This is a genomic window from Bradyrhizobium sp. WBOS07 (genome assembly GCF_024585165.1).
Lineage (GTDB): Bacteria > Pseudomonadota > Alphaproteobacteria > Rhizobiales > Xanthobacteraceae > Bradyrhizobium > Bradyrhizobium japonicum_B.
In genome coordinates this window covers 4,720,043-4,777,382 of the sequence record NZ_CP029008.1, presented here as the reverse complement: position 1 = coordinate 4,777,382, position 57,340 = coordinate 4,720,043, and the positions used below count along the sequence as shown (strand labels likewise).

Here is a 57,340-nt window from a genome sequence, read left to right as displayed (position 1 = left end):
GAATTTCGGTAAAGTGGAATATTTTTGACGAGCGGGATTGACAGAGGGCGACACAGGCACGGTGCCGTAGCCCGGATGGAGCGCAAGCGTAATCCGGGACGATGCGAGATGCCGGGCGAGCGGCCCCGGATTACGCTGACGCTCCATCCGGGCTACGGGAGCGTGCCCACGTCTTTCGCCGTCGTCGGGAACTCGTGGGCACGGCGCAAGTGCGCCTTTGCCCACCCTACCGAGAGCGCGAAAACTTCTAATCGGCGGCCGCTTGTGCCGGGACGATCCTCCCGAGCATTGCCTCGATCTCCGCCTTCACGCGGTCGGGCACGGCATTCTGCACCATGTGGCCGAGATCGGGCAGCACGATCAGCTTCGCATTCGGCACCGTGGCCGCGAACGGGCGGGCGTGGATGTTGGTTTTCACCGTCTTGTCGGGCTCGCCGGCGATGACCGTCACCGGCGCCTGGATCTCGCCATAGCGTGCCACTTGCGCCGCAACCGCCTGCTTCAGCGTCACCAGATCATAGGCGTTGGCGATGAATTCGCGCGGGCGCAGCAAGAGCGGCGTCGCGGAATCCCGCACGAATCCATCGGGCATCATTTGCGGCAGGAATACGCTGCGCGCGCCGGGTTCGGCGAGAAAGTAACCGAGCGGCAGGGTGATGGTGTAGGCGAGCAGCGGACCGATCACCGGCGTCGCGATGATCTCGTTGTAACGGCCGACGCCGCCGCGCCAGGGATGGGTGACGGGCGCGAGCATGACGAGGCCCGCAACGCGGCCGGGATGATCGAGCGCAAGCCGCGCGCCGAGCGCGCCGCTCCAGGAATGCACCACGAAGACCGCACGCTCGATCCCTAGCTTTGCAAGCGCCTCGTCGATCATCCGCGCCTGGATCTGCGGCGTGGAATCCTGCCGCCGCGCACGCGTGCTCCAGCCATGGCCGGGGCGATCGACCAGGATGACGCGATGGTCCCTGGCAACGATGTCGCCGAGCGGGCGCCGCATCGCTTCGAGATTGGAGCTCGCGCCGTGCAGCATCACGATCGGCAAGCCGGCATCGCGCGGGCCGATATCGACGACGTGAAGCGTCGCGCCGTCGACGTCCACCATCTCGCCCTGCGGCGGAAAGGCGCGCTGCACGGCGACGATCCCGGCCTGCGTGACCAGCGCCAGCACAACCAGCGCCGTCACGACTGACATCACGATCATGGGGAGAATCCGGGTGATCCTGGGCACAGGGCAGTTACGGGTCTGGAGGGCGGCAGTTTCGCTGCCTTCGGCTTTTCGTGGTCCACCGAAATGCCGGGGCTGTGGATATGTGCACAATTGCAGAACGTAAAAACTCAATGGAATCAACATTATTCCACAGGCATACGCAAGCCCGGAACGGCTTCATGCCGCCGTCATCGCGGCGTCCATATAATCGCCATGGTCGGTTCCGCCATCTAGGCGCGGGTGGGCGCCGATCCTCCTCGCATGCCTCAGGGGATGTGGGAAAGACCGGCAGAAATTGTCCTGGTTCGAACCGGAGGATTTTCGATGAGCTTCAGATCAAACGACACTGCGATCGACGAAATCGTCGCGAGCTGCAACGGCGACCTGCGCGGCGCCGTACGGGCGCTGCTGCTGATCAACGAGCATCTCGAAACGGAGCTGGCAAGGGCCTACGCGGCAGCGGCCGATCGCGGCCTGGTCGAGCGCGGCGGCAGCGTCCTGCATTAAGGCAGGCTAGTTCGTGCCGTCCTCGTCCTTTTCCTCGTCCGGCGTGAGCGCGGGACAGACGCGGATCGTCGAACGGGCAAGCTTGGCATCGGCCCTGGACTTGTAGGGACCATCGCCAAACCAGATATCGCCGATGATGACCGGATTGCTGGTCACGATATTGCATTTTCCGGTGGCGCGGTTGCCGACCACCCAGAACAATCCGTCGGCGAGACTCGCCGTCCCCGACGCGAGCAGCAAGCACCCTGCAAAAATCAAACGCTTCATGGCTTTCGCTCCTGCCATGCAGGTAGGCTCGCGGCGGCCCGGGCAATAGTGCTCACGATGCCGCGCCTGCGATCGTGGTTAATCCGAAGACGCCACGTTCTCTCAAGAAATGGTCGAGTTGTCGGCTAAAGCATGATGGAGTGAGGCTCGATCGGCACGGGCGATTACCTCTCCCTGCAGGAGAGGTGATCCGAGTTCTCCGCACGCATCGATTCGACCAAAGCCCATTCCGCTTCAGATATCGCGTCCCTCGACCTTCTCGGTCAGCGACTTGACCTGGTCGGGAATCTTCTCGAGGTGCGGATTGACGGCGAGCGCCTTGCGGTAGGCGTCGAGCGCGCGCTTCTCGTCGCCGACCTCCTGCATGATCATGCCGAGGCCTGCGAGCGCGCCGAAATGGCGCGGCTCCCGGATCAGCACCTGCTGGATGTCCGCAAGCGAGCGACCATAATCGTTCTGCATGTAATAGAGCGTGGCGCGTCGGTTCCAGGCCTCGATGTAGTCGGGCCTGAGCTTGATGACCGAGTCCAGCAGCTTGATCGCGACCTCGATCTTCTTGGCGTCGACCGCGGTCTTGGCGCGCGCCATCAACAGCGCCGCGGTGTCGCTGGGGGTCTGGAGCCAGATCGCCCAGATCCGCGCTTCGACATGCTTGGCGCTGACCTCGTCGGGCGCCGCCTTCAGCGCGCCGAACAGGAAATCAAGATTCTTGGTGCGATCGACCTTGGGCAGCTTGGCCGGTGCCTCCGGCAGCTTCTTCTGCTTGCCGGGCGGGCTCGGCGGCTCAATCTGCTGCGCCAGCGCCGGAGCCAGCCCGAGGCTTGCCAGCACAAGGGCCAGACACAAAGTGCGCGGATGCGGGAATCTCACTGCCATGGTGAAAGTCTAAACGCGCAAAGCCGCCCTTGCAAAGCAAAGGCGGCGTCAAACTCGTGTGAGCAGTGGTCTTGCGGGAACGCGAAGGCGTCCGGCCGGGCTGAGATCAGCCTTGAGATCAGCCCTGGCGCGCCTTGAAGCGGCGCTGCACCTTGTTGATCACATAGACCCGGCCCTTGCGGCGGACCAGGCGGTTGGCGCGATGGCGACCGCGCAGCGATTTCAGCGAGTTACGGACCTTCATGGCGGAATCCTGAACGTTCGAAAGGCCGTGTTCGGCACTACCGTTGCGGCACGCGCGAATGTGGCAAAATGAGATTTTTCCCGCTGGCGGACGACCGCCCGGGACGGGGCGGTTCTTAAGGCATGGCGGCAGGTGATGTCAATGTTCACTGCCGCCTTCCGAACCGGCAAATTCTCGAAAACAACCTCATGCACGGTCAAAGCGGCCGGATCGGCCCGATCTGCCCTCCCGACCAACCGAGGGAGTGAAGACCGCTTGCCGACAACAATGTCGCCTCCCGCGCGCCTTGCCAAATTCGTTATATACTATAATCAATTCGGCAACCGGTCGGGAGGACACCAATGCCGAAGCTGAAGCTGCCTGATATCGAGAAGGTCGTCGCCATCGACATCCACACCCATGCCGAGGAGCCCTGCGGCTGCCATCCCGACGACGGCTATGACGACTTCCAGGCGCAGATGGCGGAGTATTTCAAGTCGCCGAACAAGCATCCGCCGACGGTGCCGGAGACCGCGGCCTATTACCGCTCCAAGAACATCGCCGCGGTGATCTTCCCGGTCGATGCCGAGCGCGAGACCGGCTTCCGCCGCTACAACAATTACGAGATGCTGGAGGTCGCCTCCGATCATCTCGACGTCCTGATCCCGTTCGTCTCGATCGACCCGCACAAGGGCAAGCTCGGGGCGCGCGAGGCGCGCAAGCTGATCGAGGAATACGGCGTGCGCGGCTTCAAATTCCACCCGACCATGCAGGGCTTCTACGCCAACGACCGCATGGCCTATCCGCTCTACGAAGAGATCAACAATGGCGGCGCCATCGCGCTGTTCCACACCGGCCAGACCGGCGTCGGCTCGGGCATGCCCGGCGGCATGGGCATGCGGCTGAAATATTCCAACCCGATGTACATGGACGACGTCGCGGCGGATTTCCCCGACCTCAAGATCATCCTCGCCCACCCCTCCTTCCCATGGCAGGAAGAGGCGCTGTCGGTCGCGACCCACAAGCCGAACGTCTATATCGACCTCTCCGGCTGGTCGCCGAAATACTTCCCGCCGATCCTGGTGCGCTACATCAACTCGATCCTGCAGGACAAGATGCTGTTCGGCTCGGACTGGCCGGTGATCACGCCGGACCGCTGGCTGTCGGACTTCGCCAAGATCGACATCCGCGACGAGGTCCGGCCGAAGGTGCTGAAGGCCAACGCAAGGAAGCTGCTGGGGATCTGAAGCGCATCGAGGGCTTCGGTCAACCGAAGCCCTCATGCTCAAGACCTCACACCTGCGCCAGGCCTCCATCCACGAAGACCTCGCCGCCGGTCATGTAGCTGCTGTCCGACGACGCCAGGAACGCGGCCACCGCGCCCGTCTCGGAGGGGTCGCCGACACGCCCGATGGGCGTGCTGCTGCCGAGCGAATCGAACGCTTCCTCGCCAACGATCTCCAGCGCCAGCTCGGTCTTGGTCGGCCCCGGCGACAGCACGTTGACGCGGATGCCGGTGCCGCGCAGATCCTGCGCCCAGCTGCGCGCGAGATTGCGGATCGCGGCCTTGGTCGCGCTGTAGATGCTGAATTGCGGCGTCCCCATCACGCCCGTGCTCGAGCCGGTCAGGATGATCGAGGCGCCCTGCTTCATCAGCGGCAGCGCCTTCTGCACGGTGAACACCAGCCCTTTCACGTTGACGTCGAAGATGTGATCGTAATGCTCGACCGTGATCTCTCCGAGCGGCGCGAATAGCCCGGTCCCCGCATTGGCGACGAGAACGTCGAGCGTGCCTCGTTCCTTCCTGACCGTCTCGTAAAGCCGGTCCAGATCGGACAGATCGGTCACCGAGCCCCTGACCGCGCGCGCCTGGGATCCGAGCTTCGCAACGGCGGCGTCGAGCTGCTCCTGCCGCCGCCCGAAAATGTAGACGAAGGCGCCTTCGTCGACGAACCGCTTCGCCGCTCCAAATCCGATGCCGGTGCCACCGCCGGTCACCACTGCCGTCTTGCCTTGTAGTCTGCTCATGATGTGCTCATTCACTAAGGTTGCACTGAGCTGGCGGCGTACCCACCTATCGACAAGTATGCACCTTTTGGTAAGTACCCAAAAATGTCAGACCCGACCTTTCCGCCGACCCAGACGCCTTCAACCGTTCAACGTTGCACGCCGAATCTGCCCGGATTCACCTGCGGGCTGGATGCCACCCTACGGGTCATCGCGGGCAAGTGGAAGCCGCTGATCCTTTACTTCGTCGCCCAGGATGGCCCGACCCGCTATGGCGAGCTCCGCCGCGCCATACGCGACGTCAGCGACAAGGTGCTGATCCAGCAATTGAAGGAGCTGGAGGCCGATGGGCTCGTGAAGCGCACCGACTACAAGGAGGTGCCGCCGCGGGTGGACTACAGCCTCACTCCGTTAGGTCACAGCCTCGCCCAGGCCCTCGTGCCGCTCTGCTCATGGGGCACGGAGCACATGGCGGAAGTCAGCCGGGTGTTCGCCGAGCGGGCGACCTGGACGCGGCGAGAACGTTCGCCGAGTGCCTAGTTACGCTGCTCTTCGTCCGAGGTCTGCTCCGCCCCTGATTGCAGCGAAGTGGCGGGACTGGCCGTGAGTCCGGCTTGGGCCACAAGCAGAAATTCGATGGCCTCGTTGGGGCGGCTAACTCAATGTTGGTCGGACTCCATGCTAATTGCTTTCACAGAACCCGATATGGGCTAGGCGCTCCACAGATGTTGTTGGCACCCCATTCGCGAATCGAGCGGCAAGAACGGAGCTGTGCTGCTCGCCTCGCCTTATCGAACCGTCACCGGCAGACTCGTGAACCCCCGCAGCACGTTGTTGACAGCCCTGGTTGGCATCCCCAGTTCAAAGCGGGATACGCGGCGTGCGAAAGCCGTCATCAACGCAGTAATCTCCAGGCGCGCTAGATGCATGCCGGCGCAAACATGCGCTCCAATCCCGAAACCGAGATGATCACGGACATCCCGTCTCACGTTAAATTTCTCTGGTTCTTCCCACTTACGCTCGTCGCGATTTGCTGACGCGTAAAGCACCAGGACTCGCGATCCGGCGGAGAGTTTCACTCCGTCCAAAACCGTATCTTCCGCCACGACCCGAGTGAAGCCCCGAATCGGAGACTCCAGCCTTACGGCTTCATTGATGGCTGCGGAGATCAGCGACGGATCCTGTCGCACCAAGTCCCACTGGTCGGGATTCTCGCCGAAGAACCAGATCAGGCTGCCCGTGGCGAAGATCGTAGTGTCCAGGCTCGGGCTGATATAATCCCGCATCATCGCCGGGCATTTCTCCATCGAAATTTCTCCGCCTTTTGCAGCCTTCCAGATCGCGGCCGCCCAGCCGTCGGGTTTAAGACGGGCGATGGTGGAAGGATCGCGACAATAAGCGTGAAGCTCCTGTATCTGCGGCAAGGCCGCCGTGCCGCGCGAATTCATGGCACCCAGCGCATCGAACGTCGCAGCCGCCCAGCGCAGCATGTTCGCACGTCCATCCTCGGGCAGCCCCACCAGATCGGACACGATCGATACCGGTAAGTGGCGAGCACAATCCTCTATCGCATCGAAGCTTTCCCGCTTCACCAGACGCGCGACCAGCGCATCGGCTTCGGCCTCGATCCGCGGGGCAACATCCTTTAGCGCTGGCGCCGTCAACGGCGCGCGTATGATTCGTCGCATTTTGGTGTGTTCGGGTGGATCACTGGTGATCGTGTTGCCGATCGAAGAGGAATTGATCAATTCATTGGCGGCGACCCCGCGGGCTGAGGAGAACTTCGTGTGATTCATCAACACCGAGCGTACATCGGCAAAGCGGCCGACCGCCCACAGTCCATTCCTGGGCAGCCATACCGCCGGGCCTGCATCGCGAATGGCCTGATAATGGCCGTAGGGCTCGGCGATTACCTCATCGCTGTAGATGTCGACGTCGTATGACGCAGCATCAACAAGGGTATGTTTCGTAACTCCCGCGGGTGGGGCGAAGCGCATGCCAGGGTCAGACACCATTGCACCACCGATCGATCTTCGCACCGTCGAGATTGTCGCGCAGGCGATTTGCGAGCCGGCTCGAATCGACGTCGTGTAGGGACTTGCCGCCGGAAATATCCAGAGCGTGGGCAGCTGCCTGCCCCATCGCAAAGCAGGGTCCCATGACACGGACCGAGGCCAGAGCTGCGACGTCGCCATCTATACATCGGCCTGCAGCGATCAAGTTGTCGCTATCCCGATGCACGAGGCTACGCAATGGTACATAGTGCATGTGGTTGCGATCCTCGAAAGTTTCCCAATGCACTGTCTCGGCGCTGTCATGCGCCTCGACCGGCCATGAGCAGCGCGCGACGGCATCGGCGGGGCGATGGCCGGCCCGGACTTCATCGATGGTGAGTTGGTGCGCGCCGACGAACCAGCGGGTTTGCCTGATTCCAGGCAAACCGTAGGCCCGGATACGGGCCTGGCCCATCGACCTCGGAAACTCCCGCCGCAAGAATTCCAGCACCTTGTCGGCTTGGTCCCTGCCTTCCAGCGTAGCGCGCGTGGCCGCGATTGGCTCTGTCGGATTGGGCATGTGCGTCATGTTGACGGTCGCCACGCCGCGGCCGGGAAATGCGAAGATGAATCCATCCTCGCGGCTCAGACCGTATTCGCGCTTCTTGTGCTTCAGAACCTCTGCGACATGGAATCCGTCGAAATCGGCGATCGCATCTTCCGCGAAGCCCTCCAGCAAGATCATCTGCGTGCCCCATTGGGGTTCATGGGGTTCGCGCACAGGTAACCCGGCATGCCATGCAATGGCCGCATCGCCCGAGGCGTCGATAAATCCATCCGCGCGGACGGCCAAGTCGCCCCATCGCGTCGACACATCAAGCTCGACAATGCGACGACCTTCAACACGGGCCGAGCGCAGGACGGCACCCAGCACCAGGTCCACATTTGCACGCGAGAGTGCCCGTTCGCTCCAGCGACCGCAAAGCATCTCGTCGTACTGTAGAACGATCGTGTCCAGCGCACGGCGGGCGTGGATTGCACCGGCGCCATGCAGTTCGTTCAGCATATCGTCGACCGCGCCGAACGTAACGCGATATGGCCGCGGGCCGTTGGAATAGAGGCCGCATATCGTGCCGAGCAACGTCCCGACAAGCTGGCCGCCGATCGTCGGCATAGCGTCGAGCAGGACGGTCTTGCGGCCTAGGCTGGCTGCCGTCAGTGCCGCCATGATTCCTGCGGCACCGCCTCCGACGACGCAGACTTCCGCGTCCAGGGTCATTCGTTCCCGCGCCCTGGTGACAGTGCGGGTGGCAAGGTTAAGGGTCATGGACTTACTCGGCGGCGATGCCGCGGGCCTTCACCAACGCGGTTGACTTCCCGGCTTCGTTCTTGATGAAATGCCGGAATTCCGCCCGCGTCATGTTGAGGATCTGAAAGCCGAGATCGAGAAATCGCTTGGTGACCTGCGGCTGGCGCATCGCATAGCGGACCTCTTCACTGAGCCGCTGGACAACTGGCTCGGGTGTACCCGCCCGTACCACAACCCCGAGCCACAAAGACATCACGACATTGGGCAACCTGACCTCGTCGGCAGTGGGTACGTTCGGTAATTGCGGCAAGCGCTGAGGCCCCGCAACGAAGAGCGCCTTGATACTGTCCGCACTGACGTTAGGCAGCCCGGGTCCCAAACCGTCGAACAGCAGGTCCACCTGCGACCCGATCAGGTCTTGCATCGCCGGCGCTGAACCTCTGTAGGGGACATGAACCAGCTGGATGCCCGCGTCCGCCTTGAGCATTTCTCCGAGCAGGTGGCCTAGGCTGCCGTTGCCTTGCGAAGCATAATTCAGCGCCTTGGATTTTGCTGCGGCAACCAGATCGGCGGTTGAATTGAACGGGCTGGATTTTGGCACATAGAGCAGCATCGGCATCAACATCAGTGGAGCAACCGGCTCCAGATCCGTCAGCGGGTCGTAGCTGAAATTCGCGTAGACGGCCTTGTTGATTCCGAGCGAAGCGGTGTCACCGATGAGAAGCGTGTGTCCGTCCGCCGGCGCGCGGACCAGGGCCGTACCCGCGATCTGACCGCCTGCACCCGGCTTGTTTTCGACGATCACTGGCTGGCCGAGGCGCTCTCGCAATACTTCCGCCAGCGCACGAGCCATCAGATCGGCGGGGCCACCGGCAGGATAAATCACCAGGATGGATAGCGGTCGAGACGGAAATTCCTGCGCCTTCGCCTTGCCCGGTACCGACATGGCAATTGCGAACATCAGTGCCGTTGAAATCGCTCCTGCGCGCGTAAGCATTATGCGCCTCCCCTTGCTGAAGTTCGGCTCGAACGGCCGATTTTCATTTCCTCAAATGCCGCCCTTCGTTGGCACATGACGTCAGGACTTTAGGAGCAATATGTGTTATCCTAATAATGCCAATTGACTATGATTGTTATTCACTGGCTGTATAACCACCGAGGTCGTGATGACCGTTGAAGTACGCCTATTGGAATTCTTCCTGCGCGTGGCTGAACTCGGCAGCATCAACAAGGCAGCTGCGAGTGTGCATCTGTCGCAGCCGGCGCTGTCGCGGCACATTGCGCTCCTCGAACACCAGATGGGCAACAAGCTGTTCATCCGCACTCCCGGCGGCGTCGACCTCACGGAGGCTGGCAAGATGCTCTCTGATCGCGCCCGCCCTCTGTTGCGCCAGCTTACTCTCCTTAAAGAGCAGGTCGGCGAAAAAGCCTCGGGCCAACTTGCCATCGGCACGCCGCCCGCATGGCAACAGGTGGTGACGTCCCCCTTCGTGGAGAAGCTTGCGGAGCGGCACCCCGGTATCACGCTCCGTGTCTACGAGGGTGTCAGCAATATCTTGCGCGAGTACATGTCCGCGCACCTGCTCGACATTGCCATTGTGCCGTACGACTCCTCGCCTACCGCCAGCTACCGCAAGACGCCGCTGGTGCGCGAACCGATGGTGCTGGTCGGTCGAAGAGAGGATGCGCTACACCCCGAAAAACCGGTCGCACTATCTAAGCTTGACGGCTTGCGGCTAGTGCTTCCGGGACGTCCGAATGTGGCGCGGATCCAGGTCGAGCACGCCCTGGAACGCAAAGGTATGCAGTTTCGATTGGCCGTCGAGACCGACACGCTGAGCCTTTGCCTCGACCTTGCACGCCGCGGAGTCGGATATTCCGTCGTGCCAGCCTCTTCGGTCTTCGAGCATGGCTTGGGGCATGCGATCAGTTGGGGACCGATCAAGGGGCAATTCGTAACCTGGGCACTCTGCGAGAATTTGGACCGAACTCACTCGCAAGCGGTGCGCGAGGGCCGCGCGCTCCTGATCAAGGCAGTGTCCGACGCGCTAGAGCTCAAGGTCTGGGCGCGCGCCGAACCAAAAGCTAAAGCCTAGCGAAGCGTACGCGCCGATCCATGGGAATGTCCGTTTTGGGGTCACAAGCCGCCGTTCGCACTTGCAGTGGCAGACTTCCGCTTTGCTCTGGTAAGCTGACGATACTCCACGCTCCCCCGAGCCGAGTTCTTGGGACCACACCTGCCTGGAAGGACAGTCCATGAGCATCAAAGCCGTCGTGTTCGACGCCTACGGGACGCTGTACGACATCCAGTCGGTCGCTGAGATCACCGAGGATGCGTTTCCGGGCTATGGCGGGATCATCACGCAGGTCTGGCGCATCAAGCAGCTCGAATACACCTGGCTGCGATCGCTGATGGGACGCTACCAGGATTTTGCCGCGGTCACCCGCGACTCCCTCGCCTATACGCTGCGGGTGCTGGGACTGGCCTATGAGAGCGAAGCGTTCGAGCGGGTGATCGAGAGATATCTGCATCTCGATCTCTATCCGGATGCAGCCGCCGCGCTCACGGCCTTGAAGCCGCGACGACTGGCCATCCTCTCCAACGGCAGCCCGGACATGCTGAATGCGCTGGTGCGCAATTCCGGGCTCGACCGCCTGCTCGATGCCACCATCAGCGTCGACGCCAAGAAGATCTTCAAGCCGAGCCCGGCGGCCTACGAGCTGATCGGGGAAGTGCTCGGGACCGCGCCGAACGAGGTTCTGTTCGTGTCGTCCAATCCATGGGACGCGGCGGGGGCAAAGTCGTTCGGGCTCAACGTCGCCTGCATCGAGCGGGTGACGCCGGAAGCCGTGGCGCTGGCTTGCGTCGAGACCGAACTCGTGGCACCGCTGACGATGTTCAAGGCGATCCGCACCCAGATGGACGAGCTTGGCTTTGCACCGGACCACCGCGTCCGTTCGCTCTCTGAGTTGCCGGGAATCGCTTAGCATCGCCGCCCGCCCGCAAGCCTGGAATGAGCTGACTGGAATGAGCCTGGAATCCGTTCGCGCCTTCTTCGCCGAGAAAGCCCCCGACATCACCGTGATGGAATCGCCGATCAGCTCAGCCACGGTGCCGCTGGCCGCCGAGGCCTATGGCGTCGAGCCCGGCATGATCGCCAAGACCCTGAGCTTGCGCGTCGGCGACCGCGTGATCCTGATCGTGGCCGCCGGCACCTCGCGGATGGACAACAAGAAGGTCAAGGCGCAGTTCGGCGGCAAGCCGAAGATGCTGGGGCTGGAGGAAGTCGCCGCCATCACCGGCCACGAGGTCGGCGGCGTCTGTCCGTTCGGGCTGAAGTCGCCGCTGCCGGTCTATTGCGATGTGTCGCTGAAAGCATTCGACGTCGTGGTGCCGGCCGCCGGCTCCACCCATAGCGCGGTGCGCATCACGCCGGAGCGGATGGCCGAGCTGACCGCGGCCGAATGGGTCGATGTCTGCGAGGTCAGGGCGAACGGCGGCACCGGACAGGATGCCTGATGCATTTGCCGGCCAGGGAGGCTAGCATGGCGACCATGGCCGACGACAAGGTGAAACGACGACTGACCACGGTGCTGTGCGCTGACGTGTACGGCTATTCCCGTCTCATGGAAGCGGACGAGACCGGAACGTTGGAGACGCTGCGCCGCTACCGCGCGGCGATTGCGCGATTGGTCGAACGCCATGACGGCCGCATCGTGAATACCTGGGGCGATGCGGTGATCGCCGAGTTCGCCAGCGTCGTCGAGGCCGTGCAATGCGCGGTCGAGATTCAGCAGGAAATCTCCAGCCAGGCTTCGGACGCGCCGCAGGCGAGCCCGATGCAGTTTCGCATCGGCATCAACCTCGGCGACGTGATGGTGGACGGCTCCGACATCTATGGCGACGGGGTCAATATCGCGGCCCGGCTGCAGGAGCTCGCCGAGCCCGGCGGCGTCGTGATCTCGAGCTCCGTCTACGATCAGGTCCACAACAAATTGTCGGTCGGCTTCGACTGTCTCGGCCAGCGCCCGCTGAAGAACATCGCTCCCCTGACCAGCTACCGGCTGACCCTCGGCGGCCGAGCCGCACAACAGAGCTTCCCGACCGAGGCGAGCGCGGCTCCCACAGAGCGTGCGCGCGCTGCGCAGATGGAAAACAGGGGCATGCCATCTTCGGCGACGACTATCGTCTCGGCCTGGCTGGCAAGGCTACCCCGCCCGGTTGCAGCGGCCCTCACGGTGTCGGCCTTGCTGATTGCGATCAATTTGCTCACCAGCCGCACGATCTGGTTCCATTGGCCCGTGGCAGCCATTCTCTTCGGAGCGGTCATCCGGATGGTGCTCGGAAACCGACCGGAATCGGACAGCAGGACAGAGCGCTGAACGAGGCGGCGCGGCCGGATCTGGGGCCGTGCCGCGCTCGGTTTCCCGATCAAGCTTCCACGCGTCTATTCGTCATCATAGGGACGATCATAGGGACCCGGCTGCGCCGGCGGAGCCGGCGGCGGCGCAGCATTGTAGCGCGGCGGCGGCGCGGCGCGGCCCCGCGGAACCTGCTGCTGCGGCGGCATCTGGTTGTTGGCCTGGAATACTGCACGGCAGCCGCTCGAGAGCTGCGGTGTGTTCTGCTGCAGGCACGCCGTGATGCGGCCCACGTCCGGAATCTGGTCACTGCACAGACGCCACACATCCGGCGTGCAGGCCATCTGCTGCTCCATCGTGCCGCGGTATTCTTGCGCGGAAGCCGCGCTCTGCGCGAGGATGCCGCCGATCGCGAGCACCATACCCAGCGCAATCCGCTCTGTTCGCATGTCCCGATCCTTCTCGATTCCCATCGACCTTCATCAATCAATGAGGCGAGAGCCGGTTCTGGACCAACAACAAAATGTGAAATCGAATTCGGAACTATTCCACCTTGCCGATCTTCTTCACCGCCGCGATCAGCCGCGCGCTGTCCGCGGCGACGAACTGCGCGAAGGCAGGCGCGTCCTGATAGGCGACGAGGCTGCCCGAGGTTTCGAACACCTTGAGCACGTCGGGACTTGCCATCACCTGCGCCATCGCATCGCGCAGGCGGGTCGCGATCGGCGCGGGAAGCGCGCTCTGCGCGAACAGCCCGGCCCAGATGTAAAACTCGACATCCTTGTAGCCGAGCTCCTGGAAGGTCGGCAGGTCGGGAAAGCTCGCGATGCGCTGCGCGCCGCAATTGCCGAACACGCGCAGCTTGCCGTCGTCCACCTGCGGCTTCAACGTCCCCGGCGCTGCGGCGATCGCCTGCACGGTGCCACCGAGGATCGCGGTGAGCGCAGGACCTGCGCCGCGGAACGGCACGTGCAGCAGCTTGATGCCGGCGCTGCTTGCGAACATCTCCATCGCCACATGCAGCGTGCCGTACGGCCCTGACGAGCCGTAAGTGATCTGGCCGGGGCGCCTCTTCGCATCCTCGACGAAATCCTGCGCCGTCTTCCACGGGGCCGACGCCGGCACCGCCAGCAGCGTGGGATCTGCGAGCACCCGCGCGATCGGCATGAACTGCGAGACCTCGTAGGCGGCGGGACGGTCGAACAGCCGGTCGGCCTCGGGCAGCACCGCGAGCGAGGACAGCGTCATCAGCAGCGTGTAGCCATCGGGCTCCGCGCGCGCCGCCGCGGCATTGCCGACCGATCCGCCGCCGCCGCCGGCCCGGTTGTCGACGATCACGGGCTTGCCCAGGATCCGCTCCAGCGCCATCGCCACCGGGCGCGCCGCGAGATCGGCCTGACCTCCGGCCGGAAACGGCACGATCATCGTGATGTTGCGCGCCGGATAGGCTTGCGCGAAGGCCGGAGCAGGCCAGGCCATGCGCAACAACGGCAATGCCGCGGCGGCGCGCAGGAGATCGCGTCGATCCATGATGGTACCTCCCCTGATCTTGTTTGGCTGCCAGCCTAACGCGCCAGGCGGCGAGAACAAGGCGTTTACGAAGCGTTAGCCATCTCGGGCTTCGCCTGGAACGCATGTCTGGACCCGCCGTTGCCCGATCGAGGAGAGTGAGCGATGCGGAATCCGGCGGCCATCGACGTCGCGCTCGACGAGATGCTGGTGAATCTCGCCGCGATCGTTTTGCGGCTTGCACAGCCCGAATTGACGCGGACGCCGGAGGCGCGGCGCGCCCTGACACAATCGGTCCGTCAGTACGGTGTGTGCGCCGCACGATCGCGCGACCCGCGCGTTCACGAATTGAAGGCGCAGCTCGACGAGACGCTGAAGCCGAGCTTGCGCGTCGTCGCGATCGACGGCGTGAAGGTGTCGTAGTCGAGGACGGTGGGCACGTTCGTCATTGCGAGGAGCTCTTGCGACGAAGCAACCAATCTCTCCGCGGAGACACTCTGGATTGCTTCGCTCCGCTCGCAATGACGGACGTCGAAGCTGCTCGCTCTCTTACGACGCCTTGACCTTCCCGCGCGGCCGCCGCTTGCATGTGCCCGGCAGCTTGGCCGCGAGGAAGTCGCCGAGCGCCTCGACGCGCGCCGGCCGGGGGCCGCCGGGCGGGGTCACCAGATGCACCGCGCCTTCGGCCTGCTTCCAGTCCTTCAGGATCACTTCGACGGCGCCGGAGGAGATCGCCTCGCCGACGATGAACTCGGGCAGCTCGGCGATGCCGAGGCCGGCGACCAGCGCCGGCATCACGGCTTCGCCATTGTTGACGCGGAGCTGTCCACCCGGCCGCACGCTGGCCTGCTCGCCGGCTGAATTGGTGTAGTGCCAGACGTTCGGCGTCGACATGTAGGCGTAGCTGAAGCATTTGTGCGCGGCCAGATGCATCGGGTGCGTCGGCCGGCCATGGCGCTTGAGATAGGACGGCGCGGCCACGGTGAAGCGCGGCATGGTGAACAGCCGCCGTGCGATCAGTGAGGAGTCCGGCAGCCGCGCGATCCGCACCGCCATGTCGAAGCCTTCGCCGATCAGGTCGATGGTCGCATCGCTCAAGTGCAGGTCGACCGAAACTTCGGGATAGGCCGCGAAGAATTCCGGCAGCAGCGGCGCCACCGCCTTGATGCCGAACGTCATGGGCACGGCGAGCCGCACCAGGCCGCGCGGCGCCACCGATTGCGCCAAGGCCTCGTTCTCCGCCGCCTCGCCGTCGGCCAGAAGGCGCGTCGCGCGCTCGGCGAGCTTGTGGCCGGCATCGGTCAGCGCGAGCCGGCGCGAGGTGCGGTTGAACAGCCGCGCGCCGAGCCGCTCCTCCAGCCGCGTGACCGCCTTGGACACCGTCGCCTTGGACGTCGCCAGCTCGCTGGCGGCTCCCGCAAACGACCGCAATTCCACGACTTTTGCAAAAATCGCCAGCGCCTCGAAATCCGGGAGCTTCGCCATGGAGCAATCCGCCTGGGCTATTTTGGGAAACAATGCGTTTCAACAGTTTCTATTTCTATACCACAGACGGAGGCTTATCCAGGGGTCATCAGAAATTCGGTACTGGAGAGACCCAATGACCAAGAAGCTCTCAGGCAAGGTCGCCCTCGTCACCGGCGGTTCGCGCGGCATCGGCGCGGCCTCTGCCCGCGCCCTCGCTGACCAGGGCGCGGATGTCGCCATCAGCTATGTCGCCTCGCCGGACAAGGCGGAAGCGGTCGTCACTGAATTGAAGGCCAAGGGCGTCAAGGCTCGCGCCTTCAGGGCCGACCAGGCCTCGGCCAGGGACGTCACGCAGCTCGTGAACGACGTCGCCAGGGAATTCGGCCATCTCGACATCCTCGTCAACAATGCCGGCGTCGCCGCCGGCGGCGCCATCGACGATGCCAAGGCCGACACGGAAGCGCTGGCGCGCCAGGATCAGATCAACGTGCATGGCGTGATCGCGGCGATCCGCGCCGCCTCGCAATTGATGGGTGAAGGCGGCCGCATCGTCACCGTCGGATCGATGCTGGCCGACCGCGCGTCGTTTCCCGGTCTTGCCGACTACGTCGCCACCAAGGCCGCGGTCGTCGGCTACACCAAGGGCGCGGCCCGCGACCTCGGCCCGCGCGGCATCACTGTCAACGTGGTGCAGCCCGGCTCGATCGATACCGACATGAACCCGAAGGACGGCGGCGAGTTCGCCGAGACCCAGCGCAAACAGCACGCGCTGCAACGCTTCGGGCGTCCCGAGGAAGTTGCAGCCGGAATCGTCTTCCTCGCAAGTCCCGAGGCCTCCTTCGTCACCGGCACCGTGCTCAACGTCGACGGCGGTTTTGGCGCCTGATCAAGGCGCCGACCGTTCAACTCAAGGAATCACGCAGATGATCGAACTCAGACCTTTTGACAAGCTCGGCGGCGCCGACCATGGCTGGCTGAAAGCAAAACATCATTTCTCCTTCGCCAGCCATTATGATCCCAACAATATGGGCCACGGCGCCTTGCGCGTATGGAACGACGACGAGATCGCGCCGAACACCGGCTTTCCCGCCCATCCCCACGCCAACATGGAGATCATCACCTATGTGCGCGAGGGTGCGATCACCCACCAGGACAGCCTCGGCAACGAGGGTCGCACCGAAGCGGGCGACGTGCAGGTGATGAGCGCCGGCAGCGGCATTCGCCATTCCGAGTACAATCTGGAGCCGACCAGGACACGCATCTTCCAGATCTGGATCGAGCCGACGCAGCGCGGCGGCCAGCCGACCTGGGGCTCAAAGCCGTTTCCGAAGGCCGATCGCTCCGGCAAGCTCGTGACCATTGCGAGCGGCCTCGAGGGCGATACCGACGCGCTGCCGATCCGCGCAAACGCGCGGGTGCTCGCCACCACGCTGAAAGCCGGCGAGAGCGCGAAATACGCGCCGCTGCAATCGCGGCACCTCTATCTGGTGCCCGCGGCGGGGGCCGTGGACATCAACGGCGTGCGCGTCAACGCCCGCGACGGCGCCGCGATCCTCAACGAGGAGCGGCTGACGATCACGGCGCTCGAAGACTCCGAGCTCGTGCTCGTCGACGCGGCGTGACGCCTGACAACGCCAATCTCATCCCCAACGGAGACCATCATGACCAAAGTTCTCGTCCTCTATTATTCCGCCTATGGCCATATCGAAGCGATGGCCAATGCCGTCGCCGAAGGCGCGCGCGAGGCCGGCGCGACCGTCGACATCAAGCGCGTGCCGGAGCTGGTGCCGGCCGAGGTCGCGAAAACCTCGCACTACAAGCTCGATCAGGCCGCTCCCGTCGCCAAGATCGATGACCTCGCCAATTACGACGCGATCATCGTCGGCACCGGCACCCGCTTCGGCCGCATGGCCTCGCAGATGGCGAACTTCCTCGACCAGGCCGGCGGGCTCTGGGCCAAGGGCGCGCTGCACGGCAAGGTCGGCGGCGCCTTCACCTCGACCGCGACCCAGCATGGCGGCCAGGAGACGACGCTGTTCTCGATCATCACCAACCTCTTGCATTTCGGCATGGTCGTGGTCGGCATGAACTACGGTTTCGCCGGCCAGATGAAGCTCGACGAGGTTACGGGCGGCGCGCCCTACGGCGCCACCACGATCACCGGCGGCGACGGCAGCCGCCAGCCCAGCGCCAACGAGCTCGCCGGCGCGCGCTACCAGGGCCGCCAGGTCGCGGAGACGGCCAGGAAGCTTCATGGTTGAGCTGCACGGCCGCAAGGCCGATGCGCCCGCGGCATTCCCATCCGGGAATGCCGCTTCAGCGTATGCCTTTGCCCATGGCTCGCGCCGCAAGGGCCGCGGCGGCGGGATAGCGGCGCAGGCCCTGCGCGGCATGATCGCGCCACGCAAAGGGCAAGCCTCGCCATGACAGCGCGACACTGACGTCGGTCAGCGGCACCCGCTCGGCGCCGAAACGGCGCTTGTAGTCCTGATTGCCGATGCTGAGGTCGAAGCGGCGCACGCCCTTTGCATGCAGCGCCGCCATGGTGCGCTCGATGATGAGAAGCCCGGGCGAGCAACTCGACCAGGAATCGCCGGCGTGACTGATGCGCAGCAAGTAATAGGTCGCGCCTTGCCTGATGCCGAACGAGGTGCCGATGACACCCTCGTCGCAGACCAATGCCGAAACGACGGCATAGCCTTCGTCCAGGCCCTGGCGGACGACATCGCGATAAAATCGCGCGTGGGTCTCGTCGTTGAGAACGAACGGCGAGCCGAGCTTCTGCATGCGCGCCTGCTGCTGCACGTCCATCACGTCCAGCAGCTCACGCGCGCGCGCAACGTCCGTAGCGATCTCGAACCGCGCGCCTTGCTGCCGGTCGAAGACGCGCCAGCACCGCGGCATCTGCATGCGCTTGATCGACGCCTGATAGGCCCCGTAATCATCGCCCAACAGCACGAGATTGCCGTTGAGCGAGCAGGATCCGCTCCGCCCGAGCGCCACCAGCGGGTTCGGCTTGCCGCCGACCTGGACCGGCATCTTCCTCAGCCGCAGCAGATCGAAGCGGTCCGGCAAGGCGCGCAACGCCTCGACCAGCGCCGTCCCGATCGCATTCGCCCCCGCCGCGTCCCAGGCGGCATCGGGCGCCAGGATCGGCGCATTGTTGTCGGAGACGCCGAGATCGGCGAATTCGACGATGCGGATGCCGCGCCTGACATGGCTGATCATCGGCACGATCGCGATCTCCTTGCCGGTGGCGGCATCGCAGATCACGGCAATCAATGGCGCGACGTCATCGAACGCCTGATACCAGGCCTCGAGCCAGTAGCCATGCTGAAAGGCGGTGCGATGCCCGGCGCTCAGGCGCGAAGCGGCCTGCCGCCAGTCACGCATGAAATCGATCGCGAATCCCGACGTGGTGGAGACAAGACCGTCCAATTGCTCGACGCCGACACACGTCATGGCTTCGGCTCCGCTTGCGCAACGCATTGGAACCGCGCCAGGAAGTGCAGGCCGGCCACGGCCAGCGCGAACATGAACCAGATCGGATTTTGCCGTTCGAGCAGGAAGGTCTCGGTCGTACCGTAATACAGGCCGAACAGCCACACGGTCAGGAACAGCTTTGCCAGGGCGCCACTGCGGCTGTGGGCCTGGGCCGACTGGAAATTGCCGAGCGGTGCGAGCACGAAGACCAGGATCACCAGCAGCAGCCCCGGCAGACCGATGGTGACCGCAAGGTCGAGATAAGCGTTGTGGCTGTGCGCCGCGGACGTCGCCCATTCGGCGCCCTGCGCGGTCTGCCGCGCCGTGACGTCGTCCCAGAACGCCGCATAGCCGTGACCGGTGATCGGCTTCTCGGCGACGGCCGCGAGCGCGAACTCCCAGATCGCGGAACGGCCGGTGAAGGTGGGATCGAGCGGAAGCAGCCGCGTCATGGACCCGAGCGCCGGGCTCAGGACGCTGCCGACCGTCAGCAGGTTCATCGCGATCAGCGGCACGAAGCAGATGATCCGCTTCAGCCACAGGCTGGGGGTGACATAGACCAGCGAGGCAAGCGCGTAGATCGCAAGACACAGCACCGACGAGGTCTTGCCGCCGGTGAAGATCAGGAAGAGGCCGGCCAGCGCCGCAATCGCGGGCCCCATCACGAACGAGCCGACGGCGGACAGATAGATGCCGACATAGACCAGGATCGTCATCACGGGCGAGGCGACGTTCTTGTGGCCGAAACTGCCGCGCCAGTCGCCGGCGAGCTGCGGCTCGGTGACATCGAGCGCGGTGTGGATCGAATATTGCGGCGCGAGCAGGACGCCGAGATAGCAGAGCGCGAGCAACACCAGCGCGGCGGCACCCAGGCACAAGTTGAAGCTGCGCTGCGTCGGCGGCAGCAATGGCAGCAGGACGGCGAGCGACGTCATGCTGACGAGGAGCACGAAGCGCTGCATCGACGCGCCGCGGCTCTCGGACAGGACGATGTTGATCAGCAGCCAGCCCACGAGACAGAGATGAAGCGGCGTCAACAGAGTCTTCAGCGCGGGCGCATCGGTGCGGGCTGCGAACAGCACCGCGACCGCGGCCAAGAGGCCCCAGGAGACATAGGTCAGCGCCATTCGCCCGCCGACGACCGTGGTGACGTCGGGATTGCGCAGGTCCGGGAACGGATCGAGCGTCACCAGCACCAGCAGCAGCGACGCGACCGCGACGAGGCCGCGCCCGGCCTGCGCCGCGTTCAGCTTCGCCAGGCCGTCGCGCAGGACACCGCCCAGCGATCGGCTCTCGTGGTCGGTCAAATCGGCGATGCTACGGTCCATGCTGCGGTCCATCGCTCAGGACATCTGGTGACGCCGGTGGAGCTCCAGGTCCTGGCTCACCGCCGCCGAGCGTCCGTCAACAGGCGTGCCGGAGCTCTGCGCGGCGTGCGGCCGCACGATGCTGCGGGCGATCTCGTAATATTGTAGCGCGCGCTGCTCGAGCGTGAGGTTGTCCAGGATATAACCGCGCGGGTCGAACGCGGCCGCGGCACAGCCGGCCCAGAACTCGTCCCATCCCGCCTCGAACCCCGCGATGTCGGCGAACTTGGCGCCGCAGCGCTGGTCCCAGTACGGCACCGAGGACACCGGCGCGAACTGCACGCGGTGCGGATAATAATCGGGGTCTCGCCACGGCCCGCCCGGATCCCAGGCGAACACCGGCACGCCGCAAGCCAAGGCCTGCTGATAGGCGATGCCCTGGCTTTCGCTCTGGCAGAGGAAGATCATCGCGCGCGAGGCCGCCAGCGCCTCCCGATAGTCTTCCTCCTTGTAGCTGCCGTAGCGCAACTCCGTGAACGAGCGTCCCTCCCTGGCGAGCCGGGCACGGACCGGCTCGATCAATTCCGGCGCATAGCGCTCGCGATCCCAATGGACCTTGTCGTAGATCAGCACGTCGACGGATTTCTGCGCGGCCTGCGACGGAGCCCACAGATCGGTGTCGATGCCGACCGGCCAGGCCTCGGTGTCGGGCCAGTATGGCCGGTACATGTCGACGTACCAGGAACCGGGCACCACAACCTTCTTGACCGGCAGACGCTTGAACAGATCAGGATCGTCGAGCGGATGATTGTGGGCGGCGACGCCGAGCAGGATCGGATTCTTCCACGCGAACTTGTCGAGCAGGAAGGTCCGCCCGATGATGCAGGCGAGCTCGTCGGGATGCTGCGCGATATAGCGGTAATCGTTGACGCGGTAGCGGATCCCGAGCCGGTCGAGCCCCGCGCAGAGATTGAGGAACACGCGAAGCTGTCCGCTCATGCGCGGCTCGCCGAGCAGCAAGCGGCGCGCCGTGCGCCGCAGATGCCGGTCGCCGGGAAACCAGCGATCGTCCTTGTCCTCGTAGAAGAGGTTGAGGATCATCGCATCGGGGTCGTGTTCGAACGTCTTGGCGGGCACTGAATCCATCCGCGGCAACCGTATCCGCATTCTCGCATGGGACCGGCTGACGCCCTCTTCCAAATTTGCCACAGGCTTAATGCAAGCGGCTTAACGCTAATTGACGAAAGCACGCCGACATACGCCTTCGCGTCAACGATCAGGCCGTAATGCGGGTATCATTCGCAAGGGGCCAACGCTGCGACCGATCGCATCGTCAGTTCAGCAGCTGCGCCCTGGTTAACAGACTCTTAAGGGCGCGCCGTGGTTCAGATCACCGCCGAACAGGTTCTCGATTTGCCGGCCTCCACCCGCATCGTGCCGGCTTCGCGCCAGCCGCTGCCGTCGAGCCCGACCACATCGGTATCCGTCGTCATTCCCGCCAAGAACGCTGCCGCCTATATCGCCGAAACCCTCGCCAGCGCACTGGCGCAGCGCGAGGTGGGCGAGGTGATCGTCGTCGACGACGGTTCCACCGACGACACGGTCGCAATCGTCCGCGCCATTCACGACCCGCGACTGCGCCTGGCGACGAATGAATCCGCCGGCGTATCGGCGGCGCGCAATCTCGGTGCACGATATGCCGCCGGCGAATGGCTGCTCTTCCTCGATGCCGACGACCGCCTCCGCCCCGGCGCCGTGGCCGCGCTCCTGGCGGCGGCGCGCGGCGCGCCGCGGGCGGTTCTGGTCTATGGCGACTACAACACGATCGACAGCGACGGACGCCAGATCGGTCGGCGCGGCCTCCTGAAGGGACGCCGCAAGCCGTCCGGCGACGTGCTGACGCGGCTCGCGGCCGGCAATTTCATCGTCAACGGCGGCATCGCGCTCGCGCGTGCGGAGGCGTTCCGCGCCGTCGGTGGCTTCGACACCTCGCTGCGATATTGCGAGGACTGGCATTGCTGGTGCCGCCTTGCCGCGATCGGCGAGTTCGAGTTCGCGCCGAAGCTGCTGCTCGATTATCGTCTGCACACCGCCAACACCATGAACGCCGCGGTCCGCACGCCGAAGGATTTCTTCCCGGCCATCGCGCGGGTGTTCGACGACGGACTGATCCTGGCGAGACTGCCCGCGGGAACCGCGCCTGCGCTGCGCCTTGCCGCCGAGCTGCACCTCATCACCTATGCGGCGATGCAGGCCGTTCGCTTCGGCAGATATCGCCAGGCCTTTGGCTATCTCGGAATGATCGGCCGGCGTTCGTTCAAGGCGCTGCCGCGCGCCGCGGCGAGGACCGCCCTCGCCCGCTTCGGCATCTAGCCGTCACGACACGATCTTGGAGGCCTCGTAGGGCTTCGGCGCGAAGCCGAACGCCGCGAGCATGGAGCCGAGCGCCACCAGCGCCGGATGCATGGCCACGACCGCCTTCGACGTCGCCAGCAGGCGAACGGACCGGACCAACGACAACGGCAGCCGTCCGAGCATCCGCGCAAATACCCATGCGCGCGCCCCTGCGCTGCGAGCAGCCTTATACTGCACGCGATAATTGATCGCGCCGATGCGAAGCCCACGCTTTGCGACCCAGCCGAGGCTGGTGCGGCTGTGCGGCACGGTCTCGGTGATGACGGCCTCCGCCGTCCAGTGGAATGTCATCCCGGCATCACGGCACCGCACGAAGAAATCACAATCGCCGCCGCCGAGGAAATTGAACCGCAGATCGAACGCGGGACGCCCGAACCGCTCGAAGACCGCCCGCGTGATCAGGCAATTGCCGCAGCCGTAGATCAGCGGCACCGCGCCGGAATAATCGTAGGCGGGACGGAAGGCGGGATGACGCGACAGCCAGGGCTTGCTGTCATCCTCGAACACCGGCAGCACCGGCCCGCCGACCACGTCGGCGCCGGTCGCCTCCGCGGTGCGGACCATCAGCTCGAGCCAGTCGGGCGATGCGATCTCGTCGTCGTCGATCATCAGGAAGCGGGTCGCGGCGGGAAACAGCGCCTGCGCGGTCTCGAACGCAGCGTTGATCGCCTGGCAATTGCCCTGCCGCTTCTCGACAAGGCACACGCCCTGGAGCCTGCCGGCGGCGAGAAACTCGGCGGCGACCGGCGCGCTTTCGCGCCGCGCGGCGTCGTTCTCGACCATGACGACGGCAAAGGAACGCGGGGTACGCTGGTTCGCCAGCGATTCCAGCGTCAGCCTCAGGTGCTGCGGCCGGCGGAAGCAGGGAATGCAGACGACAATGCCGACCGACAGGTCGATGACGCGGGAGCTCGCCGCGATCTCCCGGTTGGGATCGCGCACGGCATCGGAGATGTGCGTGGCGGACAGGTCTGTCGGGATCAATGTCATGACGTTCTAGATGTCCGAGATATGTTGAAAAAGCCCTGCTTCAATCGTGCATCCCGCGACGGCACACCGCCGCGGGACAGATGCGTGCCAAAATGGGCAGCCCGGCGAAGGCGCGTGCCGCGGCCTCGCGCCGGTCTGCCGGCCGTCCTGAAACAACATCGCGCGCTCGACCGCTTTCGCCTGCTTCTCCCGCGCAATGATGCGTGCGTGATACTGCAATTCGCGGTCCACGCGCCGACGGAGCCCCAACATGAACAATGCCGTAGTTAATGCGTGTGCGCATTAACCCGACCGTAAGCACCGCAACCGGTGAGACGGCGCGGCATCGGATTTGCTCTTCGGGCAAGCGAGTCTTTTCCTGTAAATTTGATTAGAACAAGCGCGGTCAAAAAACATGAACAAGCCAGCCACGATCGATTTCGCGACAGCCACGGCGATCCGTATCCCCGCCACTGCACCCGTCCAGGCCCTGCATGATCTCGTCCCCGGCGAAGCCCGCGATAGCCTGCTCGCCGTGCACGAGGTGCTGCGCGGCGAACTGCCGAACACTGAACTCGCCATCTACGAAGCCGGCGGCGGCTCGTGCAGCGTGTTGCCGCCGGAATTGCTCCGCCGCAGCAAGGTCACCGTCGTCGACATCGACGAGGACCAGGTCCGCAACAACAGCTACGCGGACGAGGCGATCCTGGGCGACGTGCAGACCTATCGTTTCGGGCGCGAGAGCTTCGACCTCGTGATCTGCTACAACGTGATCGAGCATCTGCCGCAGGTCGACGCCGCGCTATTGAATTTCCGCGACGCGCTCAAGCGCGGCGGCCTGATCCTGATCGGCGCACCCAATCCCCGCTCGCTGTCCGGAATCGTCACAAGATATTCGCCGCACTGGTTCCACGTCTGGTTCTACCGGCACATTCGCGGCATCAAGGATGCCGGTCTGCCCGGCGAGCCGCCGTTCCCGACCTTCTTTCACCCGCTGGTGACGCTGCCCCGGCTGGAGGCATTCGCGGCCGCCAACGGACTCGAGATGATCTACCGCCGTGAGGTGGAAAGTCCGCGCTATCCCGAGATGCGCCGGCGCAAGCCGCTGTTCGCTTCTCTCGTGGACGCCGGCGCCGCGGTGCTGAACGCCGTGCTTCCGCGCGGCGTCGACGTCCGCCGCGGCGACTATCACGTCATCCTGCGGAAGCGCTGACCATCATGACGCGCGCGCGGCCCATCACAGAGCAAGCGGAGTCGCGCGGCAGCGCCGTGCGCGGTAACGAACCGTTAATCTCGAGGGGGCCAGCGCATGGCCGGCATCACGCGGACGCAGCGCGGAGCGGCAGGCGCTTAAACGCTTTGTTTGCCATTTCGGTGAATAGTCCCTCAATGAGTATGGTTAATTTTCCCTGTTGCGTTGATTGGGCACCTATATCCCGGGTGCGTGGCGTAGAGCGAAGAGTAACCCCTCAGCCTGCGGCACTTGGAATGAAAGCTGGGGATCATGCTTGACTATAGCCAGCCGATCGATCGGGCGAGACCCGAGCCTCTGCATCAGAGATCTCAGGCCGGCTTCAACGTGGTGGAGCTCGCCCATCTGCTGTGGCGGCGCAAGGTCGCCATTGCCGCGGCTGCCCTGCTCGGCGCAACGCTTGCCGTCACCATCGGCAAGAGCCTGACGCCCCGCTACACCGCCACCGCCCAGCTCTATGTCGACCCGCGCGAGCTTCAGCTCGTCGACCGGGAGCTGACGCCGCGCGCGCAGGACGTCTCCGGCATGTCCATGGTAGTGGAGAGCCAGGCGCGCCTGATCACCGCCAACAGCGTCCTGCTCAAGGTGATCGAGCAGGCCGGTCTCGACAAGGATCCGGAATTCGGCGGCGGCGACGGCAGGAGCCTGATGTCCTCGCTGCTCGGCCTGATCGGCTTGCAGCCCCGCGCGCCCTCTAATGCGGCCAACACCGAGGTGCAGCTTGCGGCGCTCGAGGCGCTGAACAGGCACATCACGATCCGCAAGACCGAGAAGAGCTTCATCGTCGACATCGAGGTCTGGTCGACCGATCCGGCGAAGGCGGCGATGCTCGCCAACACGCTGACCAGTGCCTATCTCGCGGAATCCCGCAATTCGCAGGCTTCGGCCGCACGACGCGCCACCAGCGATCTCTCCGGCCGCCTCAAGGAGCTGCGCGAGCGGCTGCGCAACGCCGAGACGGCGCTCGCCACCTACAAGGCGCAGAACAATTTCGTCGGCACCCAGGATGCGCTGATCAGCGACCAGCAGCTCTCGGCCAGCAACCAGCGGCTTTCCGCGGCGCGCGCGGCGACGATGGATGCCCAGGCACGGCTCGACCAGATTGAGGCGAGCCGCCGGACCGCAGCCGATGCCGGCGCGATTCCGGAAGCGCTGCAATCGCCGACGATCGCGAATTTGCGCGCGCAATATGCCGATGCGCGCAAGAAATACGCCGAGCAGGCCGGCGAGCTCGGACCACGCCATCCGGCGCTGCGCCAGACCGAGAAGCAGGTCGAGGACCTCAAGCGCACCATCAGCGAAGAGATCGACCGCTTCGCCCAGGCCGCCAGAAACGATCTGACGCGCGCCCGCGACTATGAAGCCTCGCTCAACCGGGCGCTGGAAGCGCAGAAGCGGCAGAGCGTCCAGCTCAGCCAAGCCGCCGTGCGCCTGCGCGAGCTGGAGCGCGAGGCCGATGCCAGCCGCGACGTCTACCAATCCTTCCTCAAGCGCTCCCGCGAGACCGAGGAGCAGGAGAGCCTGAACACCTCGGCGGCCCGCGTCATCGGCGAGGCGACCGTGCCGCAGCGGCGCTCGTTCCCGCCCGCGATGAGCCTGTTCGCCATGATCGGCTTCATCTTCGGCGCGCTCGCGGCCTCGAGCTGGTTCGTCGCAGTCGAGCTTCTGTTCGCCGGCGCCAACGCGCCAGTCCGCCGCGAACGCAAGCCGGCGCCGGAGACAGCGCGCGCTCCCGAGCCTTCGCGGGCGCTGGAAGCTCCGCGGCCCGAACAGCCGTCGCGGGCCCCCGAGATCGCGCAGCTCCCGCCCGAGCTTGCCGCGCCACCGCTGCAGCCCGCAATGGTCGAAAACCCCCTGATCGAAAAGCCGCTGATCGCGCGCCTTCAGGAGGCCGACGTCATTCACACGCTCGGCGCCATCCTCGCCACCGGCGGCGGCGTCGATCTCACGCGGCTGGGCTGGCCGACGTTGCGGCCCGGCTTTCCGCTGACGAAGCTGCTCAACGCATGGCGCGACATGCGCACGGCCGCGGCCCGGCGCGCCGGCGGCAAGCCGATGCCCGTCATTGCGCTGGTCGGCAGCGGCGAGACCGCCGGGCGAAGCGTGAGCGCCCTGAACTTCGCGCTCGCGGCGGCGCGCGATGGCGCCCGCGTGCTCATGATCGACGCCGACCATCAGGCCCACGCGCTCTCGAACAAGGTCAGCCGCCCCGGCAGGAACGAGCCGAGCAAGCTCGGCTGGCTCTCGATCGGCAGCAAGGCCGCACGCGAGATCAGGACGGTCAACGGCATTTCGGTGCTGCCGGCCGGCGAGGGCGATGCCGGCAAGGCCGCCGACGCGATCCGCAAGGCGATCGCGCAGGCGCGCGCCGCAGGCGGCTACGACCTCGCGATCCTCGACGGCCCCGCGATGCCGCTGCTTGCCGGCAGCCGCAAGCTGCTCGACGACACCGACGCGCTGGTGGCGGTGCTGCCGACCAGCCTCGACATCAACGACAGTCTCGAAGAGATCCTGACCGCGCTCGGCCGCGCCGAGCGCAAGCTCGTCGGCGTCGTGCTCGACGAACTCACCCCTGCAATTGAAACGCGTCAGCGAGGCAGACAATATGCTTGAGCGCCGCGTCAACCTCGACGGACGGGCAGCAACTGCCGACGTGCCGCGGATCACCGTCGGCGGGCTTCGCATGGCCGCGATCGATCTGGAAGAGACCGCCGATTTCATGATCGAGGCGACCGATCCCGACAGCCGCATCGGCCGTCCGCTGTTCCTGACCTCGGCCAATGGCGAGGTGCTGGCGCGCTGCTCGACCGAGCCGCAGACCGAGCGCCTGTTCCGTGCCGCCGACCTGATCAACGCCGACGGCCAGCCGCTGGTCGCCGCCTCGAAGCTGCAATCCTGGTTTCCGCTGCCGGAGCGGGTCGCGACCACCGACCTGTTCCACGTCGTCGCGCGCAAGGCGGAAGCGCTGGGCCGCACCTTCTACATGTTCGGCGCCAGCGAGGCCGAGAACAGCGCAGCGGTCGAGAACGTCCGGAAGATGTATCCAAAGCTGAAGATCGTCGGGCACAGCCACGGCTATCTGCGCGGCGAAGAGCTGCGCGCGAAGGTCGAGGAGATCAACGCGCTTGCGCCGGATTATCTGTGGGTCGCGCTCGGCGTGCCCAACGAGCAGGCATTCGTGAAGGAGTTCACGCCGCATCTCACCAATGTTGGCGTTATCAAGACATCCGGCGGCCTCTTCAATTTCTTGTCAGGCAGCCGTTCCCGCGCGCCACAATGGATGCAGAAGATCGGACTCGAATGGGCCTGGCGCACCTTGCTTGAGCCACGCCGCCTGTTCTGGCGCTATTTGACCACCAACCCCCGCGCGCTCTATCTTCTCTTCAGCCGCAACCGACCCGTCCGCTAAGAGAAGAGCACAAGACGACATGACCGATCGACCGACTGTCCTCGTCACAGGAGGCGCGGGCTATATTGGCTCGCATGCCTGCCGCGCATTGACCGCCGCCGGCTATCAGCCCGTCGTTTATGACAATCTCTCGACAGGCCATCGCAGCTTCGTCGCAGGTCCCCTGGTCACGGGCGATCTGCTGGACGGCACGGCGCTGGCACGCGCCTTCGCCGACCACAAGATCACGGCGGTGATGCATTTCGCGGCGGCGAGCCTGGTCGGCGAGTCCATGACCGACCCGCAGAAATATTATGTCAACAACGTGCAGGGAACGCTGTCGCTGTTGCAGGCGATGCGCAACGCGAACTGCCATCGCATCGTCTTCTCCTCGACCGGCGCGGTCTATGGCAACGCCGATTCCAAGGAGCTGCCGGAAGACTTCCCCTGCGCGCCGATCAATCCGTACGGCGCCTCGAAGTTGATGATCGAGCGGATGCTCGCTGATTATCGCACCGCCTATGGCTTCGGCGCGTTCTGCCTGCGCTATTTCAACGCCAGCGGCGCCGATCCGGGCGGTGGCATCGGGGAACTGCGCGACAACGAAACCCATCTCATTCCGCGCGCGATGATGGCGCTTCAGGGACATGTCGACTTCGCCGTGTTCGGCGACGATTACGCCACGCCCGACGGCACCGCGATCCGCGACTACATCCACGTCACCGACCTCGCGGCGGCGCATGTCGCGGCGCTGAAGCTTCTGGAAGGCGGACACGCCGGCGGCAGCTTCAACCTCGGCACCGGCGCCGGATTCTCGGTGCGCCAGATCCTCGACGCCATCCGGCAGGAGACCGGGCGCGAGGTACCGCACACCGTCAAGCCGCGGCGCGCCGGCGATCCCACGTATCTGGTCGCAGATCCGTCGGCAGCGAGAAAGGTGCTGAACTTCGTGCCGCGTCACTCCGACCTGGCGAATGTGATCCGCACCGCCTGGGCCTGGCACCAGAAGGCACATCCGTTCAGGGCGCGATAGGGCCTTTTGATCAGGTCTGATCGACACATGGGAGCTGCGCTCCCTCTCCCGCTGGCGGGAGAGGTGAACGAGCCGCAACTGTCAGACGGCGGCGCGTTTCAGCCGTGACGCCGCGGCTTCCGTGGCGGCAGCGTCCGGCTCCGGCTGGAGCGGCGGGGCGACAGGCAGGACCATCGGCCGCAGCAGCTCGGCCATCTGCCGCGCCGGCAGGGGTTTTGAGACGAGGAAGCCCTGCATCTCGTCGCAGCCATGGGCGCGCAGGAACGCCTCCTGCTCGGCGTTCTCGACGCCTTCGGCGACGACGGTCATGCCGAGCGCCTTGCCCATGCTGATGATCGCCTGCGCGATCGCCTGGTCTTCCGAATCCTGCGGCAGGTCCCGCACGAAGGAGCGGTCGATCTTGATGGTGTCGATCGGGAAGTGCTTCATCAGCGACATCGACGAATAGCCGGTGCCGAAATCGTCGATGGCGAGGCGAATGCCGCGGCTTTGGATGGCGTCGAGCACCTTGAGGGCGCGGCCGACATTGCGCATCATCATGCTCTCGGTGACTTCGAGCTGGAGCAGCACCGGCGACATGCCGCTGGCCGCCAGCGCCTCGTCGACGTCCTGCAACAGATGCTCGTCGGCGAACTGCCGCGGCGACAGGTTGACCGCCATCGACAACGGTAACAGGCCGCTGCGCTGCCAGGCCATGGCCTGCGCGCAGGCCTCGTTGAGCACCCAGCGGCCGATCGGCACGATCAGTCCGGTTTCTTCCGCGAGCGGAATGAACTGCGCCGGCGAGACGTTGCCGAGATCGGGGTGGGCCCAGCGCAGCAACGCTTCCACGCCGGTGATCTGGCCGGTCTCCATCTCCACCTTGGGCTGGTAGTTCAGCGAGAACTGCCCGCGCTCCAGCGCCCGGCGCAGCGCGCTCTCCAGCGACAGCCTTTCGATCGACTGGGTCTTCACTTCCTTGGAGAAGAAGCGATAGCCATTCTTGCCGTCTTCCTTGGCGAGATACATCGCCATGTCGGCGTTCTTGGTCAGCGTCTGCGCGTCGGCACCGTTGGCCGGATACATCGCGATGCCGATCGACGCCGTGGTGTGACATTCGTGCCCGGCCAGCTCCATGGGCTGGGCGAGTGCAGTCAAGAGCTCGGTCGCGATGCGCTGGACGTCATCGATCCTGCCGCACTGGTCGAGGATCACCACGAACTCGTCGCCGCCGAGCCGCGCCACCACGTCGCTTGCCCGCAGCGCGCCGCGCAGGCGGTTCGCCACTTCGAGCAGAAGCAGGTCGCCGGCCTCGTGCCCCAGCGAATCGTTGATGACCTTGAAGCGGTCGAGATCGATGAACAGCACCGCAAAGCGGTGATCGTGACGCTCTGCCTCGGCGATCGCCTCGCGCAGGAGCCCGTTGAAGGTCTCGCGGTTCGGAAGGTCGGTCAGGCTGTCATGCGAGGCGAGGTATTCGATCCGCTCGTCCGCCTGGTTCTTGGCGTCGGCGCGATCGAAATTCTCCATCGCAAACGAGACGTTGTCGGCGAGACGCTGCAACAGCTCGACGAACTCGGCCGTGAATGTGCCGGGCTCGGTCGACATGTAGATCATGACGCCGACGGCCTGGTCGTGCACGATGAGCGGAAATGCCGCGCCCGAGCGCGCGCCGTCGCTGCGCACGATGGCGTGGAAGGCGCGGACGCGATCATCGTTCAGATAGTCGTTGCTGATGCAGGGCTGGCGCGTGCGGAACGCCGTGCCGCTCATCCCGCGCCCTTCAGGCCGCTCCGGATCGATGGAGAGGCGGACGTTGCGCGTGGTATCGGCAGACGGGCCCGCGCTCGCCACGATTTCCAGCTGATCGCTCTCGGCGCTGGCCAGCGCGATGGTCGTCGACGTGAACTTGGCACCATTCGAGGCCGCGAGACACACGAGATCGAACAGCTCGGCGCGCGACTTCGCCCGCATGATCGCCTCGTTGGTCGCGCTCAGGGCCGCGAACATGCGTGTCAGCCGCTCCTTCTGCGCCTCGGTGCGAGCCTTCTCCTCGGCCCGGTCGAAGTTGTCGAGCGCGAACGACACGTTCTCGGCGAGGCGTCCAAGCAATTCGACCAGATCTGGCGTGAACGTGTTGTCTTCGGTCGCAAGGAAAAGCAGGATGCCGATCGGCTCCTGGCCTGCTTTCAGGAGCGGAAAGCTGGCGGCAGCCCGCGTTCCGTCCTCAATCGCCTTCGTCCGCCAGTGCATCGAGCGCGGGTCGTTGAGGTAGTCATTCATGACGCTGGGCCGGCGGGTCCGGATCGACATCCCGATGATGCCCTGACCCTCGGGATGGCCGGCGGCAAGATTGCAGGTGCGCCCGACCATCTGCTCCTTCAGACGTCCCTTTACTGCGGCGACACGAAGCACTTCGTTGTCCCTGTCGATGATGCCGATCGTGGCCGAAGCGAACACGTCGCCGAGGACGCCGGCCTGGCAGGCGGCCTCGAACAGCTCCTCGCGCGTCTTGGCGCGGATGATGGCCTCATTGGTTGCGCTCAGCGCCTCGAACATCCCGCTCAGGCGATTGCGCTGCCTGTCGGCCTGCGCCTTCTCCTCGGCGCGATCGAAGCCTTCCAGGGCGAAGGCGACATTGGCCTGGAGCCTGCTCAGCAACTCGACGAATTCGTCCGTGAAGGTACCGACCTCCGGAGAGTTGAACAGGAACACGCCCTCGACCCGGTCGCCGCTGAACAGCGGCAGGGCGGCGGAGGATGCGATTCCGGTGCGGCGTGCGCTGGCGTGCCACGGCGCAATGCGCTCGTCCGCGAGCACGTCGTTGCTGACGGCGGGCCGGCGCGTACGATAGGCGGTGCCGGTCAGGCCGCGGCCTTCCGGCACCTGCTCGGAGGTGGAGAACTTGAAGTTGCGAACCTCGTTCGCATTCGGCCCGTAACAGGCGACGACGCGCAGCAGCTCGGCGTCATGGTCGACCAGCGCGATGTTGGCCGAGGTGAACTTGGCGCCCTTGGCGGTCGCCTCGCAGACGAGATCGAACAGCTCGGTACGCGAGTGAGCGCGCAGGATGGCTTCGTTCGTGGCGCTGAGCGCGGCATACATGCGCGCCAGGCGCTCCTCCTCGACCGCGATCCGGGTCTTCTCGGACTCACGATCGAAATTGTCGAGAGCAAAGCAGACATTCTCGGCAAGCCGCAGCATCAGCGCGACGACTTCTTCGTCTTTGGCCCAGGACCGGCTGATGAAGGACAGCATGACGCCGACGCTCTGACCATGCTTGATCAGAGGAGCGGCGACGCAGGCGGCGACGCCGGTATTGATATTGGCCTGCTCCCACGGCGTCCCCTTGGTGCGACCGGGCAGATCGTCTTCCAGGCACGGCTTCTGCGAGCGGAATACTTCCCCTGTAATGCCGCGGCCATACGGATTCTCCGGATCGACGGAGTACCGGGTTCGAGCAACCAATTCCAGGTTCTGGCCGGTACCCGCAGCTGGCTTCAGCCAATCGGAATCCGGCTCCTTCAGCAAAATGACGGTCGAGAGGGATTTGCCGCCATGAACGGAGGCATCACAGACGCGCTGATAGAGCTCCTGCTCGGTCTTGGCGCGCAGGATGGCCTCGTTGGTGGCGCTGAGCGCGCCAAACATGCGATTGAGCCGCCGCGTCGCCCGTTCGCTGGTTTGCCGCGCGGTCTCACGCGCGAAATTGTCCAGAGCGTAGGAAATGTTGGCCGACATGCGCTCGAACAGCGACACCATCTCGTCGTCCAGCGAATTGGGTTCGCTTCGGGTCACATACAGCACGCCGACGCTCTTGCCGTTGCAGAGCAGCGGCAGCGCGGCGGCCGCGCCGATATGGGCCGAAGCGGCGCCCTCGCGCCACGCCACCGAGCGCGGATCGTTGAGGTAATCGTTGCTGATGCACAGCTTCTGCTCGCGAAACGCCTCGCCCCCGACGCCCGATCCTTCAGGCGTGCCGGACTCCGCCGTGACCATGATCGAGCGCAGCCGCGGGAGGTCGTCGCCGGAGCCGGCCGCGAACCGCAAGCGGCGGCCGTCCGGTTCGACCAGGAACACGGCGACGGCCAGGAAATCCCCGCTGGAGAACCCGGCGTCGCAGACCTTCTGGTACAGCTCGTCCGGCGATGTCGCATAGAGAATCGCTTCGTTGATGGCGCTCAGCGCCGCAAAGGTGCGCGCGAGTGTCGTCGTCACGATCTCAGCTCCCGGGGCATTCTGCCTGTTTTTCCCAGGTGACCTTATGAAGGCCCATCGCCTAAATGGTGGTTATTGCGCGCTGCAAACTGTCAATCAAAGTGAACGAGCTGCGAACGACCGCGCCAGACTGCCGGAAAATACCGCAGCGTGGACGATTCCTCCACCGAAGGCGGTCTCTCTTGGAATTTGCAGCCCTGTATTGGTTTACAGCCGGTTGATATCGCAACTGCGCTTTGAGACGATGGCCTCAACAACCATTGTCCGCGAAGGGCAGGAATCTCCGGGAACGCCATGCCGATCGCCAAGGCCGATCGTCTCACGCAAATCAGCGCGGTCCTGCTCCCGCCGGGCGTCTCCTATCCCGGCGAGATCGAAGGCCTGCGCGCGCAACAGTGCCTGCGCGACAGGAGGCTGCGCGCTGGCGAGGGAATAGCGGCTCGACACCGGCCTCGGTCTGGTGTGACGGAAGGGAGAACAGCATGACGCGACAGATGGTCCTGGTCGGCTTCCTCCAGGCGCAGAACTGCACCAACCTGCCGAGCTCCTGGCGGCATCCGGACTCGCGCGACGATTCGATGTCGGCCGACTATTATCAGGAGATCGCCAGAATTCTCGAAGCCGGCAAATTCCACATGGCCTTCTTCGACGATCGCCTGGCGATGCCGGACCGCTACGGCAACGACCACGCCCACACCGTCGAATACGGCATCCGCTGCGTGAAGATGGATCCGCTGATCGTGCTGACCACGATGGGCATGGTCACCGACAAGCTCGGCCTTGGCGCGACCTGCTCGACAACTTACTACGAACCCTTCGACGTCGCACGCCGTTTCGCAACGCTCGATCTGATGTCCGGCGGGCGGGCGGGCTGGAACGTCGTGACCTCGCTCAATGACGGCGAAGCCCTTAACATGGGCCGGGATTCGCATCCCGAACACGATTCCCGCTACGACCGCGCCGACGAGTTCATGGAGGTGGTGCTCGGTCACTGGGACACCTGGGAAGACGGCGCGCTCATCATGGACAAGCAAAGCGGCCGCTTCGCCGATCCGAGCAAGGTGAAGCGGCTCGATCACAAGGGACCGGCCTTCAAGTCGCGCGGACCGTTCACCGTGCCGCGCTCGCAACAGGGCCATCCCGTGATCATCCAGGCCGGCGCCTCCGGCCGCGGCCAGCGCTTTGCGGGCCGATGGGGCGAGGTGATCTTCACGGCCGCGCGAAATCTCACTGCTGCCAAGGAGGGCTATGCGGCCGTGCGCAACGAAGCCGCCAAGACCGGCCGCGATCCCGACCAGATGTTCCTTTGCAATCTGACGACGCCGGTCTGCGCAGCGACCCGGGCGGAGGCCGAGGACAAGATGGCGCTGATCAACAAGCTGCCGCTTGAGATCGACGCCCTGTCGCTGCTTGCCGAAGCACTCAACTACGACTTTGCCTCCAAGGGCCTCGACGAGCCGCTGACGACGGACGAATTGAAGAGCATGCAGGGCATTCTGGGCATCCGCGATGGCGTGCTGAAGGCGTCCGGCAAGAGCAATCCGAGCGCGCGCGACTTCGTCACTTTCTCCGGCCGCGGCCAGGTCCAGGATGCGATGGTCGGCGGCCCCAAGGAGATCGCCGACAAGTTGGAGGAGATGTTCGTCGAGCGCGGCTGCGACGGATTTGTCATCGCCGCGACCTGCGTGCCCGGCTCCTACGCCGATTTCGTCCGGCATATCGTGCCGGAGCTGCAACGCCGCGGCCTGTTCCAGAAGGACTATTGTGGCAAGACGCTCCGGGAGAATCTCGGGCTCGAGCGGCCGGCGGCCGGTGCCTGGAAGGTCCGGCCACGGGATTAGCTCGCAGAGGGAAGGCGGAAGCGTGCCCACCACTTTCGCAAATCAAGGCGAGATGGTAGGCTCGGCGCGAACGCGCCTTTGCCCACCCCACGCTTTGCCCACACAAAGGCGCCTCCCGCGTCTCAAAACGGCAGCGCGACGCTCGACTTGATCTCTTTCAACACCACGTTGCTGCGGACATAGCGGATGCCGGGGATGCGAAACATGAACTCGTCGAGGAAGCGGTTATAGGCCGCCATATCCTGCACGACGACGCGCAGATGGTAGTCGGCGTCGCCCGTGGTCGCAAAGCACTCCAGCACTTCGCGGCGCCGCGTGACCCTGGCGACGAATTCGTCGACGAACTTCGCGTCGTGCCGCTCCAGCGAGACATGGAGGATGGCCGACATCGCAAACCCTGCCTGCTCGCGCGCGACCAGGGCCGCATAGCCCTGAATGACGCCAGCTTCCTCCAGCGCGCGCACCCGGCGCCAGCAGGCGGAGGTGGACATGCCGACCTCCTCCGCCAGTTGCTGGTTGGTGGCGCGGCCGTCCTTCTGGAGGTGGGCGAGAATCCGGGTGTCCTGGTCTTCAATCATGGAACCTCACAATTCAGTCGACCCTACCAAAATCCCCATGGATATGAAAAATTATACCATAAATCGCCTTCCTTGCGAATGAATAGGTAAGAACTACCAAGGCTTCGGGCATACCCTTCCATTATTCGGCAGGGTGCCGCGCGAGGTCTGCCATGGACGCCATTCCGTCACTCGACAGCTATCAGCTCTCCGACCGCTACGACCGCGACGAGGGCCGCGTCTTCCTCACGGGAACGCAGGCCATCGTCCGCATCGCGCTCGACCAGGCGAGGCGCGACCGTGCCGCGGGTCTCAATACCGCCGGCTTCATCTCCGGCTATCGCGGCTCACCGCTCGGCGGCATTGATCTCGAACTCTGGCGCATCCAGGAACGCCTGAAGCGGGACCGCATCGAGTTTCTGCCGGCCGTCAACGAGGACCTCGCGGCGACCGCGGTGCTCGGCTCGCAGCAGGTCGAGACGCAACGCGACCGCGAGGTCGATGGCGTGTTCGGACTCTGGTACGGCAAGGGCCCCGGCGTCGATCGTTCCGGCGACGCGCTCAAGCACGGCAATGCCTACGGCTCCTCGCCCCATGGCGGCGTGCTGGTCGTCGCCGGCGACGACCATGGCTGCGTCTCGTCCTCGATGCCGCACCAATCCGATGTCGCCTTCATGAGCTGGTTCATGCCGACGCTGCATCCGGCCAGCGTCGGCGAGTATCTCGCGTTCGGCGAATATGGTTACGCGCTGAGCCGCTTCTCCGGCATGTGGGTCGGCTTCAAGGCGATCTCGGAGATCGTGGAGGCGGGCGCATCGGTCACGCTGCGCCCACCGCGCGCCTTCCGCACGCCCGATTTCACGCCGCCGCCTGATGGACTGCACTACCGCTGGCCCGATTTGCCGGGCCCGCAGATCGAGGAGCGGCTGGAGGCGAAGAAGCACGCGGTCTATGCCTTCGCCAAGGCCAATCCGATCGACCGTCACATCTACGATATCCCGGATGCCACTTACGGCATCGTCACCACGGGCAAGGCCCATCTCGATCTGATGGAGGCGCTGCGATTGATGGGCCTGGATGAAGCCGCCTGCCGCCGCATCGGGATCGACGTCTACAAGGTCGGCATGGTCTGGCCGCTGGCCCTGCACGACGCCATGGCCTTCGTGAAAGGCAAACGCGAGATCCTCGTGGTCGAGGAGAAGCGCGGCATCATCGAAAGCCAGTTCAAGGAATATTTTTACGACTATCCCGGCAGCAAGCCCGAACGCATGGTCGGCAAGCACGATGAAACCGGGGCCAGGCTGATCTCCTGGATCGGGGAATTGTCGCCGCGCGCGCTCGCGAGCGTCCTGGCCCGCCGGCTCGATCCGATGTTTCCGGGCCTCAATCTCGCTGCCCGCGCAGCCGCGCTCCTGCCGGAGGCGGCGCGCAGCATCAACGTCGCGGGCGCGACGCGCACACCATATTTCTGCTCGGGCTGCCCGCACAACATTTCGACGAAGGTGCCCGAGGGATCGAAGGCGCTGGCCGGCATCGGCTGCCATTTCATGGCGAGCTGGATGGACCGGGAGACCTCGTCGCTGATCCAGATGGGCGGCGAAGGCGTGAACTGGGCGGCTTCGTCGAGATTTACCGGCCGCAAGCACGTCTTCCAGAATCTCGGCGAAGGCACCTATTACCATTCCGGCTCGATGGCGATCCGGCAGGCGATCGCGGCCGGCGCCAACATCACCTACAAGATCCTGTTCAACGATGCGGTCGCGATGACCGGCGGCCAGCCGGTCGACGGTCCCGTCAGCGTCCATGCGATCGCGCACAGCGTTCGCGCCGAAGGCGTGAGACGCATCGCGCTGGTGTCGGATGATCCCGCACAGTTTTCGCCCGCCGACCTGCCTGATGGCGTCACCATCCATCCGCGCGAGGCGATGGATGCCGTGCAGCGCGAGCTGCGCGACATCCCCGGCGTCTCGGTCCTGATCTACCAGCAGACCTGCGCCACCGAGAAGCGGCGCCGACGCAAGCGCGGGCAGATGGCCGACCCCAGGCGCTTCGCCTATATCAACGATCTCGTCTGCGAAGGCTGCGGCGACTGCTCGGTGGAATCCAACTGCCTCAGCGTCGAGCCGAAGGAGACGCCGTTCGGCCGCAAGCGCCAGATCAACCTGTCGGCCTGCAACAAGGACTTTTCCTGTCTCAACGGCTTCTGCCCGAGCTTCGTTACCGTCGAAGGCGCGACGCGCCGGAAGAAGAGTGCGAGCCAGATCGACGCCATCGGCCATGCGGCTGCGCTTCCCCTGCCCTCCTCTGTATCGCTCGACCGCCCCTACGATTTGCTCGTGACTGGGGTCGGCGGCACCGGCGTGATCACGGTCGGTGCGTTGATCGGCATGGCCGCGCATCTCGAACGCCGCGGCGTCTCGGTGCTGGACTTCACCGGCTTTGCGCAGAAGTTCGGGCCTGTGCTGAGCTATATTCGCCTCGCACCGGATCCCGAGGCCTTGCACCAGGTGCGCATCGACCAGGGCGCGGCCGATGCGCTGATCGGCTGCGATCTTGTCGTCAGCTCCTCGCCGAAGGCATCCGGCACCTACCGCCGCGGCACGCGTGCCGCGGTCAACACCGCGGAGATGCCGACCGGCGACGTGGTCCGCTTCCGCGACGCCGATCTCGCCTCCGCCGCCCGGCTGGGTGCGATCGGCCGCGTCGTCGGCGAGCACAATCTCGCTACGATCAACGCCAACGCGCTGGCCGAACGGCTGCTCGGCGATGCCGTCTATGCCAACATCATCATGCTCGGCTTTGCCTGGCAGGGCGGGCTGGTCCCGATTTCGTTGCAGGCGCTGCTGCGCGCGATCGAGCTCAACGGCGTCGCGGTCGAGCGCAACAAGCAGGCCTTTGCCTGGGGCCGGATCGCGGCTGCCGACCCCGATTTCCTGCCGAAGGCGACGGAAGCGCCGGAGGTCGAGACGCTCGACCAGCTCATCGACCGTCGCGCCGACTTTCTCACCGCCTATCAGGACAGCGCCTATGCGGCGCGCTACCGGGCGACGGTCGCAAGGATTCGCAGCGCGGAGGCTGCCCTCAACAGCGAGGCCCTGACCGAGGCCGTCGCACGCGCCCTGTTCAAGCTGATGGCCTACAAGGACGAATACGAGGTGGCGCGCCTGCACATGCAGAGCGGCTTCCTCGACGAGTTGAAGCGCGAGTTCGAGGATGGCTTCAGCGTTCAATATCACCTCGCCCCGCCATTCCTCCCCTCGGAGCGCGACGCACGCGGACGCCCGCGCAAGCGCGCTTTCGGCCAGTGGATCCAGATGCCGCTCGCAATCCTCGCGCGCCTGAAGGGGCTCCGCGGCACGCCGTTCGATCCGTTCGGCCATACCCGGGAACGGCGCACCGAGCGCGACCTGATTGCGTGGTATGAAGCGCTGATCGAACGGATGCTCGGCGAGCTCGATGCGGCGCGTCTTCCCGATCTCGTCGCGATTGCCAGGGCGCCCATGGATATCCGCGGCTATGGGCCCGTGAAGGAGGCCGCGATCGCTTCCGTGAAGGCGGAGGTCGATTCCCTGTTGGCGCGGCCGACGGCGCTGCGAGCGGCCTGACCGCAGGCCTCACGAATAGGGATTGATCAGCTTCTGCTGCTCGGCGCTGTGATGCACGATCAGGTCGATGAAGGTCCTGACCTTAGCCGAGAGATGATGACGGTGCGGATAGACCGCGTTCATGGACAGCTCGACCGTCCGATATTCCGGCAAGAGCCGCACGAGGCGGCCGGCTTCCAGATCGTCCTGAATGAGAAACCCGGCCATCAGGCAGACGGCCGCCCCCTCCAGCGCGACCTTTCGCAGCGCTTCCCCGCTGTTGGTGACGAAGCTGCCCGAAACACGGACGGAGGCCGGCGTGCCCTTGCGATCAAGGAAGCGCCATTCGTCGCCGAACGGATAGTTCAAATGCCGTCCGCAATTATGCCCCGTGAGCTCGTCGAGCTTCTGCACCTTGCCATGCTTCTCGATGTAATCGTGGGAGCAACACAGCACGTGACGCCAGGTCGCAAGGCTCCGCACGATCAGGCTCGAATCCGGCGGCGGGGTCATACGCAAGGCGACGTCGTAGCCTTCCTCGATCAGATCGACATCGGCCTCGCCCATGCGCAGATCGACCTTGAGCTCCGGATAGGTCGAGAGCAGCTTTGCCACGACCGGCGCGACGAACGGCACCATATGGGTGGCGACGTGAATGCGCAGCGTGCCGCGAGGCACCGACTGCAATTCGCTCGCGATGTCGTCGGCCTGCTCGAGATCGGCGAGAATCTGGATGGAGCGAGCGTAATAGGCCTTGCCGATTTCGGTGAGGCTCACCTTCCGCGTGGTGCGGTTGAGCAGGCGGACGCCGAGCCGGTCCTCCAGCGCCTGCACGTGATTGCTCACCATGGTCGTCGACATGTCGAGCCGGCGTCCGGCGGCAGAAAAGCCACCATTTTCAACCACATGGACGAAGGCGGTCAGGCTGGTAAAGCGATCCACGGCCGAGATTATCCACTTTCACTGGACAATGCTTCCATAAATCCAAGGATTATCACAATCACTAGGACAGCGCATCTTACCGGTACCCACAGCGCACCATGTCGAAGGGGCGTCTGGAAAGTCCGAGGATGCCATGTCGAACGCTTCTTATGTCGCTGGAAACAATGAAAAAATAGGCCTGCGCCCGTCTCGGCAGGCGATCAGGCGCGCAGCATTCGGTCTGGTGCTGGCGATCGGCGTCGCGGTGGCCGGCGACTATGGCTACGACTACCTGAAAACAGGCCGCTACCTGGAATCCACCGACGACGCCTATGTGAAGGCGGACTCCACGATCATCGCGCCGAAGGTCTCCGGCTACATCGCGAAGGTGCTCGTCAGCGACAACGAGAGGGTCAGGGCCGGCCAGACGCTGGCGGAGATCGACGACCGCGACTTCAAGACGGCGCTCGAGCAGGCCAAAGCCGACGTCGCTGCCGCCGAAGCCTCGGTGCGCAACATCGATGCCCAGCTCGAACTGCAGCAGCCGATCATCGAGCAGAGCACGGCCGATGTCGCCGCGGCGGACGCCAATCTGAAATTCGCGCAGCAAGAGCGCGCCCGCTACGACGATCTGATGAAGTCGGGCTCCGGCACGATCCAGCGTGCGCAGCAGACCGACGCGACGCTGCGCGCCAGCAGCGCGCAATTGCAGCACGCCAAGTCCGGCCTCGTCGCCGCGCAGCGCAAGGTCGATGTGCTCACCACCCAGCGCGCGCAGGCCGCGGCCCAGCTCGAGCGGGCACGCGCGGCCGCGCAGCAGGCGGCGCTGAACCTGTCCTATACCGAGATCAGCGCTCCGGTCGACGGCACGGTCGGCGCCCGGAGCTTGCGGGTCGGCCAATACGTCCAGGCCGGCACGCAATTGATGGCAGTCGTGCCGCTCAATGCGGTCTACGTCGTTGCGAACTTCAAGGAGACTCAGCTCACGCATATGCGCCCCGGACAGCCGGTCGAGCTGCGCGTCGACAGCTTCCGTGACAAGACCCTGCGCGGCCACGTCGACAGCCTGTCGCCGGCGAGCGGGCTCGAATTCGCGCTGCTGCCGCCGGACAACGCGACCGGCAATTTCACCAAGATCGTGCAGCGCGTTCCCGTGAAGATCGTGCTCGACGATCACAGCCTCACCGGCCTGCTGCGCCCCGGCATGTCGGCCGTGCCGACCGTCGATACGAAAGCTACGGTGCTTGCCGAGCGCGAGACGGAAAAGCGCCTCGCCGGCAACACCTCCCGCGCGAACGGCGGCTGAAGCCATGAGCACGCTGCAACCGACCGTCAACGACGCCGCCCGCCTCCCCGCCGCTGCCGCTGCTCCCGCCGCGCCGGCAGTCTCCGCAAAAACCTGGATTGCGGTGATCGGGGCCACGCTCGGTGCGTTCATGGCGGTGCTGAACATCCAGATCGTCAACGCCTCGCTCGCCGACATCCAGGGCGCGATCGGCGCCGGCATCGACGACGGCGGCTGGATCTCGACATCCTATCTCGTCGCCGAGATCGTCGTCATCCCGCTCTCCGGCTGGCTCGCGCAGGTGTTCTCGATCCGCATCTATCTCCTCACCAATGCGATCCTGTTCCTGCTGCTGTCGGCCGCTTGCGCGCTGGCGCAGGACCTGTCCCAGATGATCGTGCTGCGCGCCGTGCAAGGGTTCACCGGCGGCGTGCTCATCCCGATGGCGTTCACGCTGATCATCACGTTGCTGCCGCGCGCAAAGCAGCCGGTGGGCCTGGCGTTGTTCGCGCTGTCGGCAACGTTCGCGCCTGCGATCGGCCCGACCATCGGCGGCTATCTCACCGAGAATTTCGGCTGGGAGTACATCTTCTACGTCAACCTCGTCCCCGGCGCGGTCATGGTCGGCATGCTCTGGTACGCGCTCGAGCCCAAGCCGATGAGGCTCTCGCTGCTGCGCGAGGGCGACTGGGCCGGCATCGTCACCATGGCCATCGGCCTGTCGGCGTTGCAGACCGTGCTGGAGGAAGGCAACAAGGACGACTGGTTCGGCTCGCCCTTCATCGTCAAGCTCTCGGTGATCGCGGCCGTTGCGCTGATCACCTTCCTGATCATCGAACTGACGGTGAGGAAGCCGCTGCTCAATCTGCGCCTGCTCGTCCGCCGCAATTTCGGCTTCGGCATGCTCGCGAACTTCCTGCTGGGCATCGCGCTATACGGCTCGGTCTTCATCCTGCCGCAATATCTGGCACGCATCCAGGGCTACAACGCCGAGCAGATCGGCATGGTGCTGGCCTGGACCGGATTGCCGCAACTCGTGCTGATCCCCCTGGTGCCGCGCCTGATGCAGAAATTCGACGCGCGGATCATCATCGGCATCGGCTTCGTTCTGTTCGCGGCCTCCAACTTCATGAACATCCATATGACCAGCGACTACGCCGCCGATCAACTGATGTGGCCCAACATCGTTCGCGCCGTCGGCCAGGCGCTGGTGATGGCGCCGCTGTCGGCCGTCGCGACCGCCGGCATCGAGCCGGAGAACGCGGGCTCGGCCTCCGGCCTGTTCAACATGATGCGCAATCTCGGCGGCGCCGTCGGCATCGCGCTGCTGCAAACGGTCCTGACCAAGCGCGAGCAGTATCATTCCAACGTGCTGATGCAGTCGGTCTCGGTATTCGAGCAGGCCACCCGCACCCGGCTGGAGCAACTGACGCAGTATTTCGTCAATCACGGCATCCTCGACCATGCCGACGCCGCGCATCGCGCCTATGTCGCGATCGGCCGCATCGTGCAGAAGCAGGCCTATATCCTCGCCTTCAGCGACACCTTCTATCTGCTCGGCATGGCGCTGATCGTGGCGCTGATCGCCGTCCTCTTCCTGAAGAAGCCCGGCCAGACCACGGCCGGTGGCGCTCACTGACCTCACCCCAAGAAGGAGACGATCATGAAATCCCGCATGAACTATTTCCAGGCCGCGCCCGAGACGATGAAGGCGCTGATGGCGCTGGAGCAACAGATCCAGTCCACCGGACTCGAGAAATCACTGATCGAGCTGGTCAAGATCCGGGCGTCGCAGATCAACGGCTGCGCCTTCTGCATCAACATGCACACCGAGGACGCTCGCAAGCGCGGCGAGACCGAACAGCGCATCTACCTGCTCAATGCCTGGCGCGAATCCCCGCTCCATTCCGACCGCGAGCGCGCGGCCCTGGCCTGGACGGAATCGGTAACGCTGATCTCGCAGACCCACGCGCCCGACGACGTCTACGAGCAGGTTCGCGCGCAGTTCTCCGAGGAAGAGACGGTGAACCTGACCATGCTGATCGGCGCCATCAACGCCTGGAACAGGATCGCGATCGCATTCCGCGCGGTGCATCCGGTGAAGGTGAAGGCGTCGGTGGCGTAGGCTGCAAGGAGAGGTCTCGTAGGGTGGGCAAACCGAAGCGTGCCCACGTTCTGTGGCTGACAGGAGGGAGGACGTGGGCACGGCGCTTCGCGCCTTTGCCCACCCTACGACAGCTGCGCGTGGGTCAGACCGCGGTCGCCTTGGCGAACTCCACGTAGATCTCGCGCAGGCGGGTGGCCATCGGGCCCGGCTTGCCGTCGCCGATCTTCTGGCCGTCGATCGCAACCACCGGCTGGACGAACAGCGAGGCCGAGGTGGCAAAGGCCTCCTTGGCGGCAAGCGCCTCGGCGACCGTGAACGAACGCTCCTCGACGCGGAGCTGGCGCTCCTCGGCGAGCGCCACCACGGCCTTGCGGGTGCAGCCCGGCAGGATCGCGTTGGAATTCTTGCGGGTCACGATGACGTCGTCCTTGGTGAGGATGAACGCCGAGGACGAACCGCCCTCGGTGACGTAGCCGTCTTCCAGCATCCAGGCCTCGCCTGCGCCGGCCTCGGCCGCGGCCTGCTTCGCCAAGACCTGCGCCAGCAGCGCCACGCTCTTGATGTCGCGCCGCTCCCAGCGGATGTCTGGCACCGTGATGACGCTGATACCGGTCTTGGCCGACGCGGCATTGATGATGTCCTTTTCCGAGGTGAACATCACCAGGCTCGATTTGACGTCGCCCTTGGGGAAGGCGAAGTCACGGCCCTTGTCGGCGCCGCGCGTCACCTGGAGATAGACGAGACCGTTCGCGAGCTTGTTGCGCGCGATCAGCTCCTTCTGCAGCTCCGTGATGCGCTCGATCGTCTCCGGCAGCTTCAGCTCGATCTCGCCGACCGACCGCTCCAGCCGCGCCAGATGCGAGGCGTTGTCGACCAGCTTGCCGTCGAGCACGGCCGAGACCTCGTAGATGCCGTCGGCGAACAGGAAGCCGCGATCGAGCACCGAGATCTTGGCTTCGGAAAGCGGGACGAATGAGCCATTGACGTAGGCGATCGGGTCCAAGGCAGGTCTCCTGGGGAGGAAGGAGGGAATTTGCCTGTTCGTATACGGGATTTGGTGGGGCCACGAAACCCTCAACCCGTCATTCCGGGGCGGCGCGCAGCGACGAGCCCGGAATCCATCTTACCCCGGTCATGCCGCCCGATGGATTCCGGGCTCGCGACTGCGTCGCGCCCCGGAATGACCGAGAAAGTTAATGCGACAGGATCTTCGACAAGAACTTCTGTGCGCGGTCGCTGCGGGGCTTGCCGAAGAAGTCTTCCTTCGCCGCATCCTCGACGATCTCGCCGCGGTCCATGAAGATGACGCGGTTGGCGACCTTGCGGGCAAAGCCCATCTCGTGGGTGACGACCATCATGGTCATACCTTCGCGGGCGAGATCGACCATGACGTCGAGCACCTCGCTGACCATTTCCGGGTCGAGCGCCGAGGTCGGCTCGTCGAACAGCATGACGATCGGATCCATGGCCAGCGCACGGGCGATCGCAACGCGCTGCTGCTGGCCGCCGGAGAGCTGCGCCGGGAATTTCTGCGCCTGCTCCTTGAGGCCGACGCGCTCCAAGAGCTGCATGCCCTTGGTGACCGACTTGTCATGCGGCCGCCCGAGCACCTTCTCCTGCGCGAGGCAGAGATTGTCGATGATCTTGAGGTGCGGAAACAGCTCGAAGTGCTGGAACACCATGCCGACGCGCGAGCGCAGCTTCGGCAGGTCGGTCTTGGAATCGTTGACCTTGGTGCCGTCGACGCTGATGTCGCCGCTCTGGAACGGCTCCAGCGCATTGACGCATTTGATCAGCGTCGACTTGCCCGAGCCCGAGGGGCCGCAGACCACCACGACCTCGCCCTTGGTGACGCTGGTCGTGCAATCGGTCAGCACCTGGAAGCTCGGCGTGTACCATTTGTTGACGTGGCTGATTTCGATCATGAGCGTCTAGCCCTAGCGAATGATGGCGATGCGCGCCTGGAGGCGGCGAACGCCGTAGGACGCGATACAGGAAATGGTGAAGTAGACCACGGCTGCGAACAGGTACATCTCGACGAGGCGCCCGTCGCGCTGTGCGACCTTGCTCGCGGCTCCCAGGAAATCCGTGATCGAGAGGACGTAGACCAGCGACGTGTCCTGGAACAGCACGATGGTCTGCGTGATCAGGACCGGCAGCATGTTGCGGAACGCCTGCGGCAGTACGACGTAGCGCATGGTCTGGGCGTAGGTCAGCCCCAGCGCACTGGCGGCGGCCGGCTGGCCGCGCGAGATCGACTGGATGCCGGCGCGCATGATCTCCGAGAAATACGCCGCCTCGAACATGATGAAGGTGATGAGCGAGGACGCGAAAGCGCCGACGCTGATCGGGCGCGAGGCACCGGTTACCCACTGCCCGATATAGGGCACCAGGAAGTAGAACCAGAAGATCACCAGCACCAGCGGCAGCGAGCGCATGAAGTCGACATAGATCCCGGCGGCTCGGCCAAGGATCTTGAAGCCCGAGAGCCGCATCATGGCGAGGGCCGTGCCGAAGATGAGACCGCCCAGCGCTGCGAGGCCCGTCAGTGTCAGCGTGAACGTCATGCCCTCGAAGAACAGATAGGGCAGCGCGCGGCGGATGACGTCGAAATCGAGATTGCCGAACATCGCTATTTCCCCGTGATGTAGCCGGGGATCGCGACCCAGCGCTCGAGGAAGCGCATCGCGGTCACGACAACGGCGTTGACGAGGAGGTACAGAATGGTCGCGGCGGTGAAGGCTTCGAACACCTGGAACGAGAATTCCTGCATCGAGCGCGCCTGTCCGGTCAGCTCGAGCAGGCCGATGGTGATCGCAACCGCGGTGTTCTTGATGGTGTTGAGGAATTCAGAGGTCAGCGGCGGCAGGATGATGCGGAACGCCATCGGCAGCAGCACGTAGCGATAGCCCTGCGCGGTGGTCAGGCCCAGCGCCGTCGCGGCCATCTTCTGCCCGCGCGGCAGCGAGCTGATGCCGGCCTGCAGTTGCACGGCAACGCGCGCCGACATGAAGAAGCCGACGCCGATCGCCGCCGTCCAGAACGGCGCGTTGGGCAGCTGCTTCAGCCAGGTGCCGGCGGCTTTCGGCAGCAACTCCGGCAGCACGAAGTACCACAGGAAGAGCTGCACCAGCAGCGGCATGTTGCGGAAGAATTCGACATAGGCAAAGCCGAACCAGTTCGCCCCCTTCGACGGCAGCGTGCGCATCACGCCGACGAGCGAGCCGGTGATCAGCGCGATGACCCAGGCCAGCGCCGCGGTGTTGAGGGTTAGCACCAGGCCCGACAAGAGCATGTCGAGATAGGTGCCGGTCCCCATCGGGTTCGGCTGGAAAAAGATTCCCCAGTTCCAGTTGTAGTTCACGTGTCCCCCGCGCGAACGCGCCAGCTATGGATGTCTTGAGAGAAAGTCCTGGCGCCTATGCAAATGTCCGGCCACCCTGGTGTCAAGAGTGGCCGGACATGATCTCGATCGAAAAGATCGAGGTTTGCTTACTTATAATCGTCCGGGTTCGGCGAGTCCGTCGGCTTGGCGAACTCGTTCTTCAGCTCGGCCGAGATCGGGGTGTTGAGGTTCAGGCCCTTCGGCGGGATCTTCTGCGTGAACCACTTGTCGTAGATCTTCTGGGCTTCGCCCGAAGTATAGAGCGCGGCGGTTGCCGCATCGACCACCTTCTTGAAGGCGGGATCGTCCCTGCGCAGCATGATGCCGTAGGGCTCGGGCTTGGAGAAGGCGTCCTTGGAGATCTCATAGTCGCCCGGCGACTTCGAGCCGGCGACGAGGCTCGCCAGCAGGATGTCGTCCATGACGAAGGCGACCGCGCGGTCGGTCTCGACCATCAGGAAGGCCTCGGCGTGGTCCTTGGCGGGGATGATGTTGGCGCCGAGGCTCTTGGCGACATTGGCCTCGGTCAGCTGCTTGATGTTGGTGGTGCCGGCGGTCGAGACCACCGTCTTGCCCTTGAGATCGTCGATCGACTTCAGTCCGCTGGACTTCTTGAAGACGTAGCGGCTGGCGGTCAGGTAGTGGGTGTTGGTGAAGGCGACCTGCTTCTGGCGCTCGGCGTTGTTGGTGGTCGAGCCGCATTCGAGGTCGATGGTGCCGTTGGCCATCAGCGGGATACGCGTCGCCGAGGTCACCGGGTTGAGCTTGACCTCGAGCTTGTCGAGCTTGAGCTCCTTCTTCACGGCGTCGACGATCTTGTAGCAGATGTCCATCGCGAAGCCGACGGGCTTCTGGTTGTCGTCGAGATAGGAGAACGGGATCGAGGAGTCGCGGAAGCCCAGCGTAATGGCGCCGGTGTCCTTGATGTTCTTTAGCGTGCCGGTCAGCTGCTGGGCGCCGGCCTGGCTGACGACGAAGGTCGCGGCGAGCGCGAGTCCGATGCTACGGAAATGTTTCACTTTTTTGTCCCCTTTCAGGATGATGCGGCCGGATGCAAGCACAAATCGGCCGGGATTAGAATGTGACTTTTGGCTGGATCGAGACTTAGTTTAGCGGGCGAGTTAACGGTCCTGGCAATTGGCCGAGATCCCAGAACAGCCCGGCCATCACCGTCAAGGCCTCTTCGGTCAGAGGCAGCAGAATGTGCTCATTGGGCGCATGCTGGGAGCAGCCGGGATAGGAGTGCGGGACCCAGATCGTCGGCAGGCCGAGGATTTCGGAGAACACGTCATTGGGAAGCGAGCCGCCGAAATTCGGCAGCACGGCCGGCGCCTTGCCGGTGGTCTCCTGCACCGAATCCGCCGCCCATTTGATCCACGGGCTGTCGAAGTCTGTGCGCGATGCAGCAAAACTCTGGGCCGCCCGCACCTCGACCATCGGAAAACCCTTTGCGACCAGATGCGCGCGGATGGCTTCGACCAGGCCCTCGATCTTGGTCCCGACCACGAAACGCAGTTGCAGCACGGCATTGGCATGGCCCGGAATGGCGTTGGCCGGCTTCTCGATATTGCCCGACGACATCGCCAGCACTTCCAGCGTATTCCAGGCGTAGAGCCGCTCGGCGGCCGAAAGACCCTCCTCGCCCCAGTTCTCCGCCAGTGCGGGCTCGTCCGCGCTCGGCACCACCTGCACATCGGCCAGATAGGAGCGGATCTGGTTGGTGAGCCGCGGCGGCTTCAGCGCTTCGAGCTGCAGGCGGCCGTGGCCGTCGACCAGCGTCGAGATCGCGTTGACCAGAATGGTCGCGGGATTGGCCAGCACGCCGCCCCAATTGCCGGAATGATGGCCGCCGTCGCGCAGGTTCACATCCAGATGAATGCGAATGCCGCCGCGGCAACCGAGGAACAGGGTCGGACGGTCGGCGGACAGGCGCGGCCCGTCGGAGGCCACGAACAGATCCGCCCTAAGCGCGTCGCGATTGAGGTCGCAGACCTTGCCCAGATCGGGCGAGCCGATCTCCTCGCCCATCTCCACGATGAACTTGGCGTTGAAGCCGAGCTTGCCGCCGCGGGCATCGCGCACGGCGCGGAGCGCCGCCATGTTGATGCTGTGCTGACCCTTGTTGTCGGCGGTGCCGCGGCCGTAGAGCCGCGCGCCCGCAATCGTTGTGCGCCAGGGATCGCGCCCGTCGCGCCACTCGCCTTCCATGCCGTCGACGACGTCGCCATGGCCGTAGATCAGCACGGTCGGCGCGGAGGCACTCTCGTGATGCTCGGCGAGCAGGAACGGCGCCTTGCCGCTGGGGGACTCGACGATACGGCTGGTGAAATCCAGGGCGGCGAAGGCCGGCTGCATCTCCTGCTCCAGATAGGCGCGCAGCTCGTGGCCGCGCGAGGTGTTCTGGCTCTCGGTCTTGAAGGCGACGCGGCGGTCGAGCTCGGCGAGGAATGCGCCGGATCGGAAATCCTCACGGGCGCGGGCGATGGCGTCGGCTCTGGTCATGACTTGCTTTTCGGGACTTCAGGACGAAGGACCTTACCCGATACGGGTTGGCCTCCGAAAGTGGCAGGGGGCTGGATAGTTCTTGTACTTCGCGTGTACTTCTCTTGTACTTCTCTTGGGATTTCGTCCTTGCTTGCTTGAGATTGGCTTGCCAGTGCGGCAGCGCCGCCGATTTTGGCCTTGCCAAGCGCAAGCGATATGCAAGAACTTCGCCAAGTCAGGCGTCAAGTTCGGGCGCACCTCTATCATTCGAAGAGCGCTCAGTACAGTGCGCCGGGAGCCAGCATGGCAAAGCAGATCAGACTCAACGCCTTTGCGATGAATTGCGTCGCTCATCAGTCGCCCGGCCTGTGGACCCATCCGCGCGACCGCACCGCCGAGTATAACCGCCTGCCCTACTGGATCGATCTGGCCAAGACACTGGAGCGCGGCCGTTTCGACGGGCTGTTCCTGGCCGATGTGCTCGGGGTCTACGACGTCTACGGCAACAGCCCTGACGCGGCCTTACGCAACGCGGCACAGACGCCGTCCAACGAGCCGCTGCTGCTGCTCTCGGCGATGGCCGCGGTGACGCAAAATCTCGGCTTCGGCGTCACCAGCAATCTGTCGTTCGAGCCGCCCTATCCGTTCGCGCGGCGGATGTCGACGCTCGATCACCTCACCGAAGGGCGGATCGGCTGGAACGTCGTCACCGGCTATCTCGACAGCGCCGCGCGCGGCGCCGGCAAGGATAAGCAGACCGGGCACGACGATCGCTACGATATCGCCGACGAATATATGGAGGTGGTCTACAAGCTCTGGGAAGGCAGCTGGGAGGACGATGCCGTGCTGCGCGACCGCAAGCGCGGCATCTTCACCGATCCCAGCAAGGTCCATCGCGTCAATCATGAGGGCGCGAACTACCGCATCAACAACACCATCCATCTCAGCGAGCCCTCGCCGCAGCGGACGCCCGTGCTGTACCAGGCAGGCACATCGCCGCGCGGCCGGCAGTTCGCGGCCAGGCACGCCGAATGCGTGTTCATGTCGGGACCGTCGGCCAAGATCATTGCGCCGCGCGTCTCGGCGATCCGCCAGGAGGCCGCCGCACTCGGCCGCAACCCGGCGGAGATCCTGATGTTCAGCATGATGACGATCATCCTCGGCAACACCGAGGCGGAAGCGGCGGCGAAATATGCCGACTACCGCTCGCACATCAATCCGGAAGGCGCGCTGGCGCTGATGTCGGGATGGACCGGCATCGATTTCTCCGGCTACGAGCTCGGCCAGCAGGTGCGTCACGTCCAGAACGATGCCGGTCGCAGCGCCCTCGACAACGTCACGCGCGGCGACCCTGACCGCGTCTGGACCGTGCGTGACGTCATCGAGCATGTCGGCATCGGCGGCGCCGGTCCGGTCGTGGTCGGCACGCCCGAAAGCGTCGCCGACAAGATCGAGGACTGGTTCGAGAAGACCGACGTCGACGGCCTCAACGTGGCTTTCGCGATCTCGCCCGGCGATTTCGAGGACATCGCCGACATGCTGGTGCCGGAGCTGACCAAGCGCGGGCGCTACAAGAGCGAGTATGCCAAGGGCACGCTGCGCGAGAAGCTGTTCGGCGCCGGACGTGCAAGGCTCGACGCGCCGCATCCGGCAGCGGGGCATCGGGTGGGAAAGACGGGGTAGAGCCGCACACACTCGCTGTCATGCCCCGGCTTGACCGGGGCATCCAGTACGCCGCTGCCTATCGAGGAATCACAACCGTCTCTGGAATACTGGATCGCCCGATCAAGTCGGGCGATGACAGTTGAGTGCGGGGAGGCAGCGCCGCCCTACACTTTCCCGTCCACCATCACCTCGATCAGCTTGGTCCCTGGCCGATTGAACGCCGATGTCAGCGTCGCCTTGAGCTCGCCGGGATCGCTGATCTTGATCGCCTCGCAGCCGAGCGCTCGTGCGACGCCGGTGAAATCCACCGGCGGGTCGGCGAAATCCATGCCGACATAATTGTCGTCGCCATGAAAGGCGAGCAGGCGCTGCTTGATGATGCGGTAGCCGCCATTGTTGGCGATGACGACGTTGAGCGGCAGCTTGTGATGCGCCGCCGTCCACAGCGACTGGATCGAATACATTGCGCTGCCATCGCCCGAGAAGCACACCACCGGGCGATCCGGATTGGCGATGCTGGCGCCGACCGAGGCCGGCAGGCCCCAGCCGATGCCGCCGGAGGCAAGGCCGTGATAGCCATAGCGGTCGCGGTGCGGCCGCAGCGCCGTGATGTGACGGCTGGAGGTGAGGCCTTCGTCGACCAGGATCGCATTCTCAGGCATGGCCTCGACCATCTGCAGCACCAGGAAGTCGGGATCGATCGGTGTGCGGCCCGCGCTCCTGCCGATCTGCTCGACCAGCGCGGCGCGGCGTGCGGCCCAATTGTTCGGCGCGAGCTCGGCGAGACGCTGCTTCGCCCGGCTCGCGAGTGTCGCGCCGCCCATCTCCTTCAACACCGGGATCAGCGCGCGCAGCGTTTCCTTCAGATCGGCCTTCAGCGCGATCTCGGCGCCGTAATTCTTGGCGATCTCCCAGTCGACGAGGCCGACCTGCACGATGCCGAGTCCATCAGGCAGCGCATCGACCTCGCTGTAGACCGACATCCGCAAGGGATCGCCGCCGAGCGCAATCAAGAGATCATACGGCGCCAACGTGTCGCGCGCGATCTTCTGCACGCGCGCCAGCGTGCCGACGAAGCTCGGGCTCTCCGAGAGGAAGTGCGATCCATACGGCGTCGAAGACTGGTAAGCGGCGGCGCCGAGCAGCTCGGCGAGCTCGGCCGCCTCCTTCAGCGCGTCGCTCTTGACCACCTCGTCCATGGTGACGATGACAGGGCGCTCGGCCTCGAGCAGCCGCGCGGCAAAAGCCTTCAGCGCTTCGTCCGAGGGCTTCACGCGGGCGTCGATGCGGGTGGAGCGGCCGAGTTCGATGCCGGCCTCGCTGTTCAGGATGTCGCCGGGCAGCGAGATGAACACCGGCCCGGTCGGCGGCGTGGTCGCGATCTTGGCCGCGCGGCGCACGATGCGCGGCAGATCCTCCAGCCGCGTCACCTCGACCGCCCATTTCACCAGCGGCTCGGCCATGCGGACCAAGGGTCCATACAGCACCGGCTCCATCAGGCCATGGCCCTGCTCCTGCTGGCCGGCGGTGAGGATCATCGGCGTGCCCGTGAACTGGGCGTTGTAGAGCGAGCCCATGGCATTGCCGAGACCTGGCGCGACGTGGACGTTGCAGGCGACGAGCTTGCCGGAGGCGCGGCTGTAGCCGTCGGCGATCGCGACCACCAGGCTCTCCTGCATCGCCATCACATAGGTGAGATCAGGATGGTCCTTCAGCGCATGCATGATCGGCAATTCGGTGGTGCCGGGATTGCCGAACAGATGCGTGATGCCCTCGTCCTTGAGCAGCGCAAGAAAGGCGGAGCGGCCGGTGATCTTGTTCTTCATGTTTCCTCCAGGAGCGGACGTGGCCGCAAGGACGAAGACATGATGACCGGAATCGAAGCAGGCGCGCAAGGAAGCGCGGTCATGGCTGCGTTGCGTGTGACGGTCTCGTGTCCCGGACGCGGCGCAGCGCGTTAGCGGTGCGACGCAGAGCCGGGACCCAGTTGCGCCGAACCCGCTGATGTATGGGTCCCGGCTCTGCGCAGCAGCGTTTCACGCTGCAGCGCGGCCGGGACACGAGCGCGGAGCCAGCAGCGCAGCTACATCTCATCCCGCCCGAGCTCGAACGGGTCCTCGCCGCCGGCGCGCTTCTTCTTTTTCGAGCGCCGCCAGACCACGCCCGGAAAGCCTTTCAGCGGCACCAGCGGCTCGCCGGTATAGGCCCATTCCTGCAGCTCCTCGATCGCGATGTGATAGAGCGGCTGGCGGCCGGTGCGCTCCCGAAACAGCGCGCGGGGGATGTTGACCATGTGCGGCCCACGCGGACGTTCATAGGCGATCGGGGTGCCGCAATGCGAGCAGAAGCTGCGGGTGGTCCGGGTGGCCTTGTCTTCGTAACGCGTGAGCGCGGTCTTGCCCGAGGTGATGCGAAAGCGCTTCTTCCAGCTGCCGACATAGGTCGCATAGGCCGCGCCATGGGCCCGGCGGCTGGCGGCGGAGTGATCGTGCCAGGACCAGCGTGCGGGGACGTCGATCTCGAAGCTGACCTTGCCGCAGAGGCACTGGCCGGTGGCGATCCCTGCGGCGGCTGCGGCTTTGGCCATCGTCTTTCTCCGTCGTCATTGCGGCGGGCGGTCGCGCCACAAATCAAGCTCGTCATTCCGGGGCGATGCGAAGCATCGAGCCCGGAATCCATTCCAATTCGGGTTATGCGGCCCGATGGATTCCGGGCTCGCGACTTCGTCGCGCCTCGGAATGACCTATGCCGGCGTCAGCTCGTCATACACCGGATAATCCGTATACCCCTTCTCCTCGCCGCCGTAGAAGGTCGCGCGGTTATACGGCGTGATCGGGTAGCCGTGCTGCAGGCGACGCGGCAGATCGGGGTTGGAGATGAAGATGCGGCCGAAGGCGATGATGTCGGCGTGGCCGTCGGCGATCGCCGCGTTCGCGGTCTCGCCGGTGAAGCCGCCGGCGGTCATCAGCACGCCGCTGTAGAGCGGCCGGAACAGCACCATCGCCGACGGCACGTTCTCCCAGTGGACGTCGGCACGGCCGGCGCCGCTGGAGCGCGGCTCGATGAGATGCAGATAGGCGAGGCCGAGCTTGTCCAGCGCCTTCACGACGGAGGTGTAGAGCGGCATCGGATCTGGCTCGCCGGAATCATTGGCGATGCCGTAAGGCGAAAGCCGGACGGCGACCCGGTTCGCGCCAAAGACGTCGATCGCGGCCTGCGTGACTTCGAGCAGCAGCCGCGCGCGGTTCTCGATCGAACCGCCATATTGGTCGGTGCGCTGGTTGCTGCGCGACTGCAGGAATTGCTCGAGCAGATAGCCGTTGGCGCCGTGGATCTCGACACCGTCGAACCCGGCGGCGAGCGCATTCTTCGCACCTTGCCGGAAGGCCTCGACGATCCCCTTGACCTCCCCGGTCTCCAGCGCGCGGGGCGTCTCGTAGCCGGCGATCTTGCCGTCGGCGGTCATCGCCTTCATGCCCTCGGCCTTGATCGGGATCGCCGAAGCCGAAACCGGCAGCTCGCCGCCGTGAAAGGAGGAATGCGAGACGCGGCCGACATGCCAGAGCTGGAGGAAGATGATGCCGCCCTTTGCGTGCACCGCATCGACCACCTTGCGCCAGCCGTCGATCTGCGCCTGCGAATAGATGCCGGGCGTCGCCGGATTGCCGCGGCCGTGCGAAAGCACCGGCGAGGCCTCGGCGATGATCAGGCCGCCGGGCGTCGCGCGCTGGGCGTAATATTCCGCATTCAGCGGCCGCGGCGAAAAGCTCTCGCGCTCGGCCCGCATCCGCGTCAGCGGCGCCATCGCGACGCGATGCGCAAGCTTGTACGGACCGACCTGCAACGGCCTAAACAACGCTTCGAATTTCATGTGTTCCCCGGATGTCTACGGAAAGGATGCGGATCATATAGTGAGGGGCGGCACCGGAAAAGGCGCCGCCCCAAGCAGATATTCTCTCTGACGGAACGCGACAGAGCACGCCTTACGCCGTCTTGATCCAGACGGCCTTCACGTTGAGATATTCCTCGACATGCTGCTTGCCGGACTCGCGGCCGTAGCCGCTCATCTTGTAGCCGCCGAAGGGCACGGCCGGATCCATCGCCTGATAGCAGTTCACCCAGACCGAGCCGGCGCGCAGGCGTTTTGCCACCGCATGCGCCTTGCTGACGTCGCGCGTCCACAGGCCGGAGCCGAGGCCGAACGTGGTGTTGTTGGCGCGCTTGACCAGCTCATCCATGTCCTTGAACGCGATCGCGGAGATGACGGGGCCAAAGATCTCCTCCTGCGCGATGCGCATGTTGTCCTGGACGCCCGCGAACACCGTCGGCGAGACGAAGAAGCCCTTCGACAGCGCACCCTCGGTGACCCGGCCGCCGCCGGCGAGCGCCTTGGCGCCTTCCTTCTGGCCGATGTCGAGATAGCCGGTGACGCGTTCGAGCTGCTGCTCGGAGACCAGCGGGCCGATCTGCACGTTGGGATCGAGACCGTTGCCGACCTGCAGCTTCTTGCCGAACTCGGCGACGCGGCCGACGAACTCCTCGTAGATCGACTGCTCGACGAACAGGCGCGTGCCGGCGCTGCAGATCTGCCCCGAATTGGCAAACACCGCCATCGCCGCGCCCGGCACGGCGGCATCGAGATCGGCATCGGCGAACACGATGTCCGGCGACTTGCCGCCGAGCTCGAGCGAGACGCGCTTGAGATTGCCGGCGGAGGCGCGGATGATCGACTGTCCCGTGACGTGCGAGCCGGTGAAGGCGACCTTGTCGACGTCGTGATGCGAGGCGAGCGCGGCGCCCGCGGTCTCGCCGTAGCCGGGCACGACGTTGACGACGCCGGGCGGAATGCCCGCCTCCATCGCGAGCTCGGCGATGCGCAGCGAGGTCAGCGGCGCCTCTTCGGCGGGCTTGAGCACCACGGTGCAGCCGGTCGCAATCGCAGGACCGATCTTCCAGATCGTCGCGGTGAGCGGCCCGTTCCAGGGAATGATGGCACCGACGACGCCGATCGGCTCTTTCAGCGTGTAGGAGAAGATTTCGCCGGGCAGCGAGTTCTCGATCGTCTCGCCGTGGATCGCCGTGGTCTGGCCGGCATAGTAACGCAGCATGCCGACGGCGCGCAGGCGATAGGCGCGGGTGCGGCTGAGCGGCGCGCCCATGTCGAGCGTGTCGAGCTGCGACAATTCGTCGAAATTCTTCTCGACGAGGTCGGCGAGCCTCAGGAGCAGGTTCTGCCGCTCGAACGGCTTGACCTTGCTCCAAGGCCCCTCGAAGGCGCGGCGTGCGGCGGCAACCGCACGGTCGATGTCGTCCTTGTCACCCTCGGCGACGGTTGCGAGCAGCTCGCCCGTTGCAGGATTGCGGGTCTCGAAGCGCTTGCCCGAGGCCGCATCGACCCACTTTCCGTCGATCAGCATCTGCTTGTAGGAGCCATTCGCGAACGGATGGCGCGTGATCGGAATAGCCTGCGACACAGCCATGGCTGCACTCCCTGTCAGGTGATTGATTGGGTCGATCTGGGCGGGATCGTTCGCCGAATAGGGTACAACCGGGCCGGAGGGGCGTAAAGACGGCGTGGAGCGAAGACCTCCCATGCCGACTTGTGCAGGGTCGAACGGAGCGCGTGCTATAACGCGACCGAGCGCAACTTGAGCTTCGCCGGAGTCCAGCCATGTCGCATCCTGCCATCGTCAAAGACAACGTTGCCGTCATCACCGGTGGCGCAGCCGGAATCGG

Annotated in this window: 51 protein-coding genes (1 of these 51 only partly in view); 23 read left to right on the top strand and 28 right to left on the bottom strand. The window is 64.9% G+C overall.

The window, feature by feature from the left end:
- Positions 1–247 precede the first annotated feature (247 nt).
- Positions 248–1,204: an alpha/beta fold hydrolase gene (locus DCM79_RS22730; RefSeq protein WP_257176435.1), complete on the bottom strand. Its 957-nt coding sequence runs from the start codon at positions 1,202–1,204 to the stop codon at positions 248–250.
- A 330-nt stretch (positions 1,205–1,534) separates the two neighbouring features.
- On the opposite strand from DCM79_RS22730, the gene DCM79_RS22725 reads away from it, so the two are divergent.
- On the top strand, positions 1,535–1,717 hold the full coding sequence (locus DCM79_RS22725) for a hypothetical protein (RefSeq protein ID WP_257176434.1): 183 nt from the start codon (positions 1,535–1,537) through the stop codon (positions 1,715–1,717).
- A gap of 6 nt (positions 1,718–1,723) precedes the next feature.
- Here DCM79_RS22725 and DCM79_RS22720 read toward each other — a convergent pair whose 3' ends face one another.
- The 3 genes from DCM79_RS22720 to ykgO form a co-directional block, all read right to left on the bottom strand.
- A complete protein-coding gene (locus DCM79_RS22720) occupies positions 1,724–1,984 on the bottom strand; it encodes a hypothetical protein (RefSeq protein WP_028134305.1) in 261 nt (86 codons plus the stop codon).
- Between the two features lie 234 nt (positions 1,985–2,218).
- Entirely contained in the window at positions 2,219–2,860 is a 642-nt protein-coding gene (locus DCM79_RS22715; RefSeq protein WP_257176433.1) for a tetratricopeptide repeat protein, read from the bottom strand.
- A gap of 118 nt (positions 2,861–2,978) precedes the next feature.
- Positions 2,979–3,104 (bottom strand): type B 50S ribosomal protein L36, encoded by a 126-nt coding sequence (ykgO, locus tag DCM79_RS22710; protein WP_006611362.1) that lies wholly within the window; start codon positions 3,102–3,104, stop codon positions 2,979–2,981.
- 341 nt (positions 3,105–3,445) lie between these two features.
- Between ykgO and DCM79_RS22705 the strand changes: the two genes are divergently transcribed.
- Positions 3,446–4,330, top strand: a complete 885-nt coding sequence (locus tag DCM79_RS22705; RefSeq protein WP_257176432.1) for an amidohydrolase family protein — start codon at positions 3,446–3,448, stop codon at positions 4,328–4,330.
- A 46-nt stretch (positions 4,331–4,376) separates the two neighbouring features.
- Here the strand turns inward: DCM79_RS22705 and DCM79_RS22700 are convergent, their stop codons facing one another.
- A complete protein-coding gene (locus tag DCM79_RS22700; protein ID WP_257176431.1) occupies positions 4,377–5,111 on the bottom strand; it encodes an SDR family NAD(P)-dependent oxidoreductase in 735 nt (244 codons plus the stop codon).
- Positions 5,112–5,195: 84 nt separating this feature from the next.
- On the opposite strand from DCM79_RS22700, the gene DCM79_RS22695 reads away from it, so the two are divergent.
- Positions 5,196–5,630: a helix-turn-helix domain-containing protein gene (locus DCM79_RS22695; protein WP_257176430.1), complete on the top strand. Its 435-nt coding sequence runs from the start codon at positions 5,196–5,198 to the stop codon at positions 5,628–5,630.
- Between the two features lie 248 nt (positions 5,631–5,878).
- Here the strand turns inward: DCM79_RS22695 and DCM79_RS22690 are convergent, their stop codons facing one another.
- From DCM79_RS22690 to DCM79_RS22680, 3 genes are read right to left on the bottom strand one after another with little or no spacing between them, the layout of a single operon-like run.
- Positions 5,879–7,087 (bottom strand): cytochrome P450, encoded by a 1,209-nt coding sequence (locus tag DCM79_RS22690; protein ID WP_257176429.1) that lies wholly within the window; start codon positions 7,085–7,087, stop codon positions 5,879–5,881.
- 7 nt (positions 7,088–7,094) lie between these two features.
- Complete coding sequence (locus tag DCM79_RS22685; protein ID WP_257176428.1) at positions 7,095–8,363, bottom strand: FAD-dependent oxidoreductase; 1,269 nt, start codon at positions 8,361–8,363, stop codon at positions 7,095–7,097.
- 52 nt (positions 8,364–8,415) lie between these two features.
- Positions 8,416–9,390, bottom strand: coding sequence for a tripartite tricarboxylate transporter substrate binding protein (locus tag DCM79_RS22680; RefSeq protein WP_257176427.1), 975 nt, complete (start codon positions 9,388–9,390; stop codon positions 8,416–8,418).
- Between the two features lie 169 nt (positions 9,391–9,559).
- Here DCM79_RS22680 and DCM79_RS22675 point away from each other — a divergent pair, with 169 nt between their 5' ends.
- The 4 genes from DCM79_RS22675 (at position 9,560) to DCM79_RS22660 (ending at position 12,776) form a co-directional block, all read left to right on the top strand.
- Positions 9,560–10,489 carry a LysR family transcriptional regulator gene (locus tag DCM79_RS22675; RefSeq protein ID WP_257176426.1) on the top strand — a complete coding sequence of 310 codons (930 nt, stop codon included), beginning with the start codon at positions 9,560–9,562 and terminating at the stop codon, positions 10,487–10,489.
- Between the two features lie 160 nt (positions 10,490–10,649).
- Positions 10,650–11,381, top strand: a complete 732-nt coding sequence (locus tag DCM79_RS22670) for a haloacid dehalogenase type II (protein WP_257176425.1) — start codon at positions 10,650–10,652, stop codon at positions 11,379–11,381.
- 40 nt (positions 11,382–11,421) lie between these two features.
- Positions 11,422–11,913, top strand: coding sequence for a YbaK/EbsC family protein (locus DCM79_RS22665; protein ID WP_257176424.1), 492 nt, complete (start codon positions 11,422–11,424; stop codon positions 11,911–11,913).
- Between the two features lie 35 nt (positions 11,914–11,948).
- Positions 11,949–12,776, top strand: a complete 828-nt coding sequence (locus tag DCM79_RS22660) for an adenylate/guanylate cyclase domain-containing protein (RefSeq protein WP_257180825.1) — start codon at positions 11,949–11,951, stop codon at positions 12,774–12,776.
- A gap of 65 nt (positions 12,777–12,841) precedes the next feature.
- Here the strand turns inward: DCM79_RS22660 and DCM79_RS22655 are convergent, their stop codons facing one another.
- On the bottom strand, positions 12,842–13,204 hold the full coding sequence (locus DCM79_RS22655) for a hypothetical protein (protein ID WP_257176423.1): 363 nt from the start codon (positions 13,202–13,204) through the stop codon (positions 12,842–12,844).
- 94 nt (positions 13,205–13,298) lie between these two features.
- Positions 13,299–14,285 carry a tripartite tricarboxylate transporter substrate binding protein gene (locus DCM79_RS22650; RefSeq protein ID WP_257176422.1) on the bottom strand — a complete coding sequence of 329 codons (987 nt, stop codon included), beginning with the start codon at positions 14,283–14,285 and terminating at the stop codon, positions 13,299–13,301.
- Positions 14,286–14,429: 144 nt separating this feature from the next.
- Between DCM79_RS22650 and DCM79_RS22645 the strand changes: the two genes are divergently transcribed.
- Positions 14,430–14,687 carry a hypothetical protein gene (locus DCM79_RS22645; protein ID WP_257176421.1) on the top strand — a complete coding sequence of 86 codons (258 nt, stop codon included), beginning with the start codon at positions 14,430–14,432 and terminating at the stop codon, positions 14,685–14,687.
- 126 nt (positions 14,688–14,813) lie between these two features.
- On the opposite strand, the gene DCM79_RS22640 is transcribed toward DCM79_RS22645, so the two are convergent.
- A complete protein-coding gene (locus DCM79_RS22640; protein ID WP_257176420.1) occupies positions 14,814–15,749 on the bottom strand; it encodes a LysR family transcriptional regulator in 936 nt (311 codons plus the stop codon).
- 115 nt (positions 15,750–15,864) lie between these two features.
- Between DCM79_RS22640 and DCM79_RS22635 the strand changes: the two genes are divergently transcribed.
- The 3 genes from DCM79_RS22635 to wrbA are packed head-to-tail and all read left to right on the top strand — an operon-like array spanning position 15,865 to position 17,992.
- Positions 15,865–16,617 carry an SDR family NAD(P)-dependent oxidoreductase gene (locus tag DCM79_RS22635; RefSeq protein ID WP_257176419.1) on the top strand — a complete coding sequence of 251 codons (753 nt, stop codon included), beginning with the start codon at positions 15,865–15,867 and terminating at the stop codon, positions 16,615–16,617.
- A 37-nt stretch (positions 16,618–16,654) separates the two neighbouring features.
- Complete coding sequence (locus tag DCM79_RS22630) at positions 16,655–17,353, top strand: pirin family protein (protein WP_257176418.1); 699 nt, start codon at positions 16,655–16,657, stop codon at positions 17,351–17,353.
- Between the two features lie 39 nt (positions 17,354–17,392).
- Positions 17,393–17,992 carry an NAD(P)H:quinone oxidoreductase gene (gene wrbA / locus DCM79_RS22625; RefSeq protein WP_257176417.1) on the top strand — a complete coding sequence of 200 codons (600 nt, stop codon included), beginning with the start codon at positions 17,393–17,395 and terminating at the stop codon, positions 17,990–17,992.
- A gap of 55 nt (positions 17,993–18,047) precedes the next feature.
- On the opposite strand, the gene DCM79_RS22620 is transcribed toward wrbA, so the two are convergent.
- From DCM79_RS22620 to DCM79_RS22610, 3 genes are read right to left on the bottom strand one after another with little or no spacing between them, the layout of a single operon-like run.
- Positions 18,048–19,193, bottom strand: coding sequence for a GNAT family N-acetyltransferase (locus DCM79_RS22620; protein ID WP_257176416.1), 1,146 nt, complete (start codon positions 19,191–19,193; stop codon positions 18,048–18,050).
- Positions 19,190–20,542, bottom strand: a complete 1,353-nt coding sequence (locus DCM79_RS22615; RefSeq protein ID WP_257176415.1) for an O-antigen ligase — start codon at positions 20,540–20,542, stop codon at positions 19,190–19,192. The genes DCM79_RS22620 and DCM79_RS22615 overlap by 4 nt, the downstream gene beginning before the upstream one ends.
- Before the next feature lie 15 nt (positions 20,543–20,557).
- Complete coding sequence (locus DCM79_RS22610; RefSeq protein ID WP_257180824.1) at positions 20,558–21,658, bottom strand: glycosyltransferase family 1 protein; 1,101 nt, start codon at positions 21,656–21,658, stop codon at positions 20,558–20,560.
- A 243-nt stretch (positions 21,659–21,901) separates the two neighbouring features.
- Here DCM79_RS22610 and DCM79_RS22605 point away from each other — a divergent pair, with 243 nt between their 5' ends.
- Complete coding sequence (locus tag DCM79_RS22605) at positions 21,902–22,894, top strand: glycosyltransferase (RefSeq protein ID WP_257176414.1); 993 nt, start codon at positions 21,902–21,904, stop codon at positions 22,892–22,894.
- 3 nt (positions 22,895–22,897) lie between these two features.
- Here the strand turns inward: DCM79_RS22605 and DCM79_RS22600 are convergent, their stop codons facing one another.
- Positions 22,898–23,926 (bottom strand): glycosyltransferase family 2 protein, encoded by a 1,029-nt coding sequence (locus tag DCM79_RS22600; protein ID WP_257176413.1) that lies wholly within the window; start codon positions 23,924–23,926, stop codon positions 22,898–22,900.
- A gap of 394 nt (positions 23,927–24,320) precedes the next feature.
- On the opposite strand from DCM79_RS22600, the gene DCM79_RS22595 reads away from it, so the two are divergent.
- The 4 genes from DCM79_RS22595 to galE all read left to right on the top strand — a co-directional run bounded on the left by DCM79_RS22595 (position 24,321) and on the right by galE (position 29,578).
- A complete protein-coding gene (locus DCM79_RS22595) occupies positions 24,321–25,118 on the top strand; it encodes a bifunctional 2-polyprenyl-6-hydroxyphenol methylase/3-demethylubiquinol 3-O-methyltransferase UbiG (protein WP_257176412.1) in 798 nt (265 codons plus the stop codon).
- Positions 25,119–25,409: 291 nt separating this feature from the next.
- Positions 25,410–27,770 (top strand): exopolysaccharide transport family protein, encoded by a 2,361-nt coding sequence (locus DCM79_RS22590; RefSeq protein WP_257176411.1) that lies wholly within the window; start codon positions 25,410–25,412, stop codon positions 27,768–27,770.
- Positions 27,763–28,566 carry a WecB/TagA/CpsF family glycosyltransferase gene (locus DCM79_RS22585; RefSeq protein WP_257176409.1) on the top strand — a complete coding sequence of 268 codons (804 nt, stop codon included), beginning with the start codon at positions 27,763–27,765 and terminating at the stop codon, positions 28,564–28,566. The genes DCM79_RS22590 and DCM79_RS22585 overlap by 8 nt, the downstream gene beginning before the upstream one ends.
- A gap of 19 nt (positions 28,567–28,585) precedes the next feature.
- Entirely contained in the window at positions 28,586–29,578 is a 993-nt protein-coding gene (galE, locus tag DCM79_RS22580; protein ID WP_257176408.1) for a UDP-glucose 4-epimerase GalE, read from the top strand.
- Positions 29,579–29,659: 81 nt separating this feature from the next.
- Here the strand turns inward: galE and DCM79_RS22575 are convergent, their stop codons facing one another.
- The gene (locus DCM79_RS22575; RefSeq protein WP_257176407.1) at positions 29,660–33,775 is read right to left on the bottom strand and encodes a GAF domain-containing protein; all 4,116 of its coding nucleotides are present in this window, start codon (positions 33,773–33,775) and stop codon (positions 29,660–29,662) included.
- 482 nt (positions 33,776–34,257) lie between these two features.
- Between DCM79_RS22575 and DCM79_RS22570 the strand changes: the two genes are divergently transcribed.
- On the top strand, positions 34,258–35,616 hold the full coding sequence (locus DCM79_RS22570) for an LLM class flavin-dependent oxidoreductase (protein ID WP_257176406.1): 1,359 nt from the start codon (positions 34,258–34,260) through the stop codon (positions 35,614–35,616).
- A 122-nt stretch (positions 35,617–35,738) separates the two neighbouring features.
- On the opposite strand, the gene DCM79_RS22565 is transcribed toward DCM79_RS22570, so the two are convergent.
- Positions 35,739–36,194, bottom strand: coding sequence for an Lrp/AsnC family transcriptional regulator (locus DCM79_RS22565; RefSeq protein WP_028134282.1), 456 nt, complete (start codon positions 36,192–36,194; stop codon positions 35,739–35,741).
- A gap of 152 nt (positions 36,195–36,346) precedes the next feature.
- Here DCM79_RS22565 and DCM79_RS22560 point away from each other — a divergent pair, with 152 nt between their 5' ends.
- Positions 36,347–39,778: an indolepyruvate ferredoxin oxidoreductase family protein gene (locus DCM79_RS22560; protein WP_257176405.1), complete on the top strand. Its 3,432-nt coding sequence runs from the start codon at positions 36,347–36,349 to the stop codon at positions 39,776–39,778.
- A gap of 9 nt (positions 39,779–39,787) precedes the next feature.
- Here DCM79_RS22560 and DCM79_RS22555 read toward each other — a convergent pair whose 3' ends face one another.
- A complete protein-coding gene (locus DCM79_RS22555; RefSeq protein WP_257176404.1) occupies positions 39,788–40,699 on the bottom strand; it encodes a LysR family transcriptional regulator in 912 nt (303 codons plus the stop codon).
- Between the two features lie 133 nt (positions 40,700–40,832).
- Here DCM79_RS22555 and DCM79_RS22550 point away from each other — a divergent pair, with 133 nt between their 5' ends.
- From DCM79_RS22550 to DCM79_RS22540, 3 genes are read left to right on the top strand one after another with little or no spacing between them, the layout of a single operon-like run.
- Positions 40,833–41,984, top strand: coding sequence for an HlyD family secretion protein (locus DCM79_RS22550; RefSeq protein WP_257176403.1), 1,152 nt, complete (start codon positions 40,833–40,835; stop codon positions 41,982–41,984).
- A 4-nt stretch (positions 41,985–41,988) separates the two neighbouring features.
- Positions 41,989–43,602, top strand: a complete 1,614-nt coding sequence (locus tag DCM79_RS22545; protein WP_257176402.1) for an MDR family MFS transporter — start codon at positions 41,989–41,991, stop codon at positions 43,600–43,602.
- A 24-nt stretch (positions 43,603–43,626) separates the two neighbouring features.
- Positions 43,627–44,088 carry a carboxymuconolactone decarboxylase family protein gene (locus DCM79_RS22540; protein ID WP_257176401.1) on the top strand — a complete coding sequence of 154 codons (462 nt, stop codon included), beginning with the start codon at positions 43,627–43,629 and terminating at the stop codon, positions 44,086–44,088.
- Between the two features lie 124 nt (positions 44,089–44,212).
- Here DCM79_RS22540 and DCM79_RS22535 read toward each other — a convergent pair whose 3' ends face one another.
- The 6 genes from DCM79_RS22535 to DCM79_RS22510 form a co-directional block, all read right to left on the bottom strand.
- Entirely contained in the window at positions 44,213–45,073 is an 861-nt protein-coding gene (locus DCM79_RS22535) for a D-amino-acid transaminase (RefSeq protein WP_257176400.1), read from the bottom strand.
- Between the two features lie 190 nt (positions 45,074–45,263).
- Entirely contained in the window at positions 45,264–45,995 is a 732-nt protein-coding gene (locus DCM79_RS22530; protein ID WP_257176399.1) for an amino acid ABC transporter ATP-binding protein, read from the bottom strand.
- Positions 45,996–46,007: 12 nt separating this feature from the next.
- A complete protein-coding gene (locus DCM79_RS22525; RefSeq protein ID WP_257176398.1) occupies positions 46,008–46,700 on the bottom strand; it encodes an amino acid ABC transporter permease in 693 nt (230 codons plus the stop codon).
- Between the two features lie 2 nt (positions 46,701–46,702).
- Positions 46,703–47,434, bottom strand: a complete 732-nt coding sequence (locus tag DCM79_RS22520) for an amino acid ABC transporter permease (protein WP_257176397.1) — start codon at positions 47,432–47,434, stop codon at positions 46,703–46,705.
- Between the two features lie 128 nt (positions 47,435–47,562).
- Complete coding sequence (locus DCM79_RS22515; protein ID WP_257176396.1) at positions 47,563–48,474, bottom strand: amino acid ABC transporter substrate-binding protein; 912 nt, start codon at positions 48,472–48,474, stop codon at positions 47,563–47,565.
- Positions 48,475–48,559: 85 nt separating this feature from the next.
- Positions 48,560–49,957 carry a M20 family metallopeptidase gene (locus DCM79_RS22510; protein ID WP_257176395.1) on the bottom strand — a complete coding sequence of 466 codons (1,398 nt, stop codon included), beginning with the start codon at positions 49,955–49,957 and terminating at the stop codon, positions 48,560–48,562.
- A 285-nt stretch (positions 49,958–50,242) separates the two neighbouring features.
- Between DCM79_RS22510 and DCM79_RS22505 the strand changes: the two genes are divergently transcribed.
- A complete protein-coding gene (locus DCM79_RS22505; RefSeq protein WP_257176394.1) occupies positions 50,243–51,622 on the top strand; it encodes an LLM class flavin-dependent oxidoreductase in 1,380 nt (459 codons plus the stop codon).
- 146 nt (positions 51,623–51,768) lie between these two features.
- Here the strand turns inward: DCM79_RS22505 and DCM79_RS22500 are convergent, their stop codons facing one another.
- The 4 genes from DCM79_RS22500 to DCM79_RS22485 form a co-directional block, all read right to left on the bottom strand.
- Complete coding sequence (locus DCM79_RS22500; protein WP_257176393.1) at positions 51,769–53,430, bottom strand: thiamine pyrophosphate-binding protein; 1,662 nt, start codon at positions 53,428–53,430, stop codon at positions 51,769–51,771.
- Positions 53,431–53,687: 257 nt separating this feature from the next.
- Positions 53,688–54,191: a GFA family protein gene (locus DCM79_RS22495; protein WP_257176392.1), complete on the bottom strand. Its 504-nt coding sequence runs from the start codon at positions 54,189–54,191 to the stop codon at positions 53,688–53,690.
- Between the two features lie 156 nt (positions 54,192–54,347).
- Positions 54,348–55,475 (bottom strand): alkene reductase, encoded by a 1,128-nt coding sequence (locus DCM79_RS22490; RefSeq protein WP_257176391.1) that lies wholly within the window; start codon positions 55,473–55,475, stop codon positions 54,348–54,350.
- A 112-nt stretch (positions 55,476–55,587) separates the two neighbouring features.
- The gene (locus DCM79_RS22485; protein WP_257176390.1) at positions 55,588–57,084 is read right to left on the bottom strand and encodes an aldehyde dehydrogenase family protein; all 1,497 of its coding nucleotides are present in this window, start codon (positions 57,082–57,084) and stop codon (positions 55,588–55,590) included.
- 191 nt (positions 57,085–57,275) lie between these two features.
- Here DCM79_RS22485 and DCM79_RS22480 point away from each other — a divergent pair, with 191 nt between their 5' ends.
- Positions 57,276–57,340: the 5' end (the start) of an SDR family NAD(P)-dependent oxidoreductase gene (locus tag DCM79_RS22480; protein ID WP_257176389.1), read on the top strand. 781 nt of this gene lie beyond the right edge of the window; the window shows 65 of its 846 coding nt (coding positions 1–65); it begins with the start codon at positions 57,276–57,278; the stop codon falls past the right edge of the window.

Coding starts and splice junctions, on each gene's coding strand:
- DCM79_RS22730 (WP_257176435.1), bottom strand. CDS start 1,204: ATGATCGTGATGTCAGTCGTGACGGCGCTGGTTGTGCTGGCGCTGGTC.
- DCM79_RS22725 (WP_257176434.1), top strand. CDS start 1,535: ATGAGCTTCAGATCAAACGACACTGCGATCGACGAAATCGTCGCGAGC.
- DCM79_RS22720 (WP_028134305.1), bottom strand. CDS start 1,984: ATGAAGCGTTTGATTTTTGCAGGGTGCTTGCTGCTCGCGTCGGGGACG.
- DCM79_RS22715 (WP_257176433.1), bottom strand. CDS start 2,860: ATGGCAGTGAGATTCCCGCATCCGCGCACTTTGTGTCTGGCCCTTGTG.
- ykgO (WP_006611362.1), bottom strand. CDS start 3,104: ATGAAGGTCCGTAACTCGCTGAAATCGCTGCGCGGTCGCCATCGCGCC.
- DCM79_RS22705 (WP_257176432.1), top strand. CDS start 3,446: ATGCCGAAGCTGAAGCTGCCTGATATCGAGAAGGTCGTCGCCATCGAC.
- DCM79_RS22700 (WP_257176431.1), bottom strand. CDS start 5,111: ATGAGCAGACTACAAGGCAAGACGGCAGTGGTGACCGGCGGTGGCACC.
- DCM79_RS22695 (WP_257176430.1), top strand. CDS start 5,196: ATGTCAGACCCGACCTTTCCGCCGACCCAGACGCCTTCAACCGTTCAA.
- DCM79_RS22690 (WP_257176429.1), bottom strand. CDS start 7,087: ATGCGCTTCGCCCCACCCGCGGGAGTTACGAAACATACCCTTGTTGAT.
- DCM79_RS22685 (WP_257176428.1), bottom strand. CDS start 8,363: ATGACCCTGGACGCGGAAGTCTGCGTCGTCGGAGGCGGTGCCGCAGGA.
- DCM79_RS22680 (WP_257176427.1), bottom strand. CDS start 9,390: ATGCTTACGCGCGCAGGAGCGATTTCAACGGCACTGATGTTCGCAATT.
- DCM79_RS22675 (WP_257176426.1), top strand. CDS start 9,560: ATGACCGTTGAAGTACGCCTATTGGAATTCTTCCTGCGCGTGGCTGAA.
- DCM79_RS22670 (WP_257176425.1), top strand. CDS start 10,650: ATGAGCATCAAAGCCGTCGTGTTCGACGCCTACGGGACGCTGTACGAC.
- DCM79_RS22665 (WP_257176424.1), top strand. CDS start 11,422: ATGAGCCTGGAATCCGTTCGCGCCTTCTTCGCCGAGAAAGCCCCCGAC.
- DCM79_RS22660 (WP_257180825.1), top strand. CDS start 11,949: ATGGCCGACGACAAGGTGAAACGACGACTGACCACGGTGCTGTGCGCT.
- DCM79_RS22655 (WP_257176423.1), bottom strand. CDS start 13,204: ATGCGAACAGAGCGGATTGCGCTGGGTATGGTGCTCGCGATCGGCGGC.
- DCM79_RS22650 (WP_257176422.1), bottom strand. CDS start 14,285: ATGGATCGACGCGATCTCCTGCGCGCCGCCGCGGCATTGCCGTTGTTG.
- DCM79_RS22645 (WP_257176421.1), top strand. CDS start 14,430: ATGCGGAATCCGGCGGCCATCGACGTCGCGCTCGACGAGATGCTGGTG.
- DCM79_RS22640 (WP_257176420.1), bottom strand. CDS start 15,749: ATGGCGAAGCTCCCGGATTTCGAGGCGCTGGCGATTTTTGCAAAAGTC.
- DCM79_RS22635 (WP_257176419.1), top strand. CDS start 15,865: ATGACCAAGAAGCTCTCAGGCAAGGTCGCCCTCGTCACCGGCGGTTCG.
- DCM79_RS22630 (WP_257176418.1), top strand. CDS start 16,655: ATGATCGAACTCAGACCTTTTGACAAGCTCGGCGGCGCCGACCATGGC.
- wrbA (WP_257176417.1), top strand. CDS start 17,393: ATGACCAAAGTTCTCGTCCTCTATTATTCCGCCTATGGCCATATCGAA.
- DCM79_RS22620 (WP_257176416.1), bottom strand. CDS start 19,193: ATGACGTGTGTCGGCGTCGAGCAATTGGACGGTCTTGTCTCCACCACG.
- DCM79_RS22615 (WP_257176415.1), bottom strand. CDS start 20,542: ATGGACCGTAGCATCGCCGATTTGACCGACCACGAGAGCCGATCGCTG.
- DCM79_RS22600 (WP_257176413.1), bottom strand. CDS start 23,926: ATGACATTGATCCCGACAGACCTGTCCGCCACGCACATCTCCGATGCC.
- DCM79_RS22595 (WP_257176412.1), top strand. CDS start 24,321: ATGAACAAGCCAGCCACGATCGATTTCGCGACAGCCACGGCGATCCGT.
- DCM79_RS22590 (WP_257176411.1), top strand. CDS start 25,410: ATGCTTGACTATAGCCAGCCGATCGATCGGGCGAGACCCGAGCCTCTG.
- DCM79_RS22585 (WP_257176409.1), top strand. CDS start 27,763: ATGCTTGAGCGCCGCGTCAACCTCGACGGACGGGCAGCAACTGCCGAC.
- galE (WP_257176408.1), top strand. CDS start 28,586: ATGACCGATCGACCGACTGTCCTCGTCACAGGAGGCGCGGGCTATATT.
- DCM79_RS22570 (WP_257176406.1), top strand. CDS start 34,258: ATGACGCGACAGATGGTCCTGGTCGGCTTCCTCCAGGCGCAGAACTGC.
- DCM79_RS22565 (WP_028134282.1), bottom strand. CDS start 36,194: ATGATTGAAGACCAGGACACCCGGATTCTCGCCCACCTCCAGAAGGAC.
- DCM79_RS22560 (WP_257176405.1), top strand. CDS start 36,347: ATGGACGCCATTCCGTCACTCGACAGCTATCAGCTCTCCGACCGCTAC.
- DCM79_RS22550 (WP_257176403.1), top strand. CDS start 40,833: ATGTCGAACGCTTCTTATGTCGCTGGAAACAATGAAAAAATAGGCCTG.
- DCM79_RS22545 (WP_257176402.1), top strand. CDS start 41,989: ATGAGCACGCTGCAACCGACCGTCAACGACGCCGCCCGCCTCCCCGCC.
- DCM79_RS22540 (WP_257176401.1), top strand. CDS start 43,627: ATGAAATCCCGCATGAACTATTTCCAGGCCGCGCCCGAGACGATGAAG.
- DCM79_RS22530 (WP_257176399.1), bottom strand. CDS start 45,995: ATGATCGAAATCAGCCACGTCAACAAATGGTACACGCCGAGCTTCCAG.
- DCM79_RS22525 (WP_257176398.1), bottom strand. CDS start 46,700: ATGTTCGGCAATCTCGATTTCGACGTCATCCGCCGCGCGCTGCCCTAT.
- DCM79_RS22510 (WP_257176395.1), bottom strand. CDS start 49,957: ATGACCAGAGCCGACGCCATCGCCCGCGCCCGTGAGGATTTCCGATCC.
- DCM79_RS22505 (WP_257176394.1), top strand. CDS start 50,243: ATGGCAAAGCAGATCAGACTCAACGCCTTTGCGATGAATTGCGTCGCT.
- DCM79_RS22500 (WP_257176393.1), bottom strand. CDS start 53,430: ATGAAGAACAAGATCACCGGCCGCTCCGCCTTTCTTGCGCTGCTCAAG.
- DCM79_RS22495 (WP_257176392.1), bottom strand. CDS start 54,191: ATGGCCAAAGCCGCAGCCGCCGCAGGGATCGCCACCGGCCAGTGCCTC.
- DCM79_RS22490 (WP_257176391.1), bottom strand. CDS start 55,475: ATGAAATTCGAAGCGTTGTTTAGGCCGTTGCAGGTCGGTCCGTACAAG.
- DCM79_RS22485 (WP_257176390.1), bottom strand. CDS start 57,084: ATGGCTGTGTCGCAGGCTATTCCGATCACGCGCCATCCGTTCGCGAAT.